The 55,993-nt window shown below is 64.2% G+C and carries 55 protein-coding genes, 2 tRNA genes, 1 other RNA gene and 1 pseudogene (2 of these 59 running past the window's edge); 39 read left to right on the top strand and 20 right to left on the bottom strand.

Features of this window, described 5'->3' with window-relative positions:
- Positions 1–1,239: the 3' portion of an ABC transporter ATP-binding protein gene (locus EAH75_RS06035; RefSeq protein WP_170212224.1), read on the top strand. Its footprint begins 603 nt before the window's first position; the window shows 1,239 of its 1,842 coding nt (coding positions 604–1,842); the start codon falls outside the window, past its left edge; the stop codon is at positions 1,237–1,239.
- Positions 1,240–1,289: 50 nt separating this feature from the next.
- Positions 1,290–1,751: a GNAT family N-acetyltransferase gene (locus EAH75_RS06030; RefSeq protein ID WP_140804760.1), complete on the top strand. Its 462-nt coding sequence runs from the start codon at positions 1,290–1,292 to the stop codon at positions 1,749–1,751.
- A 58-nt stretch (positions 1,752–1,809) separates the two neighbouring features.
- Here EAH75_RS06030 and EAH75_RS06025 read toward each other — a convergent pair whose 3' ends face one another.
- Positions 1,810–3,291: a PLP-dependent aminotransferase family protein gene (locus EAH75_RS06025; RefSeq protein ID WP_140804758.1), complete on the bottom strand. Its 1,482-nt coding sequence runs from the start codon at positions 3,289–3,291 to the stop codon at positions 1,810–1,812.
- Between the two features lie 113 nt (positions 3,292–3,404).
- Here EAH75_RS06025 and EAH75_RS06020 point away from each other — a divergent pair, with 113 nt between their 5' ends.
- Positions 3,405–4,433 (top strand): transporter, encoded by a 1,029-nt coding sequence (locus tag EAH75_RS06020; protein ID WP_241668898.1) that lies wholly within the window; start codon positions 3,405–3,407, stop codon positions 4,431–4,433.
- 43 nt (positions 4,434–4,476) lie between these two features.
- The gene (locus EAH75_RS06015) at positions 4,477–5,058 is read left to right on the top strand and encodes a hypothetical protein (RefSeq protein ID WP_206666201.1); all 582 of its coding nucleotides are present in this window, start codon (positions 4,477–4,479) and stop codon (positions 5,056–5,058) included.
- A gap of 423 nt (positions 5,059–5,481) precedes the next feature.
- Here the strand turns inward: EAH75_RS06015 and EAH75_RS06005 are convergent, their stop codons facing one another.
- Positions 5,482–6,033: a DUF1579 family protein gene (locus tag EAH75_RS06005; RefSeq protein ID WP_140804754.1), complete on the bottom strand. Its 552-nt coding sequence runs from the start codon at positions 6,031–6,033 to the stop codon at positions 5,482–5,484.
- Between the two features lie 332 nt (positions 6,034–6,365).
- Here EAH75_RS06005 and EAH75_RS06000 point away from each other — a divergent pair, with 332 nt between their 5' ends.
- The gene (locus tag EAH75_RS06000) at positions 6,366–6,917 is read left to right on the top strand and encodes a hypothetical protein (RefSeq protein WP_140804752.1); all 552 of its coding nucleotides are present in this window, start codon (positions 6,366–6,368) and stop codon (positions 6,915–6,917) included.
- Positions 6,918–7,044: 127 nt separating this feature from the next.
- Here EAH75_RS06000 and EAH75_RS05995 read toward each other — a convergent pair whose 3' ends face one another.
- Together EAH75_RS05995 and EAH75_RS20150 are read right to left on the bottom strand one after the other, a co-directional pair.
- Positions 7,045–8,283 (bottom strand): PLP-dependent aminotransferase family protein, encoded by a 1,239-nt coding sequence (locus EAH75_RS05995; RefSeq protein ID WP_241668897.1) that lies wholly within the window; start codon positions 8,281–8,283, stop codon positions 7,045–7,047.
- Between the two features lie 9 nt (positions 8,284–8,292).
- Positions 8,293–8,526 (bottom strand): annotated as a pseudogene (locus EAH75_RS20150) (GntR family transcriptional regulator); the annotation flags it as partial.
- 59 nt (positions 8,527–8,585) lie between these two features.
- Here EAH75_RS20150 and EAH75_RS05990 point away from each other — a divergent pair.
- On the top strand, positions 8,586–8,876 hold the full coding sequence (locus EAH75_RS05990; RefSeq protein ID WP_140804748.1) for a hypothetical protein: 291 nt from the start codon (positions 8,586–8,588) through the stop codon (positions 8,874–8,876).
- 75 nt (positions 8,877–8,951) lie between these two features.
- On the opposite strand, the gene EAH75_RS05985 is transcribed toward EAH75_RS05990, so the two are convergent.
- Both EAH75_RS05985 and EAH75_RS05980 read right to left on the bottom strand, forming a co-directional pair.
- Positions 8,952–9,584: a LysE family translocator gene (locus EAH75_RS05985; protein WP_140804746.1), complete on the bottom strand. Its 633-nt coding sequence runs from the start codon at positions 9,582–9,584 to the stop codon at positions 8,952–8,954.
- Positions 9,585–10,012: 428 nt separating this feature from the next.
- Positions 10,013–10,663, bottom strand: coding sequence for a hypothetical protein (locus EAH75_RS05980; RefSeq protein ID WP_206666200.1), 651 nt, complete (start codon positions 10,661–10,663; stop codon positions 10,013–10,015).
- A gap of 100 nt (positions 10,664–10,763) precedes the next feature.
- On the opposite strand from EAH75_RS05980, the gene EAH75_RS05975 reads away from it, so the two are divergent.
- Positions 10,764–11,165, top strand: a complete 402-nt coding sequence (locus EAH75_RS05975; RefSeq protein ID WP_140804744.1) for a winged helix-turn-helix transcriptional regulator — start codon at positions 10,764–10,766, stop codon at positions 11,163–11,165.
- Positions 11,166–11,561: 396 nt separating this feature from the next.
- Here the strand turns inward: EAH75_RS05975 and EAH75_RS05970 are convergent, their stop codons facing one another.
- Positions 11,562–12,617 carry a hypothetical protein gene (locus tag EAH75_RS05970; protein ID WP_140804742.1) on the bottom strand — a complete coding sequence of 352 codons (1,056 nt, stop codon included), beginning with the start codon at positions 12,615–12,617 and terminating at the stop codon, positions 11,562–11,564.
- Positions 12,618–12,786: 169 nt separating this feature from the next.
- On the opposite strand from EAH75_RS05970, the gene EAH75_RS05965 reads away from it, so the two are divergent.
- Positions 12,787–13,515, top strand: a complete 729-nt coding sequence (locus tag EAH75_RS05965; protein WP_161596196.1) for an AraC family transcriptional regulator — start codon at positions 12,787–12,789, stop codon at positions 13,513–13,515.
- A gap of 1 nt (position 13,516) precedes the next feature.
- Here EAH75_RS05965 and EAH75_RS05960 read toward each other — a convergent pair whose 3' ends face one another.
- Both EAH75_RS05960 and EAH75_RS05955 read right to left on the bottom strand, forming a co-directional pair.
- Positions 13,517–13,990 carry a cupin domain-containing protein gene (locus EAH75_RS05960; RefSeq protein ID WP_140804740.1) on the bottom strand — a complete coding sequence of 158 codons (474 nt, stop codon included), beginning with the start codon at positions 13,988–13,990 and terminating at the stop codon, positions 13,517–13,519.
- A gap of 55 nt (positions 13,991–14,045) precedes the next feature.
- Complete coding sequence (locus tag EAH75_RS05955) at positions 14,046–14,852, bottom strand: MBL fold metallo-hydrolase (protein WP_140804738.1); 807 nt, start codon at positions 14,850–14,852, stop codon at positions 14,046–14,048.
- A 110-nt stretch (positions 14,853–14,962) separates the two neighbouring features.
- Between EAH75_RS05955 and EAH75_RS05950 the strand changes: the two genes are divergently transcribed.
- Entirely contained in the window at positions 14,963–16,432 is a 1,470-nt protein-coding gene (locus EAH75_RS05950; RefSeq protein ID WP_140650783.1) for a PLP-dependent aminotransferase family protein, read from the top strand.
- 27 nt (positions 16,433–16,459) lie between these two features.
- On the opposite strand, the gene EAH75_RS05945 is transcribed toward EAH75_RS05950, so the two are convergent.
- The 3 genes from EAH75_RS05945 to EAH75_RS05935 are packed head-to-tail and all read right to left on the bottom strand — an operon-like array spanning position 16,460 to position 21,323.
- Entirely contained in the window at positions 16,460–19,489 is a 3,030-nt protein-coding gene (locus tag EAH75_RS05945) for a GGDEF/EAL domain-containing response regulator (protein WP_140804736.1), read from the bottom strand.
- Entirely contained in the window at positions 19,486–19,866 is a 381-nt protein-coding gene (locus tag EAH75_RS05940; protein WP_140650790.1) for a response regulator, read from the bottom strand. Before EAH75_RS05940 ends, EAH75_RS05945 begins: the two co-directional genes overlap by 4 nt.
- A complete protein-coding gene (locus EAH75_RS05935) occupies positions 19,863–21,323 on the bottom strand; it encodes a PAS domain-containing sensor histidine kinase (RefSeq protein WP_140650795.1) in 1,461 nt (486 codons plus the stop codon). The genes EAH75_RS05940 and EAH75_RS05935 overlap by 4 nt, the downstream gene beginning before the upstream one ends.
- Before the next feature lie 555 nt (positions 21,324–21,878).
- On the opposite strand from EAH75_RS05935, the gene EAH75_RS05930 reads away from it, so the two are divergent.
- The 9 genes from EAH75_RS05930 (at position 21,879) to EAH75_RS05900 (ending at position 30,992) form a co-directional block, all read left to right on the top strand.
- Positions 21,879–22,304: a MerR family transcriptional regulator gene (locus EAH75_RS05930; RefSeq protein ID WP_140650799.1), complete on the top strand. Its 426-nt coding sequence runs from the start codon at positions 21,879–21,881 to the stop codon at positions 22,302–22,304.
- Entirely contained in the window at positions 22,301–24,889 is a 2,589-nt protein-coding gene (locus tag EAH75_RS05925; protein WP_140650803.1) for a heavy metal translocating P-type ATPase, read from the top strand. The genes EAH75_RS05930 and EAH75_RS05925 overlap by 4 nt, the downstream gene beginning before the upstream one ends.
- Before the next feature lie 114 nt (positions 24,890–25,003).
- Entirely contained in the window at positions 25,004–25,132 is a 129-nt protein-coding gene (locus EAH75_RS20045; protein WP_277752529.1) for a hypothetical protein, read from the top strand.
- Between the two features lie 83 nt (positions 25,133–25,215).
- Positions 25,216–25,380 (top strand): hypothetical protein, encoded by a 165-nt coding sequence (locus tag EAH75_RS19720; RefSeq protein ID WP_170212223.1) that lies wholly within the window; start codon positions 25,216–25,218, stop codon positions 25,378–25,380.
- Positions 25,381–25,458: 78 nt separating this feature from the next.
- Positions 25,459–26,754, top strand: coding sequence for a bifunctional tetrahydrofolate synthase/dihydrofolate synthase (gene folC, locus EAH75_RS05920; protein WP_140804734.1), 1,296 nt, complete (start codon positions 25,459–25,461; stop codon positions 26,752–26,754).
- An 88-nt stretch (positions 26,755–26,842) separates the two neighbouring features.
- Entirely contained in the window at positions 26,843–27,901 is a 1,059-nt protein-coding gene (locus EAH75_RS05915; protein ID WP_140804732.1) for an SPOR domain-containing protein, read from the top strand.
- Between the two features lie 52 nt (positions 27,902–27,953).
- Positions 27,954–28,610, top strand: coding sequence for a CvpA family protein (locus EAH75_RS05910; protein ID WP_140650818.1), 657 nt, complete (start codon positions 27,954–27,956; stop codon positions 28,608–28,610).
- 29 nt (positions 28,611–28,639) lie between these two features.
- Positions 28,640–30,115 carry an amidophosphoribosyltransferase gene (gene purF / locus EAH75_RS05905; protein WP_140650822.1) on the top strand — a complete coding sequence of 492 codons (1,476 nt, stop codon included), beginning with the start codon at positions 28,640–28,642 and terminating at the stop codon, positions 30,113–30,115.
- 67 nt (positions 30,116–30,182) lie between these two features.
- Complete coding sequence (locus EAH75_RS05900; RefSeq protein ID WP_140650826.1) at positions 30,183–30,992, top strand: ferritin-like domain-containing protein; 810 nt, start codon at positions 30,183–30,185, stop codon at positions 30,990–30,992.
- A 65-nt stretch (positions 30,993–31,057) separates the two neighbouring features.
- On the opposite strand, the gene EAH75_RS05895 is transcribed toward EAH75_RS05900, so the two are convergent.
- Positions 31,058–31,134: transfer RNA gene (locus EAH75_RS05895), tRNA-Pro, on the bottom strand.
- A 167-nt stretch (positions 31,135–31,301) separates the two neighbouring features.
- Between EAH75_RS05895 and hisS the strand changes: the two genes are divergently transcribed.
- From hisS to EAH75_RS05880, 3 genes are read left to right on the top strand one after another with little or no spacing between them, the layout of a single operon-like run.
- On the top strand, positions 31,302–32,690 hold the full coding sequence (gene hisS, locus EAH75_RS05890; protein ID WP_140804731.1) for a histidine--tRNA ligase: 1,389 nt from the start codon (positions 31,302–31,304) through the stop codon (positions 32,688–32,690).
- A gap of 54 nt (positions 32,691–32,744) precedes the next feature.
- The gene (locus tag EAH75_RS05885; RefSeq protein ID WP_140650833.1) at positions 32,745–34,646 is read left to right on the top strand and encodes an HAL/PAL/TAL family ammonia-lyase; all 1,902 of its coding nucleotides are present in this window, start codon (positions 32,745–32,747) and stop codon (positions 34,644–34,646) included.
- A gap of 30 nt (positions 34,647–34,676) precedes the next feature.
- The gene (locus tag EAH75_RS05880; protein ID WP_140650838.1) at positions 34,677–35,075 is read left to right on the top strand and encodes a DUF6165 family protein; all 399 of its coding nucleotides are present in this window, start codon (positions 34,677–34,679) and stop codon (positions 35,073–35,075) included.
- 87 nt (positions 35,076–35,162) lie between these two features.
- Here the strand turns inward: EAH75_RS05880 and EAH75_RS05875 are convergent, their stop codons facing one another.
- Entirely contained in the window at positions 35,163–36,206 is a 1,044-nt protein-coding gene (locus EAH75_RS05875; protein WP_140650842.1) for a glycosyltransferase family 9 protein, read from the bottom strand.
- Between the two features lie 59 nt (positions 36,207–36,265).
- Here EAH75_RS05875 and EAH75_RS05870 point away from each other — a divergent pair, with 59 nt between their 5' ends.
- From EAH75_RS05870 to EAH75_RS05835, 8 genes are all read left to right on the top strand, one after another.
- Positions 36,266–36,997 carry a 3-deoxy-D-manno-octulosonic acid kinase gene (locus tag EAH75_RS05870; protein WP_140651351.1) on the top strand — a complete coding sequence of 244 codons (732 nt, stop codon included), beginning with the start codon at positions 36,266–36,268 and terminating at the stop codon, positions 36,995–36,997.
- Positions 36,994–37,752: an MBL fold metallo-hydrolase gene (locus EAH75_RS05865; RefSeq protein ID WP_140650846.1), complete on the top strand. Its 759-nt coding sequence runs from the start codon at positions 36,994–36,996 to the stop codon at positions 37,750–37,752. Before EAH75_RS05870 ends, EAH75_RS05865 begins: the two co-directional genes overlap by 4 nt.
- Before the next feature lie 92 nt (positions 37,753–37,844).
- Positions 37,845–37,934: transfer RNA gene (locus tag EAH75_RS05860), tRNA-Ser, on the top strand.
- A gap of 54 nt (positions 37,935–37,988) precedes the next feature.
- Positions 37,989–38,085: signal recognition particle sRNA small type (ffs, locus tag EAH75_RS05855), an RNA gene on the top strand.
- A gap of 95 nt (positions 38,086–38,180) precedes the next feature.
- Complete coding sequence (gene dnaX, locus EAH75_RS05850; protein WP_140650850.1) at positions 38,181–39,869, top strand: DNA polymerase III subunit gamma/tau; 1,689 nt, start codon at positions 38,181–38,183, stop codon at positions 39,867–39,869.
- Positions 39,869–40,192 carry a YbaB/EbfC family nucleoid-associated protein gene (locus EAH75_RS05845; protein WP_140650854.1) on the top strand — a complete coding sequence of 108 codons (324 nt, stop codon included), beginning with the start codon at positions 39,869–39,871 and terminating at the stop codon, positions 40,190–40,192. Before dnaX ends, EAH75_RS05845 begins: the two co-directional genes overlap by 1 nt.
- A gap of 107 nt (positions 40,193–40,299) precedes the next feature.
- Positions 40,300–40,899 carry a recombination mediator RecR gene (gene recR, locus EAH75_RS05840; RefSeq protein ID WP_140650857.1) on the top strand — a complete coding sequence of 200 codons (600 nt, stop codon included), beginning with the start codon at positions 40,300–40,302 and terminating at the stop codon, positions 40,897–40,899.
- A 20-nt stretch (positions 40,900–40,919) separates the two neighbouring features.
- Positions 40,920–41,264 (top strand): histidine triad nucleotide-binding protein, encoded by a 345-nt coding sequence (locus EAH75_RS05835; protein WP_140650861.1) that lies wholly within the window; start codon positions 40,920–40,922, stop codon positions 41,262–41,264.
- A gap of 63 nt (positions 41,265–41,327) precedes the next feature.
- Here EAH75_RS05835 and EAH75_RS05830 read toward each other — a convergent pair whose 3' ends face one another.
- The 6 genes from EAH75_RS05830 to EAH75_RS05805 all read right to left on the bottom strand — a co-directional run bounded on the left by EAH75_RS05830 (position 41,328) and on the right by EAH75_RS05805 (position 46,970).
- On the bottom strand, positions 41,328–41,909 hold the full coding sequence (locus tag EAH75_RS05830; protein WP_140650865.1) for a Slp family lipoprotein: 582 nt from the start codon (positions 41,907–41,909) through the stop codon (positions 41,328–41,330).
- A gap of 48 nt (positions 41,910–41,957) precedes the next feature.
- A complete protein-coding gene (locus tag EAH75_RS05825) occupies positions 41,958–43,937 on the bottom strand; it encodes a transglutaminase TgpA family protein (protein ID WP_140650868.1) in 1,980 nt (659 codons plus the stop codon).
- Entirely contained in the window at positions 43,934–44,887 is a 954-nt protein-coding gene (locus EAH75_RS05820; RefSeq protein WP_140650871.1) for a DUF58 domain-containing protein, read from the bottom strand. Before EAH75_RS05820 ends, EAH75_RS05825 begins: the two co-directional genes overlap by 4 nt.
- Positions 44,887–45,819: an AAA family ATPase gene (locus tag EAH75_RS05815; RefSeq protein ID WP_140650874.1), complete on the bottom strand. Its 933-nt coding sequence runs from the start codon at positions 45,817–45,819 to the stop codon at positions 44,887–44,889. Before EAH75_RS05815 ends, EAH75_RS05820 begins: the two co-directional genes overlap by 1 nt.
- A gap of 99 nt (positions 45,820–45,918) precedes the next feature.
- Complete coding sequence (locus tag EAH75_RS05810; RefSeq protein WP_140650879.1) at positions 45,919–46,518, bottom strand: Maf family protein; 600 nt, start codon at positions 46,516–46,518, stop codon at positions 45,919–45,921.
- A complete protein-coding gene (locus EAH75_RS05805) occupies positions 46,515–46,970 on the bottom strand; it encodes a hypothetical protein (RefSeq protein ID WP_140650882.1) in 456 nt (151 codons plus the stop codon). Before EAH75_RS05805 ends, EAH75_RS05810 begins: the two co-directional genes overlap by 4 nt.
- 184 nt (positions 46,971–47,154) lie before the next feature.
- On the opposite strand from EAH75_RS05805, the gene EAH75_RS05800 reads away from it, so the two are divergent.
- The 10 genes from EAH75_RS05800 to mltG all read left to right on the top strand — a co-directional run.
- Positions 47,155–47,634, top strand: coding sequence for a YceD family protein (locus EAH75_RS05800; protein ID WP_140651353.1), 480 nt, complete (start codon positions 47,155–47,157; stop codon positions 47,632–47,634).
- A gap of 68 nt (positions 47,635–47,702) precedes the next feature.
- Positions 47,703–47,897, top strand: a complete 195-nt coding sequence (gene rpmF, locus EAH75_RS05795; RefSeq protein WP_077441856.1) for a 50S ribosomal protein L32 — start codon at positions 47,703–47,705, stop codon at positions 47,895–47,897.
- Between the two features lie 135 nt (positions 47,898–48,032).
- A complete protein-coding gene (locus EAH75_RS05790) occupies positions 48,033–49,007 on the top strand; it encodes a beta-ketoacyl-ACP synthase III (protein WP_140650885.1) in 975 nt (324 codons plus the stop codon).
- Between the two features lie 139 nt (positions 49,008–49,146).
- Positions 49,147–50,094: an ACP S-malonyltransferase gene (gene fabD / locus EAH75_RS05785; RefSeq protein ID WP_140650888.1), complete on the top strand. Its 948-nt coding sequence runs from the start codon at positions 49,147–49,149 to the stop codon at positions 50,092–50,094.
- A 52-nt stretch (positions 50,095–50,146) separates the two neighbouring features.
- Positions 50,147–50,890, top strand: a complete 744-nt coding sequence (gene fabG / locus EAH75_RS05780; protein ID WP_140650893.1) for a 3-oxoacyl-ACP reductase FabG — start codon at positions 50,147–50,149, stop codon at positions 50,888–50,890.
- 197 nt (positions 50,891–51,087) lie between these two features.
- Positions 51,088–51,327 (top strand): acyl carrier protein, encoded by a 240-nt coding sequence (gene acpP, locus EAH75_RS05775; protein ID WP_007805185.1) that lies wholly within the window; start codon positions 51,088–51,090, stop codon positions 51,325–51,327.
- A gap of 239 nt (positions 51,328–51,566) precedes the next feature.
- Positions 51,567–52,805 (top strand): beta-ketoacyl-ACP synthase II, encoded by a 1,239-nt coding sequence (gene fabF, locus EAH75_RS05770; protein WP_140650897.1) that lies wholly within the window; start codon positions 51,567–51,569, stop codon positions 52,803–52,805.
- 2 nt (positions 52,806–52,807) lie between these two features.
- Positions 52,808–54,154, top strand: a complete 1,347-nt coding sequence (locus EAH75_RS05765; RefSeq protein WP_140650901.1) for an aminodeoxychorismate synthase component I — start codon at positions 52,808–52,810, stop codon at positions 54,152–54,154.
- A complete protein-coding gene (gene pabC / locus EAH75_RS05760) occupies positions 54,154–54,981 on the top strand; it encodes an aminodeoxychorismate lyase (protein WP_140804729.1) in 828 nt (275 codons plus the stop codon). The genes EAH75_RS05765 and pabC overlap by 1 nt, the downstream gene beginning before the upstream one ends.
- Positions 54,978–55,993, top strand: partial view of an endolytic transglycosylase MltG gene (gene mltG / locus EAH75_RS05755; protein WP_140804727.1) — the 5' portion only. Its footprint extends 19 nt past the window's final position; 1,016 of the gene's 1,035 nt are visible here — the first part of the coding sequence; the start codon lies at positions 54,978–54,980; the stop codon falls past the right edge of the window. The genes pabC and mltG overlap by 4 nt, the downstream gene beginning before the upstream one ends.

Genomic DNA, 55,993 nt, shown 5'->3' with positions numbered 1-55,993 from the left:
TTCATTCCGCGCATCAAGCAGCGTTCGTGGAAGGCTTCGGAGGCGCGCTCGAAGCTGATGGGCCGCATCGTTGACGGCTACAGCAATGTGCTGACCCTGAAACTGTTTGCGCATACCCATCGCGAAGAAGCCTACGTGGCCGACGCAATGGCCGAGCAGACCGACAAGCTGCGCTGGATGACTCGCGTCACCACCGCGATGGACGCCAGCATCACCACGCTCAACGGCTTCCTGATCGTCGGCACCTCGGCGCTGGCACTGTGGCTGTGGAGCGAGGGCCGGGTGACGGTCGGCGCGATTGCGCTGTCGACCGGACTGGTGATCCGCATCAACAACATGTCCGGCTGGATCATGTGGGTGGTCAACGGCATCTTCGAGGACGTCGGCACCGTGCAGGACGGCATCACCACGATCTCGCAACCGCGCGCGGTGCAGGATCATGAAGGCGCGATGCCGCTGGAAGTGACCAACGGCGCGGTGCGCTTCGAGCACATTCATTTCCATTACGGCAAGCAGGGCGGGGTGATCGCCGGGCTTGACCTGGCCGTGCGCGCGGGCGAGAAGATCGGTGTGGTCGGCCCGTCCGGCGCCGGCAAGTCCACCCTGGTCAACGTGCTGCTGCGGCTGTACGACCTCGAAGACGGGCGCATCCTGATCGACGGCCAGGACATCGCACAAGTTACGCAGGAGAGCCTGCGCTCGCAGATCGGCGTGGTGACTCAGGACACCTCGCTGCTGCATCGTTCAATCCGCGACAATCTTCTATACGGCCGTCCGGACGCCAGCGAGGCGCAGATTCTCGAGGCCGTGCGCAAGGCGCGCGCCGACGAATTCATTCCACAACTGGTCGACGGCGAAGGCCGCATCGGCTACGAGGCGCTGGTCGGCGAGCGCGGCGTGAAGCTCAGTGGAGGCCAGCGCCAACGCATCGCGATCGCCCGCGTGCTGCTGAAAGACGCACCGATCCTTGTGCTCGACGAAGCCACTTCCGCACTCGACTCCGAAGCCGAAGCGGCGATCCAGGACAGCCTCGACATCCTGATGCAAGGCAAGACCGTGATCGCGATCGCGCACCGCCTGTCCACCATCGCCCGAATGGACCGACTGGTGGTGCTGGACAAGGGCCATATCGTGGAAACTGGCACGCACGCCGAACTGATCGCGCAAGAGGGCCTGTATGCGCGCTTGTGGAAGCGGCAGACCGGTGGCTTCGTGGCGGCGGAAGACGCGGCGGCATGAGATCGCGACCGTCGCTGAGCAATGACCATGGAAAATCCCAGGACAATCGCATGAACCAGCCCGTCGTGATCCGCCCGGTGCAGAGGGCAGACTTTCCTTCATGGAGGCTGCTCTGGGACGGCTACAACGCCTTCTACGGCCGCAGCGGACCGACCGCGCTGCCGGATGAAATCATCCAGACGACCTGGTCCCGGTTCTTCGACGTCGACGAACCGATGCACGCAATCGTGGCCGAGCACGACGGCAATCTGCTCGGGCTGGCGCACTTCCTCTATCACCGCAGCACCATCCAGCTCGGGCCGAGCTGCTATATGCAGGATCTGTTTACGGTCGAGGCAGCCAGAGGCATGGGAGTTGGCCGCGCACTGATCAACGCGGTATACGAGTGCGCGCGGCAGGCCGGTTCTCCGCGCGTCTACTGGCAAACCCACGAGACGAATACGGTAGCCATGCAGCTCTACGACAAGCTGGCCGGGAAGTCGGGGTTCATCGTGTACCGGAAATTTCTGTAAGACGTGTTGCTTGCACGGGCCGCGCAACAGGCTTTGCGCAGGCTGCGATTCGGCTATCTCAGATACACATCCTGAGCTTGCGCACACCGTCCTGGATCTCGCGCACACTGGCGCCGCTGTAGCCGAGGATCAGACCGCCCCTGCCTGGCGGGTTTGCATAGCAAAGGGACAACGGCCTGGCTGAAACGCCGTGATGGCCCGCCTTTATCGATACCGCCACGTCGTCAACGCCGGGCGGCAGCAACGCCGTCAGCTGCATGCCGGCCTCCGCGCCGACGACTTCAAGCCGGTCTCCCATGCACTTGTGGATCGCTTCCAGCAGCGCCGTTCGCCGTTCGAGATAGAGCATCCGCATGCGGCGGATGTGACGCGCAAAATGTCCCTCGCGGATGAAGTCGTTCATGACGGCCTGGTACAGCGTGGAAGAAAACGTGTCGACCGCGTTGCGTGCATCGAAGAAGGCGGGTACCAGATCCTTCGGCACCACCACGTAACCGAGGCGTAGCGCCGGAAACACGACCTTGCTGAAGGTGCCGACATAGATGACCCTGCCATCAGCGTCCAGCCCCTGCAGCGAGGCGATCGGGCCGCCGCCGAAACGGAACTCGCTGTCGTAGTCGTCCTCGATGATCCAGGCCCCGCTGCGCATCGCCCAGTTCAGCAGCTGCATGCGTCGCGCCGCACTCATGGCTGTGCCCAACGGAAACTGGTGTGACGGCGTGACATAGACGGCGCGTGCGCTGCGGCCACGGCGAATGCCTTCGGCCACGTTGAGGCCTTCGTGATCGACGGGCACCGGAATGAGTTTGGCGCCCACGGTCATCAGCGCCTGACGCGCGCCGGGGTAGCCCGGCTCCTCCACCCATGCGCGTTCCCCGGGATCCAGCAGCACATGCGCGCAAATCTGCAAGCCCTGTTGCGATCCGGTTGTCATCAGGATCTGCGAGGCATCGCAGCGCACGGCGCGCACGGTATTCAGGTACTCCGCGATCGCTTCGCGCAATGGCGGGTGTCCCATCGGATCGCCGTAGACCATCATGTCGATGGACGGCTTTCGCGCATGCCGGTTGACCAGCTTCGACCACGCACCCGTCGGGAAGTGCTCGAGTGCAGGCAGACCGATTCGAAAGGCACCCTGGCTGTCCAACCATGACTGTGCCGGCTCGCGCATCAACGCCGCCCGCTGCGAGATCCTGCGCGCAACCCTGTGCTCGGGGATCTGCAGCGGTGCATGTCGCGACTTCATGTTCGCCGGCTGCACTGTCTCTTCGGGGATCGATCGGGCGACGCACGTACCGGCGCCTACGAAAGTTTCCAGATAGCCTTCGGCGTACAGCTGTTCATACGCGCCCAGAACCGGTATTCGGGAAATCTTCAGCTCGCCGGCAAGACTTCTGCTTGATGGCACGCGCTGGCCCGGCCGCAACTGGCCGTCGACGATCGCGTGCCGGAACCAGTCGGACAGTTGGCGATGCATTGGTGTCCCGCTGTCGGTGTCGAGCGGGATTGGCGGCAGGAAACTGGCGGAGATGCGTTGCATCTTGGTACCTCGCAAAGTGGCTATATCGTATCTCGTCAAAGTGGATATTTAAGTAGACCACTATGCAGCTTAGCTTCTCGCTCATCCCATGTGATGCGCAGGAAAAACGAGTGATGCGGTCAGTCCCGAAGATGGTCCCGTTTCGACGGGTGATCTGCGCCCTGCTGATGTGCACGGCGGGAAGTTTTCTGAACCCTGTTCCGGCACTCGCCCAAGCCGTCGCGGCCGCCCCGTTGAGCGCGTCGGCGACGGCATCCGCGGACAACCAATCGCTGGACGATGCCTGGTGGACTGGCCCCCTGCTGGCGAATTCGGCAGGAACGTTGCCGCCGGGACATGTCCTGGTCGAGCCGTATCTGTACGACATCTCCAGCGCGCATTCGCATAGCTACGGTTCGCGCACGTACGTGCTCTATGGCCTCGCCAATCGACTCACGGTCGGGGTGATTCCGGTGTTCGGCTACAACACGATGAGCGGCGGCCCGCACAGCTCGCACGTGGGGCTGGGCGATTTCACCTTTCTCGCGCAGTACCAGCTCACGCAGTTTCATGAAGGCAGCTTGATGCCGACGGTTTCCTTCGAGGTGCAGGAAACCTTTCCCACCGGGAAATACGATCGACTCGGCGACCGGCCGGCCGATGGGCTCGGCAGCGGCGCCCATGTAACCACGTTGCAGGTCAACACCCAGACCTACTTCTGGTTGGCGAACGGCCGCATCCTGCGCGTGCGCTTCGATGTGTCGCAGGCGTTTTCCAGCCACGCGAATGTTGCCGACGTCAGTGTCTACGGAACCGGTCCGGGATTTCGCGGAACGGCCAGGCCCGGAAGTTCCTTCTTTGCCGACCTGGCCTGGGAATACAGCCTGACGCGCAGCTGGGTGCTGGCGCTCGACCTGACCTACAGCCACAGCCGTACTACTTCGGTGACCGGCTACGTGCAGGGGCTGGATTCGAGCAGCGTGCCCCCTCCACCGAGAATCCACCTGGACTCTGGCCCCAGCAAGGCGTTCGGTTTTGCACCGGCGGTGGAGTACAGCTGGAACGCGAACGTCGGTGCGATTTTTGGCGTTCGGGTGATCACCGGGGGTCACAACACGGCGACCACGGTCACGCCGGCCGTGGCGCTCAACGTCGTCTACTGAGGGAATTGCGATGAATGCATTCAGATCCATTCGTGCCGGCCTGGTGGCCTCGATCCTGGTCGCCGGTACGCTGCCGCTGCAGGGATTCGCCAGCCAGCCAGCCGCTGCACCGGCAACAAGTCGCAGCCCTGCGAATCGAGATGGGCAACACGATTTCGATTTCGAGATCGGCAACTGGAAAACCCACGTCTCACGCCTCCAGCACCCCTTGACCGGTTCCACCGTCTGGCTCGAGTACGACGGCACCAGCGTCATCCGCAAGATCTGGAACGGCCGCGCCAACCTGGTCGAGCTCGAAGTGGATGGTCGGGCAGGCCATATCGAACTGCTGTCCCTGCGCCTGTACGACCCCGCGTCGCGCCAGTGGAGCCTCAACGTTGCCAGCAGCAGGGGCGGTGGATTGGGCGTGCCCACGGTCGGCGGGTTCAAGAACGGACGTGGCGAGTTTTACGACAAGGAAACACTGGACGGCCGCGACATCCTGGTTCGATTCGTCATCTCGAAGGTCACGGCCGACGTGTACCGATTCGAACAGGCCTTCTCCGCGGATGGGGGCAAGACCTGGGAGGTGAACTGGATTGCGACGGACACACGGATCAAGGGTGAAGCCAGTCATGCGGGCTGAGCTTCAGCGCGCATGTCGAACAGGATCCTGACGGATCGAAATCTATTTTCTGGTTCACATGTCGCGCCGCTTGGCAGGCGCATTCGAGGAGTTTGCGACATGCGAAAAGGCGATGTGTACGGCACTCAAGCCGGGTGGGGTTCAAATCGTGCTCGACCACATCGCCACCAGGCACTCGCCTGCGGGCGTGACCGACACCTTGCACCGCATTGAGCCTTCGGTAGTATGCCGCGAAGTCGAAGCAGCAGGATTCAAGTTCGGAAGCGAGAGTGCGATCCTGACCAATCCCGCCGACCCGCACACTGTCACCGTGTTTGACAGGTCGATTCGCGGCCACACCGACCGGTTCATCTGCACGGCTCCCGATCAATCTCCTCAGAGAGCAGCGGTTCCCGCGTCGCCTGAGCGGGAGCCCGGATGCGATCACTTGAGCCGTGTCAAATAGGCTTTGAACGCGGTTGCCCATGTCAGGCCGCCGTCGCGGGAGTAAGAAATCTCATAGCGATCAGAGTCGGTCCTGATGTCTGACCAAACTCCGCGTACCAGTACCGTGCGACCTTTATAAACAGTCGTGCCGAACAGCTCGCCCCGGCCGTCTTTGAAGCCTCCGATGGTCGGGGCCTCAATCTCTCCCGAAGCGCTGTCGATGTAAGTCTGGCTCCATTGCCCGGCTTTTGAGTTGTAGACGAACAGCGAGGCGCCTTCCCAATGTCCACTTGGGCCGTCGGCCTCGATTTCCTCAAGCCACGCGCGGCCACCCCAAATCGGCCGCACTGTCTTGGTACCGTCCATGGTCACCGTGTGGGTCCCGCCATCGAACGGGTCGAGCACTTGCGTGACATGGGTATGCCAAGCCCCGCGAACAAAGTCGAAGTCATGTGAGCCGTCGCGAGGCGACGCGGCTCCTGCGTTCAAGGATGAGCAAGCAAGAACGCCTGCCATCATGACGCCACGTAACAGCTGTCTCCACATCATCGCGTTCTCCACATAAGCAACAAACCCTAGGGCAAGACTTTAGGGAAAACCCGCAGCGCCAGCAGGGCCAGTCGGAGAAATTTAGGGTGGTCCACTTCGCTGGACGCGACGTTGGGAGGCTTCGATGACGACGCGGGCATAAGCCACGCTGGAAAGCCCGGTCTCGTTAGTGCAGCCAGTTATCCAAAGCGCTGACTTTCCCGTCAAAGTGGCCCGCATGCTTTTCTGGGAAGTGGCGTCTATAAAACTGGGTGCAATTGAAATAATGCGATCCGCAGTCGATCCATTCATGGCAATACAACCTGGTTTATTCAACACTTCGGTGGACCTCTATGATCAAGCGTGAAAGAACATGGGCAATCTCGGTTTTATCGACGGCGATCCTCTTCGCGGCGGTCGGGCCGATAAAGGCGGCGGAACGGGATGGCCAGCATGACTTCGACTTCAATTTCGGTACGTGGAAGACCCACGTGTCCCGGCTTGTGCATCCGCTGACGGGCTCAACAACCTGGACCGAGTACGACGGCATGTCAGCCGTTCGCAAGGTTTGGAACGGTCGCGCCAGCCTCTTCGAACTCGAGGTGGAGGGGCCGGCCGGCCATATCGAAGGCGCTGGACTTCGCCTGTACAACCCGCAGGCCCATCAGTGGAATCTGAACTGGGCAAATAGCAGCGTCGGCATGCTGGACGGCGCCCCCATGATCGGGGAGTTCAAGGACGGGCGCGGAGAATTCTATGGCCCGGATACCTTCAAGGGACGACGTATCATGGTGCGAAACGGCTTCTCCGACATCAAGCCAAATTCGTCCCGCTTCGAGCAAGCGTTCTCCGTCGATGGAGGTAAAACCTGGGAGACGAACTGGGTCATGACCTTCACCCGCTAGAGCCGGGAAAGTTGGCGTTGGCAGGTCATAGTCGGCGACGACGACGCGGGCGTCGATAGTGACGCCCCACGTGGTTGCGTTGGATGCGGCAGAGCCGGCGTTTCCCCCTATCGGGCGCCGTCTGCGCCTAGAGCACGTCCCGTAACGCCTTCAGGCCTTGCTCGATATCCTTGAGGTCAGCGGCCCCGTAGCCAAAAACCAGGCCTTCCGATGTTGGTGCGCCGAAAAAATAGCGCTCGAACGAATGCAAATGCACGTTCAACTCCAGCAATCTGGCGGTGACACGTTCGAGGCGTTTGGGTAGCGTCGAGAACGCCGCCACATGCATCCCGTAATGCGACTGCATCGGCGACAGTTCTCCCGAAAAGTCCGACCGGAGTATCTCCTCTATGAGGTCCCGTCGCTTCCTGTATACGCCACGAAGCTTTCGCACGTGCCGCGCCAGATGCCCATCCGCGATGAAACGGGCAACCGCCATTTGCGTCAACGTCGGGCAATGCCAATCGAGACAGTTCTTCGCTGTGATCAGCGCCGGCATGGCCCATTGGGGTGCCACTATGAATCCCAGTCGCAATGCGGGGAGCATGCACTTGGAGAAGGTGCCGACGTAGAACACGTCATCCGCGGTCGCCGTGGACCGTAGCGCCTGAAGGGGAGTGCCGTCGTAGCGGAATTCTCCGTCGTAATCGTCCTCAACGATGACCGCCCCATGCTTGCGAGCAAAGCTGAGCAGTGCCGCCCGCCGCTGCACGGACATGGATACGCCGATCGGAAATTGGTGTGAAGGACATACGCAGACAACGTGTACGGGAATCGGCAGGGCGTCGACCACCAGCCCCTGCGCGTCGACCGGTACGGGCACGACCTTGGCGCCGGCGGCGAGAAATGCAGCACGCATCGGGGGGTAGCCTGGATCTTCAATGGCGACCGTCGTAACCCCGGGAGTTACCAGTACACGGGCGAGAATATCGAAAGCCTGCTGCGCGCCGGCGGTAACCAGCACATCGTTGGGCTCGCACACGACCGCGCGCGAGATGCCGATGTGCGTCGCGATGGCCGTCCTCAGTGGGAAATGCCCCTGATTGCCTTGCGGACTCTTGAATGCAGGAGGCTTCAATTCCATGCGCCGGAGCTGCTTGGCACTGACCCGACGAAATATTTCGAAAGGGAACAATCGCGGATCAACCAGCGCGGGCCGAAAATCCAGGGATGCAGCAGCCCTCGGCGCCTTTGTACGCTGACTGTCGTGCCAGAAGTTGAGTGCGCGGGCAAGTTCTGGCCGCGACCACAGCGAATTCAGACGCGGGTCGGGCGTTAGCTGCGTCGAGAGGAGCCCGCGCGGCGGATGACGCTGCTTCGACGCCACATACGTTCCCGACCCTTGCCGGGACCGTACCAACCCCTCGACTGCCAGCCTCGCATAAGCCCGGGCAACCGTGTTTCTCGATACACCGAAAAAGACAGCCGACTGACGCTGCCCCGGGAGTTTGGATCCGGGAACCAACCGACCATCAAGGATCGCGGCGCGCAACTGCGCACAGACGGATTCCGCAGATCGGCGGCTCCCTTTAGGCGGGGGGTCAAAAGCAATTTCGAACAGACTACTCATACCCGGCACATCGCTTGCCACGACTTGGTTCCTCCGGATTGGCTCGGCAGTGTGAGGACATGAAGAATCCACCTGCAGTTCTACGCATAGCTCGGGGCGCAAAGCTGGCCTTTGCAGCCGAGGGCACAACCTTACGGCAGAACAACGACCAGCATCTGTTTCATTTCCGCCTGCACGTGATTCCGCGATTTGAAGGAGATTCCGCCAGTTTCAATCGGGTGCCCGAATGGACAATGGAAAGTGTGCAGCGCGCGATGGCTGGTAAACCCTCCCAGGCACGGTCGCGTGTCATCTGGCCATTCCGCAAGAGACTCCCCGTCAACTCCACGCGTTTGATGCTCTTGCGCTGAGCTTTCGGGCCGATGCCGGTCCGTGTGTTGTCCGCTGTCTGGGCGGCCGGAATCGCCACGGCAGACGGAATCTTTTCAGCGCCGGGCTTCGGTCGCCATCCGCACCGCAAGTCCCGCCAGCACCGTACCCATCATCCAGCGCTGTACGGCGAGCCATACCGGGCGACCGGCGAGGAAGCCGGCGATGGTGCCGGCCATGATCGCGATCACTGCGTTGACCGACAGGCTGATTGTGATCTGGGTAAATCCGAGCACCAGCGACTGGCCAAGCACATTGCCGCGCTCTGGACTGATGAATTGCGGCAACAACGACAGGTACAACACCGCCGCCTTCGGATTCAGAAGATTGGTCAGGAAGCCCATGACTACGAGCTGCTTCGGGCTATCGGCCGGCAGGTTGCGCACCTGGAACGGCGACCGCCCACCGGGCTTGACCGCCTGCCAGGCGAGATACAACAGATACACCGCGCCAGCGAAGCGCAAGGCGTCATAAGCCAGCGGCACGGTCATCAGCAAAGCGGTAATGCCGAAGGCGGCGAACAACATGTAGACGATAAAGCCGAGCGCTACGCCCACGAGCGAAACCAGCCCCGCCTTGCGGCCCTGGGAAATCGAGCGGGAAACCAGGTAAAGCATGTTCGGGCCGGGCGTCAGCACGAGGCCGAGTGCAACCAGGGCGAAAGCAAACCAGTGATGAAATTCGGGCACGGCACCGCTCCATATGTGAAGTTGAATCGGACAGCGATTGGGGCGGTCGAGAGTTTACTGGTCGATCCGGCTGCCGGGGCTCCTCGATCCAGCGACGCAACGCTATCGACCAGACCAGCGCACGCGTGACCCGAGAGGGCATGGGGCCCAGATCGACGAACCATGTCCGGTCTCACGCTTTAACCCGCCGGCAAAACGTCGGGGTAGATGAGCGAAAGGACGCGATCGAGCTTGTCCGATAGCAGCGACCAGCCAGACCCCTCCGCCAAGGTCCCACCCTGCGATGGCCTGCGTACTCAGCTCAGCAGGTTTACGCGCGGCTCCTTTGGTCACCCGGCCAACCTGCCGTCGGCACAGAACAACAGCAACAAGCCCAAAGCAAACGCCTTCGGTGTGCGCAAAGAGCAAGCGCCACAATGCCGCTTGTTCTACTTGTTCCGTCGGCTCTGCATCAGCGCCGTTATGTGCAGCATGAGAAACAACGGCACTTGAAACGCCGGAATCAGCAGCAACGGCAGGGTTGCCATGGGCGCGGTGCTGATTTTCCCCGGAATTCCTCCAGCCAGCATGGCACTCAAGGCGCCCATACAGACGGCTATGACCAGATCCAGGATGCCGAGGACATTCCAACGGACGAACGCGGCGCTCGCGGCGAATCCAGGTTGACGTATGAGTCCAAGAATCATCCACGGCGCAGCAAAACCGATTGCCATGTCTCCGAGTCCAGCGGTTAGAGCGAACCCGGCAGGGAGCACGTGGTTGGCGTACAGGGAAAGGAAACCGAAACCCTCCCACCGCCACGCCTGCATACCCGTGATGAGACGCAGATCCAGCGAAAGAATCAATTCGCGGAACGATCGCGAGAGGCGCATCCATACAAAGAAGAGCAGCAAGGGAGCAGTGACACCTATCGCCATGGCAATGGGTGGTTTCCCTGGCGGGCCGACGAAAGCTCCTGTTGCGCCGAGCGATACAACCAGCAAGAACCATACGGACAAAGCGAGGATGACGCTTGCGCGAACGCTGCCGAGCCCCGCGGAAGGTGAGTTGGCCGGGGGCTGAAAGGCGGTGGTTTCCATGGATCCTCCAGTGACTTGCGTTTTGCAAGTGTCTACCCAACGTAGCACCATGACTTGCACTCTGCAAGTAACCCGCCCTTTGGGCCATGGAGTCCGACAAATGAGTACCCGCAAGACTTTTCTGCGCTCCCCCTGTGCGGTTGCCAATTCGCTCGACGTCGTTGGCGACAAGTGGTCGCTGCTCGTGGTGCGTGACTTGCTGCACGGCAAGCACACTTACGGGGAGCTCGCAGCTTCACCGGAAGGTATTCCAACCAACATCCTCGCTGATCGGCTCAAGCGCCTCGAAAGTGCCGGCATCATCGTCAGGACCCCTTATCACGAACGTCCCATCCGGTACTCCTATACGCTCACGCAGAAAGGAAAGGATCTGGGCGGAGTGCTGCTTGCATTTGTGCGATGGGGCAAACAGCACATCCCGGGTACGGTGGCACTGAGCGCAAGCCAGGCGAGTGACGGAGCGATGGCCTCGGCGAAGAACTCACGCCACACACCCGGTTAAAGCATTCAAGCCACACTCTCGCCACATCTACCTGCCAGCCAAAATTTGGCCGTGGACCATCGATTCGATCAATAGCCTCTGGCTCGACTCACGACGCCAGACATTCCCTGGCCCATACCCTCCGCATGGAAGGGCAGTTGGCGCGACTGCCGATTGATGAGCAGCACAAACGTCCGCTTCTGGCCGATCTCTGGCGGTCGCGCAGATCTTCGCGGTAGTTCTCACCAGCTTTGCCTCGATCGGTAGGTGCCGGCCGAGCGAGCGGTTCAATAGCCTGGGGCGGGCTTGTGCGCGCAGTCCCCGGGAGGCGCGCCCGCCGTCATGGTTGGAGGCCGATGACAAGATTGCGGGCAAGGAGACGGGATTGAGAGAAGCCGGCAAGAGGCGGCAAACGTGTCACACGAGCAGCTCCGGGTGCGGATTGCGCCCGAATGGCGCCGCTCCACCCAGACGCAAGGCAGCAGCGGCATAGGCCCACAACGCCTCGGGCGACGCGGCGTGTTCGGGTGGCGAACCATCGGGAAGTTGCCGTCCGGTCGTACCCGTCTTGACGTATTTGCCGATCACAGTGGCGGTGCCGCCTGGTGCATGATCCGCGCCTGGTAGCGTCCGGCTGAATTCGCCGACCAACAGCGTCACCACGTTGCGTTCGGGTAACGCCATTACACGGTCGAGAAATGTGATCAGCGAAGGCGTGATGGGCGTCATGATGTCGCGCGCCAGCGTTCCCGCGTCGTCGTGATGGGTATCGAACTGCCGGTCGGGTCGCCCGGTGTAGGCAGGCTGCGCGAAGATCACGCCGACGTCCGCGAGGATCAGCGATTCGATACTGGCGAAGGTCGCTCGCTGGTTGTCGATGGTGGTGCTTCCGGTGACCACGCCATAAGCATGGCGGATGTTGTCGAACTCCGCGGCGGGGAAATGCCGGTTCACGTCTTCGAACTGCACGATCCGTTCGAAGACGGTGCCGCGCTCCGCCGGAGGCGTCGTCGCGACTCCGACGGGCAGGCCGAGACTGTTGACGATGGCGCAACGGGCCGCCCCGCCGGGCATGGCTGCGGCCATCTGCAGCAGCAGGCTGTGCGAGTTTTTTTCCAGCATCGCCGTCCGTGCCTCCGTGTGCGGGTAGCGGCCATGCCTGAAACCGATCGAAGCCATGTGCGTCAATGCCGATTCCGGCAAGGCGCCAAGCGAACCGGCATCGACGCAAACACCGTTTGCCAGGACGCGGACATTGTCGGCGGTCACGCCGTAAGCCCCATTGGAGAGGAACGAGTCCGCACTGTTGAACAGGCCTGCCGGCCCGCCATTGAGCCAGAGCACGACCAGCGTCGGCCGCTCTCTGCCTCCACGGGTTTTGGCCCGCAGGCCCAGGCCGCCCAGCGCGAATGCTCCTGCCAGGGTGGCGCCTGCCTTGAGCACCGTACGTCGCGTGATGATCGGGTCGTTCATGGCTATCTCTCTTGTGCCGGTGTTTTCGCCGCGTGTGCGTCGATTGAATGCAGCGCGTTGTTGTGGGCTGACCGTTCGTCCAGAATCAGCCTACGGTGTCCGTATAGCGAAAGGAGGCCATTCTGTGTCGCGTTCCAGACAGCACGTTGGCTCGAAGCCGGCATGGCCGGTGACAGCGCTCGCCAAGGATTATCCAAAGGGGTGCCAGATACCGAGGCATCGGCATCGGCGTGGGCAGATCATTTATGCGGCGTCGGGCGTCATGCAGGTGACGACGCGCGAGGGCATCTGGATCGTGCCGCCGCAGCGCTCGCTATGGGTGCCCGCCGGGATGACGCACGAGATCCGCATGGAAGGCCACGTGGCCATACGCACGCTGTACCTCGATCGCGGCAGCAGCATGTCGCTCGGTACCCATTGCCGGGTTCTGACGGCAACGGGGCTGCTTCGCGAGCTCATGCTGGCGATGGTCCAGGCGCACCGGTCCAGAGACAGGGAGCGCATGCTGATGATGACGCCGTTGCTGCTACATGAACTGCGGGGCGCCGAAGAGATGGCCATCCACATCCCTTCGCCGTCCGATCCGCGCCTGAGGAAAGCATGCCAGCGCATGCTGGTCGACCCCTCGCGGACGGATACGCTCGATCAGCTGGCGCAGCATGTCGGCGCCAGCAGTCGAACGCTGGCGCGGTTATTCGAAAGCGAATTGAAGATGACCTTCGCGCGTTGGCGGCAACACGTGCGACTGGCCAGGGCGTTGAACCGGATGAGCGCCGGCTACCCCATCAAAAAAGTCGCGCGCGATGCCGGTTACGCAAGCTGCAGTGCATTCAGCGCGATGTTCCACCGAATCCTCGGCGTCACACCCACCGGCTACATGAAGCAGATGAGCGTTTGACTCAGCGATCCAGCAGATCCTGCACCTTCAGTCCATTCGCGCCGCAATATCGTTCGTACTCCGCCAGCTGGGTGCTGGCTGACGCGCGGGCGGTCACGATGCCGCCGGGGCCGAGGAATTCCACCGCACCCATCACGATTACCATCGCGATCATCGGTTCGTCGCCGACGATCTTCCACCAGTCGACATTGCCGGGCGGTTCGTACACATAGTCGCCCGGGCCGATCAGTTCACCGGTGCACAGCTTGCGTGTACCTGTGAGGTTGTAGGCATGGATCTCGCCGCTGTGGCGATGCAGCGGCATCACCACCCCAGGCTCCATGCGCAGCAACTCGACGAAGCCGCGATCGTCGGCGAAGAAGCGCAGCGGCCGCGACGATTTGCCGGGTGTCGCGGACGGTATCCATTGCTCCCCGGCGGCGCTGCTGAACCGCGCCGGCAGGTAGTCGTGCATGCGATGGGATGGACTGGTCATGCCGGTGTGCTCCTTCGATACGTGAGTGAACGTTTGTGCTCGTCTCTGCTGACGATCAGCCAGCCATCGCCGACAGGTAGCGTTCGAACGATTCGTCGACCGCGGCGCGAGCTTTGCCGATGATGTTGCGGCCCCAGGTGTAGCCAAACACGTCTTCGAATGCGTAACCCTCGAGGCGCGCCTGCATGCCCCGCACGGCGCCGGATTTCATCGGCATGTAGTTGGGGTAGCTGTGCATGAAGGAGACGTGGCGTCGGTCACTCACCACCTGCGGCGCGTCGCCCGAGAACAGGGCCCCGCCGGCGCGCGGGCCGTCCTTCCAGTGCAATACCGTGCTGCCGGGAAAATGGCCGCCGCTGCGGATCAGCGTCACGCCATCGGACAACCGGTGCGTGTCACCGCTCCAGAACCGGATGTTCGGCGATGGCCGGCGCACCCATTCCTTGTCCGCTTCGTGGAGCAGGATCGGGACGTTTCCCAGCGCTTCACTCCATTCCACCATCGACGAGTAGAAGTGCGGGTGCGAGATGGCGATCAGATCCACGCCGCCGCGCGCCTTGAGCACGCCGACCGCGTCATCGGTGACCAGGCTGAGGCATTCCCACAGGATGTTGCCCGCATCCGTGGGCAGGTAAAGCGCCCGCTGGTTGATCGCGAAATCCGGCGCAAGCCCGATGCCCAGCAGGCCCGCATCATCTTCGAGCCGCAGCGTGTAGCCGGACTTGAGTGCGTCATGCGTCGTCCATGTCTGTCCTTTCGGTCCGACATACTGGCGATCGTCTTCGCACACCGGACAGTGCATGGGCGCTGCGGGCGCATCCGCATACTGGGTACCGCAGGTCTCGCAGATGGACAGGGTCATGACAGGGCCTCCTCGGGTTGAGCTTCTGCAATGGGGCAGACATCGATTTCGTTCGAGGCTCATTCTGGGAGTAATCTGGTGCCTTGATTGATCCAGTTCATGGATATTCGATGGAACCAGTTTTCCCCTTTACCGTCGTGCTTCCATCACGCAGCCAGGGCACGCTCACCCACGCACTGCACCAGCAGCTGCGCTCTGCAATCCTTGACGGACGATTGCCCGCGGACTCGCCATTGCCTTCCACGCGACGGGTCGCCGAGGCGCTCGGCGTAGCTCGCAACACCGTGGTCACTGCCTACGACCTGCTGGTCGCCGAGGGCTATCTGATCCCGCAGAAGGGTGCGAAGCCGGTGGTCGCCGACCTCGCCCGACGACGTGCGACGAAGCCATCGAAATCAAAAGTCGATATCAAGGAATCACGTTTTGCGCCGATCTGGCGCGCGCCGTTCCTGCAACCTTCGCCTCCCCGAATGCTGCCCGAACGCAGCTTCCGGCTCGGTATCCCCGATCACCGCCATTTCCCGCACGCCATCTGGCGCCGGCTGATGGCGCAGACGCTGCGCAGGAGCTCGCGCGAACAGTCCGCCTATGCACCGTCGCAGGGTATTCCAGCGCTGCGTGAAGCCATCGCTCGGCACATTGCCTTTGCCCGCGCGGTGACCTGCACCGCCGATGACGTGATCGTGACTTCCGGCGCGCAGCAGGCGTTCGACCTTGTCGCCCGCCTGCTGGTCACGCCGGGGCAGACCAAGGTGGCGGTGGAAGAACCCGGCTATCCGCCGGTTCGCGCGGCGTTCGCAGCGGCCGGCGCGCAACTGGTGCCGCTGCCGGTGGACGACGAGGGGCTGTGTGTCGAGCGCCTGCCAGAAGATGTCCGCATCATCAGCGTCACTCCTTCGCACCAGTCGCCCACCGGCGTAGCGATGTCACTGCGCCGGCGCACCGCCTTGCTCGACTTCGCCCGCACCCACGACGCGGTGATCGTCGAGGACGACTACGACGGCGAATTCCGCTTTGGCGGCCGCCCGCTCGACGCGTTGCAGACGCTGGACCGCGACGCCCTGGTGTTCTACATCGGCACGTTTTCCAAAAGCATGTTTCCCTCACTGCGCAAGGGCTTCGTCGTCGCGCCGGCTTGGGCCCGCAGTGGCCTGATCACCGTCAAGCATTGCGCCGATTCGCATTGCGACACCATCACCCAGTCCGTGCTGGCGGCTTTCATCCGCGATGGCCACCTCGCGCGCCACGTCCGGCACATGCGGCCGATCTACGCCGAGCGGCGTGAAGCTTTGCTCGATGGCTTGCGGCGTGAGCTCGGCGAGTGGATGGAACCGATCCCCTCCGAGGCGGGCCTGCATCTGGCGGCTCGCATTCGCAAGCCCGAACTGGCGTCAGCGATCATGCCGAAAGCCCTGCGGTTTGCGGCTGGTGCCGAGTCGACGGCGGATTATGCGATGACGCGGGAGATCGAGCCGGCGGTGACGTTCGGGTACGGGGTGATCGACCCGGGCGAAATCACGGCTGCATTGATCGATCTCCGCCGTGCGCTGGAAAAGGAGCTGGGAGGTCGGACGAGCTGAGCGATGGGCAAGGCCGCGACTCGCGTTTTACGTCACATGTGCCAATAGTTCCTCGAACGCCGATGCCGGCATCGGCCGCCCGAGGAAATAGCCCTGCAGGACATCGCAGCGCAGCAGACGCAGCAGCTTGACCTGTTCCTCGTTCTCCACGCCTTCGGCGACCACGCGCAGCGACAGCGAGTGGGCGAGGTTGATGACGTTGGTGATCAGACCCATGGTCTCGGGGCTCTGTGCCAGCGTGGCGATGAACGACTGGTCGATCTTGATCTCGTCAGCCGGCAGACGCGTCAGGTAGTTGAGCGATGAGTAGCCCGTGCCAAAGTCGTCGATGGAAATGCGGCAACCCAGCCCGCGCAGCTTTTCGAGCAGCGGGATGTTGTGATCGATGTCGTCCATCAGCAGGCTTTCGGTGATCTCGATGTCGATGCCCTGGTCGGCCTGGCTGGGTTCGAGGATCGCGCGGCACTGTTCGAGGAAGCCGTTGTAACGCAGCTCGCGCGCGGACACGTTGACCGCGATCCGCAGGCCCGGCTGATAGCGGGCGCGCCATGCCATGACCTGGCCCAGCGCCTCGCGCATCACGTATTCCCCGACCGGCACGATCAGCCCGGTCTCTTCCAGCACGGGGATGAACTCGGCGGGCGAGACCGTTCCGCCTGCAGGGCGATGCCATCGCAACAGGGCCTCGGCGCCGATCAGGCGATTGCCGACGGTGTTGAATTTGGGTTGGTAAAACAGCTCGAACTCACGCTGGGCCAGAGCGCGGCGCAAGTCGTTCTCGAGCTTGAGGCGGCGTGAGGAACGACCTTGCAGTTCCTCGCTGAAGACATGCAGCAGCTCGTCGCGACGATCCGCCTCGGCCAGCGCGGACATGCCGTTGCGTTCGAGCATCTCTCCATCGTTGCCGTGCTGCGGAGCGATGGCGACGCCGCCCTGCGGATTAATGAAGATCTCTTCGCCGTCGATCGTGAATACCTGGTTCTCGAACCTGCGCAACTGTGCCTGCAGCCGCTCGATCTCCGTGTTCAGTGCGCTGGTGACCGGGTAGGCGAGCAGGAACGTGCAGCCCTCCGGATGTGCCACGAATCCGGGAGCGGGAAATATGCGGCGCAGCCGCTTGCCGATGTGGCGCAGGCACTGGTCGCCGAATGCGCGGCCGCGGGAATCATTGATGTAGGCAAAACGCCGAATGTCCAGTACGCAGACGATCATCGGCCCGCATGCCTGCATCGCCTGTACCTGTTCGCGGAACGCGTTGCGACTGGGCAGGCCTGTCACGGGATTGTGGTAGGCCAGGTATTCCAGCCGTTCGCTCTTGGCGATGAAGTCCGTGGCATGGTCGATTTCGCCGGCCAGCCGCTCGAGCAGCCCGATTTCTTCGTCGTCGTAGTCGCGCACTGATTCCGAGAACAGGGTCAGGAAGCCCCAAGGCCCGGTCCCCAGCGGCAGCACCACTTCCGACAGGATGCCGGCCCGCTCCATCTCCTCGCGCAGCGCTGCAGGAACATCCGCCTGGGTGAAGTCGCCGATGACGACCCTGCGTTTTTCGCGGAACGCTTGTGCTCCGGGGTGCTGATGATGGGGGCCAGGCAGTCTGACGGTCATCGGCTCACTGGGCGCTACCGCGCGCAGTACCGTCGCGTCGCCGTAGCTGGCGACGACACGCAGCGTGCCGTCGACGGCACCTTCGCCGATGGCGGCGGCCTTGAATCCGCCCTGATCGACGGCGACCCGGCAAGCATCGTGCAGCAATTCGTTGCGGTTCGACGCGCGCACCACGATGTTGCCGATGGCGCTAAGCACCGCATGGATGCGGGCGAGCCGGTGGATCCGCGCTTCCTGCGCGAGCCGCTCCGTATCGTCATGGTGAGCGCCGCGATAGCCGATGGCCTGGCCAGCGGCGTCCAGCACCGGGTTCGCCGTGCTTTCCAGGATATGCACGCTGCCATCGCGATGGCACCAGCGCAGTGGCTGCCTTCGCCACGGCCGCGGGTGCTCGAGAAAGGAGGGGATGCGTTCCGCGACCATGGCGCGATCTGCCGGGTGCATCAGCGCCATGACATTGCGGCCCAGCAATTCCTCGGCGCTGTAGCCGAGCATCTGCTGCACAGTGCTGTTGGTGTAGACCAGGCAGCCTTCGCGATCGACTTCCCAGATCCAGTCCTGGCTTGCCTCGATGATGCTGCGGAAGCGCTCCTCACTTTCTTGAAGTGCACGCTCGATGCGATCGCGCTCGGTGATGTCGCGGATGAACATCGTGTAGAGGCGACCTTGCGAGCTATCCAGCCACGAGATCGATGCCTCGATCGGGAATTCGCTGCCATTGTGCCGCAACGCGCGCAGCAGGCGCGGCGTCGATTGCTGCGTCAGCTCGGCCTGCCATGTCTGCTGAAAGTTTGCCGGGAAGAACCCAGCCGCGGGGCTGCGCAGGGCTGCTGTTCGCGTGCATCCGAACATTGCCTCGGCGGCGGCGTTGAAGAGGACGATCTTGCCCTCATCGTCGAAGGCGATGATGGCATCGAGCGCCGACTCGACCAGGCCGGACAGGCGCGCTTCGGTCTGCGCCAGCCCTTCGCATGCGCGATCGAGCTCGGCACTCTTGTCCTCGAGCTTGCGCACCAGCGTTTCGCTGTATTGGCGCAGCACGGGCGACTCGATTTCCTGTGGTGCCGGCGCCATGCCCCTGGTGCGCGGATTGGTGGCAGCCGCGTGCAGGGCGGCCATGATGACGTCGGTCGGCGCCGGTTTCGAGATATAGGCATCGGCACCGGCGCTGCGGGCCAGTTCGCGGTCGGTGGGCGAGTTGTAGGTGCTGGTGTAGAGCACCAGCGGCAAGTGGCTGAAGCGCGCGAGCTTCCTCACTTCCAGGCACAGGCGATAACCGTCCATGCGCGGCATCAGGATGTCGGACACCACGCCGTCGACCGCTTCGCGATCGAGCACCGCCAGGGCCTCGATGCCGTTGGTCGCGTCGAAGACGACATGACCTTCCGCCTCCAGTTGTGCCCGCAGCAACTTGAGGTTGATGGGCTGATCGTCGACGATCAGGATATTCATGGGCGATCGATTCCACGCAGGTAGCCCGCGACCTGTGCGGGAAACGCGCGGGTATCGATCGGCTTGGCGATGTAACCGTCGCAGCCGGCTTCACGGGCCCGTTCCTCATCGCCCTTCATGGCGAACGCGGTGAGCGCCACGATGGGTACATGTTTGAAGCGGTCCTGGTCCTTGAGCATGCGCGTGAGGGTCAACCCGTCCATGCCCGGCAGCGAGATGTCCATGAAAATCAGGTCGGGGACGATATCGCGGAGAAAGATCAGCGCCTGTTCGGCGTCGACCGCCTGGTCCACCCGATAGCCCTCCAGCTCGAGCACGCACATCGCCAGCTTGAGGTTGGTGGGATTGTCGTCGACCACGAGGATGCGCTGTGTCATGACATCCCCGTCTGCGACGGCAGCCGTACCGTCATGGTGGTGCCCCGGCCAGGCTCGCTATCCACGGTGATGGTGCCGTGCTGGATTTCGACCAGCTTGCGGGTCAGCGCAAGTCCGAGTCCGGTACCCTGGAAGCGTCCTGCCACGCCGCGCTCGACGCGCTGGAATTCGACGAACAGGCGGGCCAGGTCGTCGGCCGCGATGCCGATGCCGGTGTCGGTTACCTGCAGTTGCAACTGACCGTCTGGCGTGCATGTGGCGTCGATGTGTGCCCGCCCGCCGGAATCGGTGAATTTGACTGCGTTGGACAGCAGGTTGAGCAGGATCTGCTTGAACTTGTGACGGTCGAGCCGGACGTGATCCAGTCCGGGTGCGACGGTCGTGGTCACCGTGATGCGCTTCTCGTCGGCTTGCGGTGATAGCACCGCACAGACCTCATTGATGGCCGCCGGTAGCGCGAAGTCCTCCGTCTGCAGCTCCATCCGACCCGCCTCGATCTTGGCCATGTCGAGCAGGTCGTTCACCAGCTGCAGCAGATGACGGCCGCTGTTGAGGATGTCGCCCAGGAATTCCTTCTGCTTGTCCTGCAGCGGTCCGGCCTTGCCATCGGCCAGCAGTTGCGAGAAGCCGATGATGCCGTTCAGTGGTGTGCGCAACTCGTGCGACATGTTCGCCAGGAACTGGCTTTTCAGCCGGTTCGCCTGCTGCAGCGAAGCCTCGACCTGCTTGCGTTCGGTAACGTCGCGGATGGCGCTGGACACCAGCAGGCCCTCCTCGGTCTGCAATGGACTCAGGCTGATCTCCACCGGGAATTCGGTGCCGTCCTTGCGCAGGCCGTAGAGCTCCAGGCCTGCGCCCATGTTGCGTGCCCGCGGTTGCGCGAAAAAGTTGGCGCGATGATCCGGATGCCGATGGTGGAAACGGGTCGGCACCAGTACCTCAATCAACTGCCCGAGCAGTTCCTCGCGCTTCCAGCCGAACAGCTGCACTGCCTGCGAGTTGGCCAGCACGATCAGGCCCTGGCGGTTGACGATTACCATCGCGTCGGGTGCGGACTCCAGCAGATCCCTGAATTTTTCCTCGGCGCGCTTGCGCACCGTGATATCCCGCACCGCGCTCATGACCATCGTGCCTTCGTCCATCACGATCGGACTGAGGCTGATCTCGACCGGAAACTCCTCGCCATCGCGGCGCCGGCCATACAGTTCGAGATTGGCGCCCATCGAACGCGTGCGCGGCTGCGCAAAAAAGCCGCCACGATGACCGACATGCGCCGCGCGATAGCGTTCGGGCAGCAGCATCTGGATCGATTGTCCGATCAGTTCGGCGGGCGCGTAGCGGAAGACACGCTCGGCCTGGGAGTTGGCAAATACGATCATGCCGCTGGCATCGACCATGACGATGGCGTCCGGCATCGCTTCCAGCAAATCACGCAAGGGCCCGGCAAGATCGAACATGGCTATCTCCTATTGGCCACGAACTGAGCGCCAGCCCGGCGTTGAAGCCGTAGAGCCATGTTGGCACTTCGGCCACGCCGAATCCGATGCCATCGGGTTCGCATGACATCAGCACCGGTTTTCAGCAGGGAATGGTTACCACCTGAACCGAGCGCTGCTTGGGTTGGCCGGGAAGGGCAGCCTGTCGCGATTCCGGAGGACGCAGCCCCTGCCTGCTTCGAAGGACTATAGACCTAGTGGGGATGGTGAACCATCACCGTATCAGGGCCAAAAAGAGCCTCTGGCGCAAGGCATTGACTGATTCCCTCGCAGTCGCGGCGTCGCGATCATCGAGGACGGCCAGGACAGTGAACTACTCTTCGCCGACCGTCCGTCGGACGGTCGGCACATGCGGCCATTTTTGGAAGATCGCGCTCGACGGTGCATGGGGCAGGCTCGCCGCCGGGTGGCGCACTCCTGTCCCAGAACTCCCGAGCCGGGCTGCCGCAGGGATCGAGCACACCTGATTCGGCAGGGCTTGACTCTGGACCTAGATCAATGGTCTAGACTTTGGCCATGAACACACAAACTGCTCCGCTCACCATCGGTGCCGTCGCCAAGCGCGTCGGCGTGGCGATCGACACGATCCGTTATTACGAGCGCGAGGGCTTGCTGCCCGAGCCGCAGCGACGCGCGTCAGGCTATCGCAGTTACGGCGAGGGCACGGTCGCGCAGTTGCGCTTCATCCGACGCGCCAAGGATCTTGGCTTCACGCTGGAGGAGATCCGCGAGTTGCTGGCGTTGTCGGCCGATCGGCAGCGCGGGGTGAAGGCCGTGAAGCAGCGGGCGCAGCAGCGACTGGCGGCGATCGAGCAACGGATTATCGAATTGCAGCGCGTGCGCGATGGACTGGCACAGCTGGTCGAGTCGTGCCCGGGGCATGGCAAGCCGGAGGAATGTCCGATCCTGCGTGCGTTGAGCGATGACGAGGTGAAGTCATGAGTGCGCAGGATTCCTGCTGCGGGGGCAGCGGCAAGCCGGTCGACGACAAGGCGATCGATCCGGTCTGCGGCATGGCGGTTGATCCGGCTACGACTAAGCATGTCGGGACGCATGACGGGCAAACGTATTATTTCTGCAGCGCTGGCTGCAAGGCGAAGTTCGATGCCGCGCCGGCGACATATCCGGGCGCTGGCGAGAAGAGTGTGGCAGGCAGCTGTTGCGCCGCGAAGCCGGCGGCGCACGATCACGCGCATCACGATCATGGACAGCATGCGCATGTCCATCACGATCATGTGCACACGGTGAAGGATCCCGTGTGCGGCATGACGGTGGATCCGCAGACAGCGAAGTATCGCGCCGAGCATGACGGTCAGACTTACTACTTCTGCTCGGCACGTTGCCACGAGAAATTCGTGGCCGATCCGTCGGCGTATCTCGAAGCGCGTGCAGTCCCGCCAGCGCCGCCCGGCACGATCTACACCTGCCCGATGCACCCCGAGATCCGGCAGGTCGGTCCCGGCCATTGTCCGATCTGCGGCATGGCGCTGGAACCGATGATGCCGAGCCTGGACACGGACGACGGTGGCGAGCTGGTGTCGATGACGCGGCGCTTCTGGACGCTGCTGGCGCTTACCGTGCCGGTGTTCGTGCTGGCGATGGGACCGCACCTGTTCGGCTGGCATCTGCCGATGCCGTGGGATGGCGTGGCCAGCTGGGTCGAGGCGGTGCTGGCCAGCATCGTGGTGCTGTGGGGTGGCGCACCGTTTTTCGCGCGCGGCTGGCGTTCGCTGAAGCCGTGGCGTCCGAACATGTACACGCTGATCGCGCTGGGCACCGGCGTGGCATGGTTGTACAGCGCGGTGGCGTTCCTGCTGCCGGGAATATTCCCGGCCGGCTTCCGCGACATGCACGGTCGGGTCGCGGTGTATTTCGAATCGGCGGCGGTGATCGTCACCCTGGTCACCCTGGGCGACTTTCTGGAACTGCGTGCGCGCCGGCGTACCGGCGCGGCGCTGAAGGCGTTGCTCGGATTGGCACCGAAGACCGCGCGACGAATCGCCGCCGACGGCAGCGAGAGTGACGTGCCGCTGGACGCGGTGCATGCCGGCGACGTGTTGCGTGTGCGCCCCGGCGAGAAGGTGCCGGTCGACGGCGTGGTGCTGGACGGCGAGAGCCACGTCGACGAGTCGATGCTCACCGGCGAGCCGATGCCGGTCGCCAAGTCGAAGGACGATCCGCTCACCGGCGGCACGGTGAACCAGGATGGTGCGCTGACCATGCGCGCGCAGAAGGTCGGTGGCGAGACGATGCTGGCGCAGATCGTGGCACTGGTGGCGCAGGCGCAACGCAGCCGGGCACCACTGCAACGCGTGGCCGATCGGGTGGCCGCATGGTTCGTGCCCGCGGTGGTGGTGATCGCGCTGCTGGCGTTCGCGGCGTGGGCGGTCCTTGGGCCGGAGCCGCGGCTGACGCATGCGCTGATCGCCGCGGTGTCGGTGTTGATCATCGCTTGTCCGTGTGCACTGGGCCTGGCCACGCCAATCTCGATCATGGTCGCCAGTGGTCGCGGCGCGCAGCACGGCGTGCTGTTCAAGGATGCCAGCGCGATTGAATCGATGCGCGAGATCGATACCCTGGTGGTGGACAAGACCGGCACGCTGACCATGGGCAAGCCGGCGCTGACCGAACTGGTGGCCTTGAGTGGCCAGCCGCGCGAACGGCTGCTGGCACTGGCTGCTGCGCTGGAGCGGCCAAGCGAGCATCCGCTGGCGCGGGCGATCGTGACAGCCGCCGATGCCGAAGGTGTGGCCATGCTGGCGGCGACGGACTTCCATTCACTGACTGGTCGCGGTGTCAGCGCCAGGGTGGACGGCAACGAAATGGCATTGGGCAACGCGAAGCTGATGGTCGAGTCGCGCATCGCGATCGGCGATGACGCCAGCGCCCGCGCCGAACAGTTGCGCGGGCAGGGCGCTACGGTGATGTTCCTGGCCGTCGATGGCGCGCTCGCTGCCCTGCTGGCGGTGGCCGACCGGATCAAGCTGGACACGCCATCGGCGCTCAAGGCATTGCACGCGGCCGGTCTGCGCATCGTGATGCTGACCGGCGACAACGCCACCACCGCGCAGGCGGTGGCGCACGAGCTGGGCATCGACGAGGTGCAGGCCGACGTGTCGCCCGCCGACAAGGCCGCGGTCGTGAATCGGCTCAAGGCCGAAGGCCGCCGCGTGGCGATGGCGGGCGACGGCATCAACGACGCGCCCGCGCTGGCCGCCGCCGACATTGGCATCGCGATGGGCAGCGGCACCGACGTGGCGATGGAGAGCGCGCAGGTGACCCTGGTCAGGGGCGAACTGGGTGCGATCGTGCGCGCACGCAAGCTGTCGCAGGCGACGGTGCGCAACATCCACCAGAACCTGTTCTTCGCCTTCGTCTACAACGCGATCGGCGTGCCGCTGGCGGCTGGCGTGCTGTATCCGTGGTTCGGCATCACGCTGTCGCCGATGATCGCCGCGCTGGCGATGAGCCTGAGTTCGGTGTCGGTGGTGAGCAATGCGTTGCGGCTACGGCATGCGCCGTTGTGAGACCGCTGTGCTGGTGACGATTGTCACCGGCGATGCTTGACGACCGCATCTGCTTTCGCCGGCGCCATCGAAGGATCATTTCTCCCACACCAAGACGGTGCAGGGAGAACTGACATGAATACCTTCATCAAGTACGCGGCCATGGAAAAGTACATGCCGGCGCTGTTTGCCACGCTGGCCACCGCTTCGATCGTGTTTGGCTTCTGCTGGTCGATGCATGCCGGCGCGCCGTTGCACGGTTGAACGCGGATCTACGCAGCTGACACTCATCCATCACCCTTTGCGGCAGACGTGCCCTGCATCGCTTTCGCCGCCGGAGAATGCTCATGAACGTGGTCAATGACACCCGCAGTACGCTGGAAAAACACATGCCGTTGCTGCTTGGCCTGCTGGTCGTCTTTCTGGCCGGCAAGGCACTCAAGAAAACCTTGTGGACCGCGTTCGCCATGTACATGGCACTGCATTACAGCGGTATCCATCCGTTCGGCTGAGGCGATGCTCTAAACTTTGTGCCTTTCCGCCCGCATGCTGTCCGGATGCGGCTCGATTCATCAGCACAAAGTCACTGCATGACCCGCAATCTCGCCGAATGGCTGACGTATCAGGAACGCGTCAACGTGCACAGCATCGAGCTGGGGCTCGATCGCGTGCGCGAGGTATGGCAACGGATGGGTGCCCCGGCGCCGGCGCATCGGGTGATCACGGTGGGCGGCACCAACGGCAAGGGCTCGACCGTGGCCCTGCTCGAAGCGATGCTGACAGCAGCCGGCCTGCGTGTTGGCACGTTCACATCGCCGCATCTGCTCGAATACAACGAGCGCATTCGTATTGATGGCGCGAATGCCGATGACGCCATGCTGATCGCCTCGTTTGAGCGGATCGAGGCGACACGCGGCGCAACTCTAGATAACGCCATCCCGTTGACCTATTTCGAATTCGGCACGCTGGCGGCGCTGGATCTGTTTGCGCGTGCCGGACTGGACGTGGCCGTGCTGGAGGTGGGGCTGGGCGGGCGGCTGGACGCGGTCAACATCATCGACGCCGACGTGGCGATCGTGACCACGGTGGATCTGGATCACATGGACTGGCTGGGGCCGAACCGCGACAGCATCGGCCGCGAGAAGGCCGGCATCGCGCGGGCGGGGCGGCCGGTGATCGTCGGCCAGATGGATCCACCTGACGGACTGCTCGACGCGCTGGCGGCGTGCGGCGCCCGGGTCGAGCGCGCCGGGCGCGATTTCCACGTCGAACGGCATGCCGATGGCTGGCGTTGGCAACACCGCGATGGCAGCGCGATGGAACTGCCCAATCCCGCGCTGGCTGCGCCGGTGCAGTTTGCCAACGCGGCAGCGGCGATTGCCGCCTTGCATGCGCTATGGGTAGACGACATGTCGTTCGCGTCGAAGGATGTCTTTGCGGCGGTCAGCACCGGTCTGCATGAAGTGCGAGTGCCGGCGCGACTGCAATCGCTGGGTGGCGACCCGCTGTTGATCGTGGACGTGGGCCACAACCCCCAGGCCGCGCGCGCGCTCGCCGAATGGCTGGATGCGCAGCCGGCCACATGCGTGCATGCGGTATATGGCGCGCTGGCGGACAAGGATGTGGCTGGAGTGATCGGTGCGCTCGGTTCGCGCATCGCGCACTGGCATCTGGCCGGGCTGGATCGTGTCTCGCCGCGCGGATTGGTGGTGACGGCACTGGCCGCGATCCTGCGGCGGACCTTGCCGCAGGCGCCATTCGATGCGCACGACGACGTGGCCGCGGCGCTGGCCGCGGCCCGGGCGGCGGCGCAACCGGGTGAGTGCATCCTCGCATTCGGCTCGTTTTTCGTGGCCGCCGCGATCGTCGCTGAACGCACCGATTGAGCCGGAACCGAGGCCGAATCATGGCGCCCGTCGCAGGCAGGTATAATCACGGCGGTGCACACCGCGTTTGCAGCCTTGGAGCGAAGACTTGAATACACGCCTGCTGGGCGCCGCCGTCCTGATTGCCTTGGCGGTTCTGTTCGTGCCGATGTTCTTTTCCAGTACACCACCGGCTCCCGGTGGTGATCAGGCGGTAAGCCTGGCGATCCCGCCGGCACCGGATCGCGATCTGCAGACGAGGACGATGAGCCTGACCCCGGATGCCGCCGCCGGCGCATCGAGTGCCGGCACCGTGCCGAGCCAGACCGTGACGCCGGCATCGGGCGATCGGCTGGCCACAGTGGATATCGGCTCAAGCCGCCCGCGCGATGTGGAGACCGACCCCGAGGCCGGCAAGAAGCCGGTGCCGACGACGGTGACGACCGGCTCGGGCGCCTCGCCGAGCCAGCCGGTGATCGCGCAGCGATCCGCGACGAATCCCGCTGCACCACCCGCGACCAGGCCGCAGCCGACGACCGTCGTGCCGACCAGGCAGGAGCCGGTTGCTGCAACGCCGACCAGTCCTGCGCCGGCCACGCCGTCAACACCCGTGCCTACCGCGGGGCATGGCAGCTACACGCTCAACCTGAGCGCTTATGCCAGCGCGGCGGGCGCCGCGAACCTGGAACGCCGTGTGCGCTCGCTCGGTTATCCGGTGGCAGGCCATACCATCACCCAGGCCGGTCAACCGCGCACGCTGGTCATCGCCGGGCCATTCGAGACGCGTGCCGCAGCCGAAGCGGCGCGCCTGAAGATCACCCAGTCGATTCCCGGTGCGCCGGCACGGCTGGAGCAGGATGCCAGCCACGACAGCACGACAGCGGCCATCAGGCCTGCAGCATCGGCCGGCGACAAGGCCACCGTCAGCAAGGCAGGCGGTTGGGCCGTGCAGCTGGCGGCCATGAGCAGCCAGGCCGATGCCAATGCCCTGCGCGACAAGCTGCGCGCCAACGGTTTCGATGGCTTCGTCGATTCGGTGCAGGCTGGCGGCAAGAAGCTCTGGCGCGTGCGTGCCGGCCCGCAGACGCAGCGCGCCGATGCGCAACGCGTGCACGATCAGGTCAAGGCCAAGTTGGGCATCGACGGCAACGTCGTTTCGGTACCCTGACCTCGCCCATGTCCCATGCAGTCAGGCAAGCCGTCAGGAAGCAGGTGAAGGGATGAACGGAACCGACTGGGTCATTCTGGCGATCCTGGGCCTGTCGATCCTGATCGGGCTGTGGCGCGGGCTGGTTGCCGAGCTGCTGTCGCTGGTGATCTGGGTTGCGGCATTCTGGGTGGCCGCCGCATTCGGGCCGGCAGTGGCGGCGCAGCTGGAGCACGTGATTTCCGTGCCCATCGCGCGGATCGGGCTGGGCTACGCACTCTGTTTCATCGCCGTATTGATCGTCGGGGCCTTGTTGCGTTTCGCGACGCGGCGGCTGATCTGGAGCACAGGCCTGTCCGGTATCGATCGTCTGTTCGGCATGTTGTTCGGCTTCGTGCGTGGCGCGCTGCTGGTCACCCTGCTGGTGTTTCTGGTCGGCCTCACCATGTTCACTCGTGAGCCGTGGTGGCAGCAATCGGTGCTGCTCCCGCAGTTTCAGGGCCTGGCGGCATGGCTGGGGCAGAACATACCGGCCAACGTGCGCGATCATCTTCACCCCGCGGACGTGCTCGACAAGATCCACCCCTCGGCGGTACTCGATCATCTGCCCAGCTTGTCGGGCACGCTGGCTGCCCCCATGTCGGGCGCGACATCGGCACCTGCCGCACCACGCACAACCTCGGCACCGGCCACTGCCAGCAGTGCCGCCAGCCGTCCCAGACACCCTTAGAACACGACTACTGAAGCAGGCAACAAACCATGTGCGGAATCATCGGCATTGTCGGTACCACCGAGGTGGCATCGTCGCTCTATGACGGACTGACGGTGCTGCAGCATCGCGGCCAGGACGCTGCCGGCATCGCCACGGTGGACGGCTCGCGGCTGCGCCTGCACAAGGGCAACGGACTGGTGCGCGACGTGTTCAGCCAGGCCGCGATGAGCGGCTTGCGCGGGCGCATCGGCATCGGCCATTGCCGTTATCCGACCGCCGGTTCGGAAGGTTCGGCCGAGGCACAGCCGTTGTACGTGAATTCGCCTTATGGCATTGCGATTGCGCACAACGGCAATCTCGTCAACACCGAAGCGCTGCGCCGCGAGATGTTCGAGGACGACCGCCGCCACATCAACACAGATTCCGATTCGGAGGTGCTGTTGAACGTGCTGGCACACGAGCTACAGATCCAGGACCGGATGGAGTTGACCCCGGACCACATCTTCAAGGCGGTGGCCGGTGTGCATGCGCGCGCCCGCGGCGGCTATGCCTGCATCGCCCTGCTGCTGGGCTACGGCCTGATCGCGTTCCGCGATCCGCACGGAATCCGCCCGCTGGTGCTGGGCGAGCGGGTCACCGCGGAAGGCCACGAGTACGCGGTGGCATCGGAGTCGGTGGCGCTGGATATCCTGGGCTTCAAGCGCATCCGCGACGTGGCGCCGGGCGAGGCGGTGATCATCACCGACAACGGCCAGCTGTACAGTCGTCGTTGCGCCGAGGGCGCGCTGCATACGCCGTGCATCTTCGAATACGTCTATCTGGCACGGCCCGATTCGATGATCGAGGACGTCTCGGTGTACAAGGCGCGCCTGCGCATGGGCGAGAAACTGGCCGAGAAGATCCTGCGTGAGCGGCCCGACCATGGCATCGATGCGGTGATCCCGATCCCCGATACCGCGCGCACCGCCGCCAGCGCGCTGGCCGGCGCGCTTGGCGTGCCGTTCCGCGAAGGCCTCGTCAAGAATCGCTACATCGGCCGCACCTTCATCATGCCGGGACAGGGCGAGCGGGTGAAATCGGTGCGCCGCAAGCTCAATCCGATCGACCTGGAGTTCCGCAAGAAGAACGTGCTGCTGGTCGACGACTCGATCGTGCGCGGCACCACTTCGAAGCAGATCATCCAGATGGCCCGCGACGCCGGAGCGAAAAACGTCTATTTCGCGTCGGCCGCGCCGCCGGTGCGCTATCCGAATGTCTACGGCATCGACATGCCATCCACCTCGGAGCTGATCGCCGCCGGCCACACCGAGCAGGAAGTGGAGACGATGCTCGGTGCCGACTGGCTGATCTATCAGGATCTCAAGGACCTGATCTGGGCGGTGCAGGACGGCAACGAAAACCTGAAGCAGTTCGACACCTCATGCTTCTCCGGCGAATACGTCACCGGCCTGGACCAGAGCTATCTGAAACAGGTGCAGATGCTGCGTTCGGACGACGCCAAGGCCGCGCGCCGCGGCGTGTGACCGTATGGCCTCCTCTCCCCTGCGGGGAGAGGATCGAGGTGAGGGGCGGCGCTCGCAAAAAAACCACATGACCGATCTCCACGCTGCCGCCAAACATTGTCTCGACGCCACCGACCCGGCAGAGAAACTGCGCCTGACCCACGAAACCTGGCAGGGTTTTCTTGCCGGTGAGCTGCGCGCCGACCCCGCCTCACCGCCGCCCGAGCCGATCGGCGCACCCGGGCGTCCAGTGAAACCTCACCTGGTCAACGCACGCCAGGTGCCGCAACGCGGGCTCGGCAGTGCAGAAGGCCGCGCTGCGCTGGTGCACGCGGTGGCACACATCGAGTTCAACGCGATCAACCTTGCATGGGACGCGGTCTACCGCTATCGCGGCAAGCCTGATGCGTATTACCTCGATTGGGCCAGTTGCGCTCACGACGAGGCACGCCACTTCGCGATGCTGTCCGCGCGACTGGTCGAACTCGGCCACGCCTACGGCGACTTCGATGCCCACGATGGCCTGTGGGCGATGGCCGAGAAAACCGCACATCACGATACCGCCCGCATGGCGCTGGTGCCGCGCGTGCTGGAAGCGCGCGGGCTGGATGTCACGCCGGGCATGATCGAACGCCTGCGCCACCTCGGCGACAGCGACACGGTGGCGATTCTCGAAGTGATCCTGCGCGAGGAAGTTGCCCACGTCGCCGCCGGAACCCGCTGGTATCGGCATTGCTGCGAGCGCGATGGGGTCGAGCCGATCGACACGTTCTTCGCGCTGCTGCGCGAGTACATGGGCGTCAGCCTGCGCGGGCCGTTCAATCGACCGGCGCGGCTGGAGGCGGGTTTCGTCGGGGCCGAGCTCGACCGGCTCGCGGCCCTGGCAGCCGCTGGTTGAGTTTGCCCGGAGATCAATGCGGGCACAAAAAAGCCGGCGCTGGGCCGGCTTTTTCATCGAATTTTTGGTCGGGGAGACAGGATTCGAACCTGCGACTTCTACGTCCCGAACGTAGCGCTCTACCAGGCTGAGCTACACCCCGTGGGAAGCCGCGTATCTTAATCGTCGCGGGAGGGCTTGGCAACAGGTTCAATGCGCCTGATGGATGGAAAGGCTGCGGAAGGCCGATGGCGTTCTGTTAATCTTGACGGCTGCCGTCGCGCGGCCTGCCGCGAGACGGAATGTCCCCCATCGTCAGTAGAGGATTCCATGGCGCTTACCCCGGCCCGCACCATGCCTGGCGTGCTCGAGTTGTTGCCGCTCGACCAGATCGCGTTCCAGCGCATGCTCGACGTGATCCGTCGCAATTACGAGCGCTTCGGCTTCCTGCCGATCGAAACGCCGGTGATCGAATACTCCGACGTGCTGCTGACCAAGACCGGCGGCGAGACCGAGCGGCAGGTGTACTTCGTGCAGTCGACCGGTGCGCTGAACGCGGCCGACAAGGATGCCGCCGGCACGCCCGAGCTGGCGCTGCGCTTCGACCTCACGGTGCCGCTGGCGCGCTATGTCGCCGAGCACGAGCGCGACCTCAGCTTCCCGTTCCGCCGCTACCAGATGCAGAAGGTGTACCGCGGCGAGCGCGCCCAGCGTGGTCGTTTCCGCGAGTTCTACCAGTGCGATATCGACGTGATCGGCAAGGATGCGCTGTCGGTGCGCTACGACGCCGAGATCCCGGCAGTGATCTACAGCGTGTTCCGCGAACTGAACATTGGCCCATTCACCATCCAGCTGAACAACCGCAAGCTGATGCGCGGTTACTTCGAAAGCCTCGGCATCGTCGACGGCGAGCAACAGATGCTGGTGCTGCGTGAGGTGGACAAGCTGGACAAGCGTGGCGCCGATTACGTGCGCGACACGCTGACCGGCGAGGCGTTCGGCCTCGGCATCGAGGTTGCGCAGAAAATCCTGGCCTTCGTGCAGGTGCGCTCTACCTCGCTGCAGGACGCGCTCGACAAACTCGATGCGCTCGGCGCCGGCCCGGAGGCGATGGAGCAGGGCCGCCATGAACTGAAGGAAGTACTGGACCTGATCCACGCGTTCGGCGTGCCGGAGACGCACTACGCGCTCAACCTGTCGATCGCCCGTGGTCTCGACTACTACACCGGCACGGTCTACGAGACCACGCTGAACGATCATCCGCAGATCGGTTCGATCTGCTCGGGTGGCCGTTACGAGAACCTGGCCGGCCAGTACACCAAATCGCACCTGCCGGGTGTCGGCATCTCGATCGGACTCACCCGTCTGTACTGGCAGCTGCGCGATGCGGGGCTGATCAGCACCGCAACCAGCACAGTCGACGTGCTGGTGACCCAGATGGACGTGGCGCAACTGCCGGCCTATCTCGCGCTGGCCAGTGAGCTGCGCGGCGCCGGCATCGCCACCGAGGTGGTGCTGGAAGGCGGCAAACTCGGCAAGCAGTTCAAGTACGCCGACCGCGCCGGCATCCGCTTCGTGATCGTGCTTGGCGAGGATGAGATAGCCAAGGGCGTGGTGACGGTGAAGGATCTGCGCCGCGAGGATCAGTTCGAGGTGGCGCGAGGCGAGTTGATCAAGACGCTGCGGGTGGAGCTGGAGCAGGCCGCGGCGATGGGCTGAATGTTTTCTCTGGCGACTCGGTAATTGACGACGCAATTCATCAGTGAGGCAGTAGTGGGCACAACTGACACCATCGTTCTTGACGGCAACAGCCTCACCCGTGCCCAGCTGGTGGCGGTCGCACGCCATGGCAACAGGGTTTCACTGGCGCCGGCGGGACTCGAGCGGGTGCAGCGCGCCGCCGATTTTCTTGCCGAGAAAGTCAGCTGCGGCGAGCCTACCTACGGCGTCACCACTGGCTTCGGCAGCAATGCTGACAAGCTGCTGGGTGCACATCGTCTGCGCGACGAATTGCCAGGTGGAAATCCACACAAAACCGAAGGCACCTTGCTGGAAGAGCTGCAGCACAACCTGATCATTACCCATGCGGTATGTGTGGGTAAGCCGTTTGGCGAGGACGTGGTGCGGGCGATGCTGTTGATCCGCATCAACACGTTGATGCGCGGCCACTCGGGTATTCGCGTCAGCACGCTCGAAGCGCTGACGGCGATGCTCAACGCCGGCGTGGTGCCGGTAGTGCCGGAGAAGGGCTCGGTCGGCGCCAGCGGTGATCTCGCGCCACTGTCGCATCTGGCGATCGTGTTGCTCGGTGGTGGCGAGGCGTTTTATGAGGGCGAGCGCGTATCCGGTGCAGAGGCGCTGAAGCGCGCCGGACTCTCGCCGATCAGGCTGTCGTTCAAGGAAGGCCTGGCGCTCAACAACGGCACCGCGCAGATGCTGGCGACGGGTGTGCTGGCGCTGGATACGCTGGAACAATTGCTGGATACCGCCGACCTCGCCGCTTCGATGACACTGGACGCGTTCGCCGGTCGCAGCGGCGCGTTGCGGCCGGAAGTGCACGCGCTGCGACCGCATCCGGGTCAGGTCGAAACCGCCGCGCATGTGTGTGAACTGCTGGCGGGTTCCACCCTGATCGACATTCCGTATCACCTGGTGCCGCGCTTCAAGTCGTGGAGCGCCGAGGCCTGGAGCGAGCCGGACGATCAGGCGCTCAGCTTCGACATCGGCTGGGACTGGGTGCCAGCCAACCAGCGGCACGGTCGTGAGGCGTTCTACAGCCGCTTCCTGCCGTTCAAGGGCGGCAAGAAACATCAGCCGCAGGATGCCTACAGTCTGCGCTGCATGCCGCAGGTGCATGGCGCGGTGCGTGATGCGTGGGCACAGGCGTGCCGGGTGTTCGATATCGAACTGAACTCGGTCACCGACAACCCGCTGATCTTCCCGGACAACGAGGACGCGCAGTTCATCGAGGAACAGGTGATCTCGGCCGGCCATTTCCACGGCATGCCGCTGGCGCTGGCGATGAGCTACGTGAAAGCGGCGATCCCGGTGCTGGCCTCGATCTCCGAACGACGTCTCAACAAGCTGGTGGATTCGGCCACGAACGATGGCCTGCCGGCGTTCCTCACCGGCAACGAGGACGGCACCGATTCGGGTTTCATGATCGTGCAGTACACCGCCGCCGCGCTGGTCAACGACCTGGCCACCCGTGCGCATCCGGCCAGTGTGTATTCGGTGCCGACCAGCGCCAATGCCGAGGATCACGTGTCGATGGGTGCCAACGAGGCGCGCCATGTGCTGGAGATGACCGAGGATCTTTCCCACGTGCTGGCGCTGGAGTTGTATACCGCCGCACAGGCGCTGGACTATCGCCAGGCAATGTTGAATGCGGCTCGTCGTCTGGCCAGTCGCGGTGGCTGGCAGGCGCTGGCCGCGAAGATCAGCAACGCACCGCGCGAGGGCCAGTCGCACTACGCGCAATTTGTGGCCGAGGTGCAGCAGCTCGCCACCGCGCTGGCCAACGCCAGTGATTTCCATGCCGGAGCCAGTGTGCGCGATGCCCACGCGATCCTGCGCCAGCACATCGGCTTCATGCATCGCGATCGCGCGATGGACGGCGACGTGCGCACGGTCTGCGCACTGGTGCAGCAGGGCGCGTTTTGCCAGCCGGCGTGATGAACCATCATTTTTGAGGGAAGCAAGACCATGAGCCTGATCCAGACCCCGGTGTCCTACGGCGAGCTGATCGACAAGATCACCATCCTGGAGATCAAGTCGCGACGCATCGCCGACGAGGCCAAGCTGGCCAACGTGCGCAACGAGCTGGATCTTCTCAACGCGACGTGGGGCAACAGCACGGCCTCGCAGACCGATATCGCCGACGAGCGCGCACGCCTGCGGGCGGTCAACGAACTGCTGTGGGACATCGAGGACAAGATCCGCCTGAAGGAGCGCGCACAGGCGTTTGATCAGGAGTTCATCGAACTGGCGCGTGCGGTGTACTTCCGCAATGACGAGCGCGCTGCGTTCAAGCGCGAGATCAACCTCAAGCTCGGCTCGCAGCTGGTCGAGGAAAAGTCGTACCAGGATTACCGCGCGGTGTAACGCTTAACTTGTGGGAGCGACTTCAGTCGCGATGCTCTTCTCTCATGGCGTAGAAGCATCGCGACTGAAGTCGCTCCCACATGAGTTCTAGGGTAAATTTAGCTCGTGCGCCGCGGCTTCGTAGCACTCGATCACTTCGTCGACACCGATCAAATCCATCACGCCGGGCTTTTCGATCTTGCTGCCCCACGGAATCTCGCTGGCCGGCTTGCCCAGATACTTGCGCGCAGCCTCGTCGTACTTGTTCACGCACCAGCGGCGATCGGAGTACGGGCCGGAGCGGTCCGGATTGCTCGCCGCGTGCAGGCCCAGCACCTTGGCGCCAACCGCGTTGGCCATGTGCATCGGGCCGGAGTCCGGGGTCAGCAGCAACTGCGCGCGACTGAGCAAGGCCAGCAGTTTCTTCAGGGTGTCCTTGCCAGTGAGGTCGAACGGCGCGCGCCGGCATTGCGCCAACACCGAGTCGGCCATCGCGCGCTCGTCGGGGGAAGGGCCGCCGACCAGCGCTACACGCCAGCCGCGCGCAGCGACATGATCCATCACCGCGGCATAGCGCTCCGGCCGCCAGTTGCGCAGCGCATGGCTGGAGGTGGGGCTGACCAGCAGGGTCGGCTTGTCGCCGGGCAATTGTTCGGCGGCCCAGGCGTGGGCTTCGTCGGGGATCGGAATGTCCCAGCGCACTTGCGTCTGTTTCAATCCGAGCGGTTCACAGAAGCTGCCGATTGCATCCAGCACATGTTCGCCGCTGCGCGCCGGAATACGCTCGTTGATGACCAGACCGTGCAAATCTTTCGAGCGTGCGCGGTCGTAACCAACCCGTCGCTCGGCCTTGATACCCAGGCTCAGCAGGTTCGAGCGCATCGCCACCTGCATCTGCAGTAACGCATCGAAGCGTTGTCTGCGCAGTGCCGCATGTACCGCGCGCATGCCGGCCCAGCCCGCTGCCTTGTCGAACGTGACGAACTCCACGCCGGGCAGGTCGCCGACCAGCTTGCGTTCGAGCTTGCCAACGATCCAGGTCAGCGCAGTATCCGGCCACGCCTGCTGCAGGGTGCGCACGAGCGGCACCACATGGGTGACGTCGCCAATGGCGGAGGTGCGCAGCAGGCAGATCGTGGCAGGAGTCGTCATGGAGCCTGAGTTAGAATCGAGAGGAAGTGATCGGTGACAAGGGCCGCGCACCATTGGGCATGATGATGCAGGAAAGAACGTACAAAGACGCCACCGGCACGATTTTGTTCGACGCCGAGCTGTCGGCACAAGTCGGGCACGACTGGTTTGCGCTGGAGTACTGGCGCGAGCGGGATGCGTTGCGCACGCAGGCCGGTGGTCGTGGTGGCGTGGCAATCATTGTCACGCCGATCGGCGAATGCGTGTTGCGGCATTACCGCCGCGGCGGTCTGGTGGCTGCCTTGATGGGTGACCGCTACTTGTGGACCGGCGCGGACCGCACTCGTCCTTTTGCAGAATTCCGCCTGCTGGCCGAGATTGCCCGGCTTGGTTTGCCGGCGCCGGCCGTGGCAGCTGCGCGCTATTGCAGGCATGGATTGTTCTACAGCGCCGACCTGATCACACGCCGCATTGCCGACGCACCGACGCTGGCCGAATGTCTGGCGGCAGGGAGGCTGGATGGCGAGTTGGCCGAGGAAGTCGGTGCGCTGGTTGCGCGTTTTCATCGTGCCGGCATCTGGCATGCGGACCTGAATGCACACAACGTGCTGGTGACCTCCGGCGAGCTGTATCTGATCGACTTCGATCGGGGCCGTCTGCGTGCGCCAGCGGTTGCGTGGCAGCAGGCCAACCTGCGGCGCCTGCGTCGTTCGCTGCTCAAGCTCGGCGCTGCCAACCAGGGTAATGCCGCGTTCGATGAAGGCATCTGGCAGCCCCTGCTTCATCGCTACCAGCGTACATTGGCCGCATGAACTGGCATCTGCATTTTCTGGGCGTGGGCGCGGCACACGCCGTGGAGCTTGGCTCCTCCGCCGTGGTGTTGGAACGCAGCGGCGAGCCCTTGCTGCTGATCGATTGCGGCCCCGACACGCTCGACCGCTATCTGGCAGCCTACGGCACCTTGCCGCGTGCGCTGTTCATCACGCACACCCATATGGATCATGTGGCCGGTCTGGAGCAGCTGTTCATCAGGCTATGGTTCGACCAGCGCCTGCGCGGCAATACAAAAGTGTTTGTCCACGCCGGCCTGATCCCCTGGTTACAGGCGAGGGTGGCCGACTACCCTGGCGCGCTGGCCGAAGGCGGGGTCAATTTCTGGGAGGCGTTCCGGCTGTTGCCATGCACGCGTGGTTTCTGGCTGGATGGATGGTGGTTCGACGTGTTCGCCACGCGTCACCATGTCCCCGGCACGTCGTATGGCCTCGCGCTGGATGGCAGCTTCGTCTACACCGGCGACACCCGGCCGATTCCCGAGATGCTTGCACGCCATGCCGGCGTGAGCGGTGTGATCGCGCATGACTGCAGTCTGGTCGGCAACCCGTCGCATACCGGTATCGACGATATCGAACGCGAATACCCCGACGCACTGCGTTCGCGACTGTTGCTGTACCACTACGGCAGCGCGGCCGATGGCACCGCATTGGCTGCGCGCGGCTATCGCATTGCGGCCGCTGGTGAACGGTTTGCGCTGGATGAACCGTCCGCGCCACGGGCAGACGCCGGCTGAACCTGGAGCGCGTTCGCTTGCCTGTATCCGGCCCTGCCGCTATCCTTCCGCTTCTTTGCCGGGTGGGATGCCCGACAAAGAGAGTTTCCTGCGGAGAGGTGTCCGAGTGGTTGAAGGAGCACGCCTGGAAAGTGTGTATACGGTCAAACGTATCGCGGGTTCGAATCCCGCTCTCTCCGCCAACTTGCAGGTTTCACACAGTTTCAGGGCTCAACAGCCCACGTCCATGGTGGCCCCGTCGGTCCCCCCGCGACGATAGTTCGCAAACTCCGCCAGGTCCGGAAGGAAGCAACGGTAGCGAATGATTCGGGTGCCGGGGTGTGGCTGGCGGGGCCGCCGCCATTTTGGGTGACTGATTCCCCATCCCCGTTTACTGACTTAGCCCCGCCGACTTGGCACAATCACCTTTCGCCCCAAGGTAGTCAGGCATGTCTTATCAGGTACTCGCCCGCAAGTGGCGCCCGCGCAAGTTCGCCGAGCTGGTCGGGCAGGAACATGTGGTACGCGCGCTGACCAACGCGCTCGAGACCGGGCGCATGCACCATGCCTACCTGTTCACCGGCACGCGCGGCGTGGGCAAGACCACCATTGCGCGCATCTTCGCCAAGTCGCTGAACTGCGAACGCGGGCAGTCGGCCGATCCCTGTGGCGAGTGTTCGGTGTGCACGGCGGTGGACGAGGGACGCTTCGTCGACCTGCTGGAGATCGATGCGGCCAGTAACACCGGCGTGGACGACGTGCGCGAGGTGATCGAGAACGCGCAGTACGCACCATCACGCGGCCGCTTCAAGGTGTACCTGGTCGACGAGGTGCACATGCTGTCGAAGAACGCGTTCAACGCGTTGCTGAAGACACTGGAAGAGCCGCCGCCGCACGTGAAGTTCCTGCTTGCCACCACCGATCCGCAGAAACTGCCGGTGACAGTGCTGTCGCGCTGCCTGAAATTCAATCTGAAGCGGCTGCTGCCCGACCAGATCTCCGGCCAGATGCGACATATCCTTGGTGCGGAAAACATCGCCTACGAAGACAGCGCGATCGGCGAGCTGGCCCGTGCTGCCGATGGTTCGCTGCGCGACGGCCTGTCGCTGCTCGATCAGGCAATTGCCTACGGCGGCGGCGCGCTGCATGCCGACGACGTGCGCACCATGCTGGGCAGCGTGGCGCGCGGGCAGGTGCTGGGCGTGCTCGATGCGCTGGCTGCCGGCAATGGCGAACGGCTGCTGGTCGAATGCACGCAGATTGCCTCGTACTCGCCGGACTTCGGGGGCGTGCTCGACGATATCGCCAGCGTGCTGCATCGACTGCAGCTGATCCAGCTGATTCCCGGCTATCGGCCGGACGAAGACAGCGACGACGACAACGCATTGACCGCCCTGGCCGAGCGGATGACGCCGGAAGACGTGCAGCTGTATTACCAGATCGCCACCTCGGGACGGCGTGATCTCGCGCTGGCGCCGGATGCGCGCACCGGTTTCGAGATGGCGCTGTTACGCATGCTGGCGTTCCGTCCGGGTGATGCTGCGCCGACCGCGCGCATCGAACGCCCGGTTGCGGGCAGCCAGGTATCGGCGCCGGCGCCGCGTCCTGTTGCTGCGGCGCCGGTTCGCCCTGCAGCCGTACCGGAACGCCAGCACGAGCCCCCGTCGCCGCCTCGCGCGGTGTCCGCGCCGGCACCGGTGGTTGCCACCGCTCCGGTGGCGCGGGATGCCAACGGCTTGCCGGACTGGGAGGCGCTGATCGAACGCGCCGGCTTGCGCGGTCCGTTCGGTCTGCTGGCGCAGAATGCGGTGTTGCGTGAGCGTGACGGCCAGACCCTGGTGCTGGCGTTGCAACCGGCGCACATGAGCCTGGCGGTGGAGCCGATGGTGAGCCAGATGGAGGAGCGCATCGGCCAGGCGCTGGGTGAGCGCATCCGCCTGCGCTTCGTCAACAGCAGCTTGGATGCGATCACGCAGACCCCGGCAGCGCGAGCCGCGCAGGTGCGCGACGCGGCACAAGCCGCCGCCGAGCAGGCGATCGAGGGCGATCCACTGGTGCAGTCGATGAAGCGCGAGTTCGGCGCGCGGGTCGTGCCGCAATCCATCAAACCCTTTGACAATGAATCCGGAGCAGTGTGATGAGAGGACAGATCGGTCAGCTGATGCAGCAGGCGCAGCGCATGCAGGAAGACATGAAGCGCGCGCAGGAAGAAATCGCCAAGCTCGAGGTCACCGGCAGTGCTGGCGGTGGCCTCGTCAGCGTGGTGATGACTGGCGCACATGAAGTGCGTCGCGTGCAGATCGACCGGCAGACGTTTGCCGACGACCCCGAGATGGCCGAGGATCTGGTCGCCGCCGCGATCAACGACGCGGTGAACAAGGTGGCCGAAGTCAGCAAGGGCAAGCTCGGCGGCGTCACTGCCGGGATGAACCTTCCAGCCGGCTTCAAGATGCCGTTCTGAGGCTGGGAATCGGGAGTCGGGAATGCGCAGTCGCAAGATCCAAGCGACGGGTTCCGTGCTTCGGCTTCACCATTCCAGACTCTCCATTCCAGATTCCCGGATATCGAATGAGCGGTTCACCACTACTCGCCGAACTGATCGACGCGCTGCGCTGCCTGCCCGGCGTGGGCGGCAAGAGTGCGCAGCGGATGGCCTTCCATTTGCTGGAGCGCGAGCGGGAGCGGGGACTGAAGCTGGCTTCCGTGATGGAGCAGGCGATGCAACGCATCGGCCATTGCAGCCAGTGCCGCAATTTCAGCGAAGACCCGCTGTGCTCGCTGTGTTCCAGTTCCAGTCGCGAACGCCAGGTGCTGTGCGTGGTGGAATCGCCCACCGACCTGGCGGCGATCGAGCAGGCCACCGGCTATCGCGGCCAATACTTCGTGTTGATGGGCCGCTTGTCGCCGCTGGACGGGCTGGGTCCGGAAGAGCTGGGACTGGCCCAGTTGAGCCAGCGACTGGGCGAGGGCGAGATCGAGGAACTGATCATTGCCACCAATCCCACCGTGGAAGGCGAGGCGACAGCCCATTACCTGGCCCAACTCGCGCGTGCCGGCGGCGTGCGGCCAACGCGGCTGGCTCACGGCGTGCCGCTTGGAGGCGAACTGGAATACGTCGACCGCAGCACCCTGGCGCATGCATTCGGCAGCCGTCAGTTGCTTGATTGATTCATTACCGGGGATTGGCGATGGGCGACACGATTTTCAGCAAGATCATCCGCCGCGAGATTCCGGCCGATATCGTCTACGAGAACGACGATGTGCTGGCGTTCCGTGATCTGAACCCGCAGGCGCCGGTGCATGTGCTGTTCATCCCGAAACAGCCGCTGGCGACACTCAACGATGCGGTTGCGGGGGATGCCGAACTGCTTGGCAAGCTGCTGCTGGCGACCGTCGACTATGCGAAGCAGGAAGGGTTTGCCGAACAGGGTTACCGCACGGTGATCAACACCAACGAGGATGGCGGGCAGACCGTCTACCACCTGCACGTCCATCTGCTGGCGGGGCGCCGCATGCACTGGCCGCCGGGGTGAATGCGGTGGTGTCAGACTCCGCACACGAAAACGCCGGCTTCGGGCCGGCGTTTTCGTGTGCGCTTACTTCTTCGGCGGAGGCGGCGGCCGCACCACGATCACCCGGCGAGGATAGTAGCCGCCGTAGTAGGGATAACCGCCCCAGTACGGGCCGAAGCCCGGACCCCAGAACGGGTCGTAGAAACCCGGCGGGTAATTGACGATGACCGGACGTTTCGGCCACAGGTAGACCACGTCGGCTTCGACGCGCGGGTAGGCGTAATCGAACTCGCCCACCTTCTGCGACACCGTGCCGTGCAGCGTGCCGGTGACGGTCAGTTCGCGGCCGCGCACGAACACTTCCGGATCGTAGAAGCCGTCGCGGCAGGCGACGAAGCGGCCCAGGTTCTCGCCGGTGTTGCCGGCTTTCGGGCGCGCCTGGCTGTCCAGCGGACGCGACAGCAGGTAGAAGCAAGTCTGCTGCGGGCCCGGTTCGGTCTTGATGATCTCGCCACCCCAGCGCACGCGGGTACCACCTGCACCGCCTTGCTGGGCGCTGGCGGTGGAGACGTCGGTGTAGGTGCCTTCCAGCGGTTTCGGAATCGTCGCGCACCCGGCCAGCAGGGCGAGCGCGGCGGCGAGGGTCAATGGGCGGTACAGGGACATGGGGATCTCTCCATACATGGGCGACGGCCTGCGCCGTCGTGTCGACTCTTATTTGACCACGTTGCCGATACGGAAATCCCGCACGGCGTGCAGGAACGCGCGCAATGGTTCAGTCGGCGGTTCGTCATGGGCATAACGCAGTTCCAGGTAACTCCTCATCAACCTTGCCAGTTCACCGCGTTGACCCGGCAGCGCACGGGCGGCGCGGCTCAGGTAATGCTGCGGGCCTTCGGCGGGGCGGCGCGCAATGCCTTTGCGTGCCAGCTTCCGCTCCAGCTCGCGCAGCGCGCCGCGCAACGGATCGCGCGGCTGCCGCCGCAACAATGCCCACGCCAGGCCGATCGCGATGAACAGCACGCTGCTGATCGCCAGTAACACGCCCAACGTTGCGGTGTCGGTGTCGCGGATGCCGAAGGGGGTCAGCAGGCCGCGTTGGCGTAGCGCATCGAAACCGATAACGCCTTGGTCCCACCAGCGGTTGACAATGTCCCAGCGATTGCGCAGGCCCTGCAGCCAGTCGTTGCGATACCAGGCCAGCTGATCACCCGCCGCCGCAGCCGCCCCCAACGAGATCCGCTCCGGGCGAACCGCACCGGTGGGGTCGATGCGCACCCAGCCGCGGCCGGTCAGCCACACTTCGCTCCACGCATGGGCGTCGGAATAGCGCACCAGCAAGTAGTCGGCGTACTTGTTCCAGTAGCCGCCCTGGTAGCCGGTGACCACCCGCGCCGGGATGCCGGCAGCTCGCATCAGCACGGTGAATGCCGATGAATAGTGCTCGCAGAAACCTTCGCGGGTATCGAACAGGAAATCGTCCACCGCGTTGCGGCCCAGCGGTGCCGGTGCCAGCGTGTAGCGGAAGCCGCCGTCATGAAACAGGTTCAGCGCGGCTTGCACGATGGCGGCATTGTCGCTGCCGTAGCGCTCACGCCATTGCGCAGCCAGCGCCAGCGTGCGCGGATTGAAACCGGTAGGCAGGCGCAGGCCCAGCCTTTGCGAACGTTCATCCAGCACCGGTTGCAGCCGATATTGCAACGCGGAGCGCAGCTGGTAGCTGAGTTGATCATTCACCGGCTTGTCGGCCATCACCTCGCGATCAGGCTGCAGGCGGGCCTGCGCCGGCGCCTGCAACGGCACATCCAGCGTGGGTAGCACGCGTTGCTGCGTGGGTTGCAGGCTGATCTGGTACTGGATCGAGCTGCCAACCTCGATCGCTGCCGTTTCGCGCGCCTGGACATGCCGGGCATCGACGTAACGCCAGCTGCGACCATCGTAATTCCACATCACGTAGGCACGGAAATAACGCAGGTCTGCCGGCGGTGGCGCGCCCTCGAAGTTGACCCGCATGGCCGGATGATCGTCGGTGAGCAAGTCGGTGAAATTGCCCGGCGACATGCTGTCGCTCAGGCCGGTGCGCGCCTGATTCGGCGAGGGTGCTCCCCACAGCGGGGAACTCAAGCGCGGTACCAGCAGGAATGCCAGCAAAGCCAGCGGCAATGCCGCGGTCGACAAGGCCAGTGCCGGCAGCAGGCTGCGTGGCAGGCTGGTTGGCAGCTGCCCGGGTTCCAGTGCCCGCAAGGTCGCCAGTGCTGGCAGCAGACCCAGCGCAACCACGACGGTGGCGATCAGCCCCTGATCGAACAGCAACGCCGTCATCAGGGCGAAACAGGCAAAGCTGATGCCGACGCGGACGTCGCGGACGGTTTCGGTTTCCAGCAGTTTCAGGATCAGCAGGCCGACTGCCAACGCGGCGCCGGGCTCGCGTCCGAAAATGCCGCCGTACTGCACGATCACCGCCAGTGTCAGCAAGGCCAGCAACGGCAGCTTGAGCCATCGCGGTACGCGACCGGACTGCCGGCGCCGTTGCCACCAGCGCCAGCCGAGCGTCAATGCCAGCGCGATGCTGAGCCACCAAGGCAGATGCGTTGAATGCAGGCCGAGCACGAGCGCCATGGTCAGGCTCAGCAGGTCGAACGCGCGGGCGTCGATGGGCAGCTCCGCCAGTTTCCTGCGTGGCGACGACATCATGGCAGTTGCGCCAGCGCGTTCATGCAGCGCGCGTAATGCAGTGGGCCGCTGCCGCCGGCGATTTCGTCGCCGGGCAGCCACAGACTGTAATTGCAGCGCTGGGCCTGTGCCTCGTTCAGCCAGCGCGCGAGCCGGGCGATGCGTGCCTCGTTGTCCAGCCCGCCCAGCTGGCGCCAGTCCAGCTGCCATTGCGGGCGGCTTTGCGGCTGCTCGAAATCCTTCACCATCAGATTGTCGTGACGGGCGCTGGCTTTCCAGGCGATGTGTCGCTGCGGATCACCAACCCGGTAGTCGCGCAACGCGGCCAGTTCATCGCCGCGATGCAGGCGCATGTGGCGGGCATCGTTGGCCGGTGCGTGGGGCGACGGGCCGACAGCTTCCGGACGTGGCCACACAAGCACCGATTGGTCGGGGTGCAGCCAGCTCCATGCGCGGAACAAACCCAGCGGCCAGCTGCTCCACAGTCGCAAACGCGGCAGTGGTTGCCAGCCGCGCTGCATGGTGGGCAGCGTCAGTTTCACCTGCGCGGAGGCGTTGGCCTCAAGCGCGAATGCGATGTGGCTGTCTGCCAGATCAAGGCGGATGGCGTTGCGCGCTCGACTGGAATCAAACGCGAGAGTGAGCTCGATGGACTGGCCGGCGATGGCGTGGCCGGAGCGAATATGGCTCAGGCGCACGCCATCGAGCGTGCGAAATGCCACCAGCATGCTGGCTGCGCTGGATGCGCCAAGCAGGCAGGTAAGCAGCAGTGCGGCATTGTTGGCGTAATTCAGCGCGCCGACCAGCATCACCGCCAACAGCGCCGAAAAGCCGATGCCGAAGCCGCTAGGCACGATATAGATGCGCCGTCGATGCAGTTCGATCGGCAGGCTTTCGGGTCGACGGTAACGGGTGAGCGCAGGCAGCCGGCGCTCGGCCCATCGCTGGATGCGCTGAAGCATGCCGCGCATCAGTCCACCGCGACCTCGGCGAGCAGCTGACGCGCGAGTATGTCGCCGTTGGCACCTCGTGCAGGCAGCAGGCGGTGTGCGGCCAGCGGTACGAACAAAGCCTGGACGTCTTCCGGCAGCACATGCCCGCGACCGCTGAGCAGCGCCCACGCGCGCGCGGCGCCAAGCAGCGCCAGGCCGGCGCGGGGCGACAGTCCCACGCGGATGTCGGCATGGCGGCGGCTGGCGGCGAGCAACGCCTGCAGATAATCGAGCAGGGCAGGGCTGGCGGTGATCGTCTGCGCCTGGCGGTGCAGCGCGGTCAACGAGATGCCGTCGAGTTGCGGCGTGAGCTGGGCCAGCAGGTCGCGGCGGTCGCTGCCAGTGAGCAGGGCGCGCTCGGCGGTGGCATCCGGGTAGTCCAGCGACAGCCGCAGCATGAAGCGGTCGAGCTGCGAATCGGGCAGCGGGAAGGTGCCGTTGAGATCCAGCGGATTCTGCGTGGCGACCACAAAGAATGGCTGCGCCAGCGCATGGGTCTGGCCGTCCACGGTGACCTGGTCCTCGGCCATCGCTTCCAGCAGCGCGCTCTGCGTCTTCGGACTGGCTCGGTTGATTTCATCGGCCAGCAGCAGGCCGGTGAAGATCGGGCCGGGATGGAAGCGAAACTGGCCGGTCTCGCGCTCGTACACGCTGACCCCGATGATGTCCGACGGCAGCAGGTCGCTGGTGAACTGCACGCGCTGGAACTCCAGCGCGAAAGTGGCCGCCAGCGCGTGCGCCAGGGTGGTCTTGCCCACGCCCGGCACGTCCTCGAGCAGCAGGTGACCACCCGCGATCAGGCAAGTGAACGCCAACTTCACCTGCCGCGGCTTGCCCAGCAACACGCGATTGACCTGCGCCATCGCCGCGTCCAGTCGCTGCTGCAGGGGTTCGTCGTTTGGCTGGGTCATGCAGGTGGGTTCTTTGGTAGCAAAGGGGCAAGATCACGCATCACGCATGACGCGCGCGGGTCGAGCCAGTGTAACTGGCGCTGATGCACCCGTGGATGCCTACGGCAACGCGACGCCTGCTTCGCGCAACATTCGCGCCAGTGCAATCAGCGGCAGCCCGATCAGCGCGCTGGGGTCACGATTGTCGATCGACTCGAACAGGCTGATGCCAAGACCTTCGCATTTGAAACTGCCGGCGCAATCCAGCGGCTGTTCGCGTTCGATATAACGGGCGATTTCCGCTGCCGTCAGTTCTCGAAAGCGCACGCAGGTGTGATCGACATGGGTATGCCGGCGACCGTTGCGCGTATCGAGCAGGCATAACGCCGTGTGGAAATGCACTTCGCGGCCGGAACTGGCGGCGAGCTGGGCGCGGGCGCGTTCGGTCGTGCCAGGCTTGTCGAGGATCCGCCCGTCCAGTTCGGCTACCTGATCAGAGCCGATCACCAGCGCGTCGCGCCAAACGCCGGCGGTTGCTTCGGCCTTGGCGATGGCCAGGCGCAGGGCGCGCTGGGCAGGCGCTTCACCGATCAGCGGGGTCTCGTCGGTGCCTGGAGCGGATTGCTCGAAATCCGGGACCAGTCGGCGCAGCAGGTCGGCACGGTAGCGCGAAGTCGAGCCCAGCACGATCCGGGGCTGCATCAGGTCGGTCAAGCTCATGTATCCGATTCGCGCCGGATGTGTTCGCGCATGGCGCTGTTCAGGTCGCTCTGGGCCTTGTTGAGCGCCTGCAACAGCGGTTGCAGGCGGTCACGCGTGCCGCGCATCGAAGCGGCGGCTTCATCCAGTTCCTGCTGGCTGGCGCGGGGCGAACGATCGCGGATCCACAGCCGTTGCTGAAGTAGCGCGCGCAGGCCGGCATCGATCGCGTGCTGTGCGTCCTGTTCGCTGGCGGCGGGCAGGTCGGGGTTGAGCGACATCACGGCGTGCGCCTGTTGCAGGCCGGACCGGCAGGTCTTGAGATCAGCCTCCAGCCGGTCGGCCAGGTCGAGCAGAGTCTTGAGGCTGGCGCCGCGCTGGAACTGGCGCCGGCGCAGCAGCAGGGCGGTGGCCACCAGGGCAATCAGCAGCACCAGCAATACGGTGGTACCGAGCGTCAGATAAGAGTTCAAGGGAAGCGGCTCAGGCGGCAAAGGGAATCAGTCTGCCGTATCGGGACCGAATCAGGCAAAATAGGCGAAAATCGGAGTGGGTTTGCGCCGTTCCGGTGTCGCGGCAGTTGACTTCGGGCGGCTTCGAACCTAACATTTCACGATTATGTCCGTGACACTGCCAGAGTCCGTGGACGCTTGGCGCATGGTCTCGGCGCGGCGTTCGTTCGAGGGAACGCTACCCATCGCGACCATGTCACGCCTGTGCGAGGTGCTGGCAGGTACCGATGGCATGGTGAAGTTCGAGCTGGATTTCGGGCGCGACAGCTTTGGCATCAGCTACATCGATGTTCGCGCGCAGGCCTCGTTGAGCGTGGTTTGCCAGCGTACGCTGGAGCCATTTGTACTGCCGATCGCCGTGAACACCCGGCTCGGCCTGATCAAACTGGAGCGCGATGAGGCTGGCTTGCCGCCTGATTGCGAACCGCTGCTGGTGGCCGAGGATGGCCGATTGAATCCGGCGGATGTGATTGAAGACGAATTGCTGTTGGCGCTGCCGCTGGTTCCGGTCAACCCGGACAGCAGCCTGCCCGACGAAGTGACAGGTCATGAGCCGGAAGACGATTCTGTCGGCGAGGGGCGCTCCGAAAATCCGTTCGCGGTACTGCGCGAACTGAAGAAGTAACCACCGACCCGATCATCCGATCCGGGTCATGTCGCAACAGATCATCAAGTTTCCGTTGGAGAATTACCATGGCAGTTGCCAAGAGCCGCCGTACCCCGTCCACCCGCGGCATGCGTCGTTCGCACGACGCACTGAAGACCGTGCAGCTGTCCACCGATCCGACCAGTGGCGAAGTGCATCTGCGCCATCACGTCACCAAGGACGGCTACTACCGCGGCAAGAAAGTGATCGAAACCAAGGGTGCGGTGTCGGTCGAGGATTGATCCGGTTTCGCGGATCCCGACGGATTCCGGAATGTGATCATGCGAAACGGCGCGGCGACGCGCCGTTTCGCGTTCAGGGACACCGGAACGTAATGTCCGGTGTTCGATCCACTGTTTTCGCTGATGGATAGTTGAATGGCCCAGATCTACGCCCGCATCATCGCCACCGGCAGCGCGCTGCCCGAGCGCGTGGTAACCAATGCCGATCTGGAAAAGATCGTCGACACCAGTGACGAGTGGATCCGTACCCGCACCGGCATCCGCCAGCGCCATATCGCCGCCGACGGCGAGACCACCGGCGATCTGGCATTTCTTGCCGCGCAGCGTGCGCTGGAAGCGGCGGGCGTCAAGGCGTCCGAACTCGATCTGATCATTCTCGGCACGACCACGCCGGACATCATCTTCCCGTCGACGGCCTGCCTGGTGCAGCACCGCCTCGGCGCGAACGGCTGTGCCGCGTTCGACGTCAATGCGGCGTGTTCGGGCTTCGTCTATGCGCTGGGCATCGCCGACAAGTTCATCAGGAGCGGGCAGTCGAAGAAGGTGCTGGTGATCGGCGCCGAGACGCTGACCCGGATGGTCGACTGGACCGAGCGCGAGAGCTGCGTGCTGTTCGGCGATGGCGCCGGTGCCGTCGTGCTGGAGGCCTCCAGCGAGCCCGGCATCTACGCCACCTGCCTGCACGCCGATGGCGGCTACAAGCATCTGCTGTACAACCCGGTCGGTGTTTCCGTCGGCTTCAAGGACGAGCCCAATCACGGTGTTCGCATCAACATGGCCGGCCGCGAGGTGTTCAAGGTGGCGGTGAAGACGCTCGACGCGCTGGTTGGCGAGACCCTGGATGCCGCCGGCATGGTCGAGTCGCAGATCGACTGGCTGATTCCGCACCAGGCCAACCTGCGCATTATCGAGGCCACGGCCAAGCGCCTGAACATGTCGATGGAGCGGGTCATCGTGACGGTCGACAAGCATGCCAATACCTCGTCCGGCTCGGTGCCGCTGGCGCTGGACTATGCGGTGCGCTCGGGCAAGGTGCAGCGTGGCCAGAACCTGCTGCTGGAGGCGTTTGGCGGTGGTTTCACCTGGGCGTCGGCGCTGCTGCGTTACTGAGCCTGCGCACCTCACGTTTCTCCGCTATGCCGCCCTCCCGGGCGGCATAGCGTTTTCGGGACCGGAAACGCAAATACAGCTGCGTATGGGCACCGATGCTGGCACCATGGCAGTTTTCGTCGACGGGATCTGCGCATCCATGAGTTCAACTTCTGCTTCGCTTGCTTTCGTTTTCCCTGGTCAGGGTTCGCAGTCGGTCGGCATGCTGACCGAGCTGGCCGCCGCGCATGCCGAAGTGCAGACGACGTTCGAGGAAGCTTCGCAAGGTGCCGGTATCGATCTGTGGAGCCTGAGCGCACGGGGGCCGGAGGATCAGCTTAACCGCACCGAAAACACCCAGCCGGCACTACTGGCGGCGAGCGTGGCAGTGTGGCGGGTGTGGCAGAAGTTGGGTGGCGCGCAGCCGGCACAGTTGTCCGGCCACAGCCTGGGTGAATACAGCGCACTGGTCTGCGCCGGTGCGCTGTCGTTGCATGAGGCGGCGGCACTGGTGGCCGAGCGTGGTCGCCTGATGCAGGCGGCGGTACCGCCCGGGGTCGGCGCGATGGCGGCGATTCTCGGTGGCGACGATGCACAGATAGCCACCGTGTGCGAGCAGGTGGCACAAGGGCAGGTGGTGTCACCGGCCAACTTCAACTCGCCCGGCCAGTTGGTGATAGCCGGCAACGCTGAGGCCGTGGATCGCGCGCTGGCTGCGCTCGCCGAACTGGGCGTGAAGAAAGCAATCAAGCTGGCTGTCTCGGTGCCGTCGCACTGTGCCCTGATGCGCGAGGCGGCCGACCGCCTGGGCGAGCGAATGGCGTCGATCGACTGGCAGTTGCCGTCGATCCCGGTGGTGCAGAACGCCGAAGCCCGCAGTTACGGCACCATTGACGATATCCGAGGTGCACTGCAGCGCCAGCTGTATCTGCCGGTGCGCTGGACCGAATGCGTGCAGGCATTGGCCGCTGGCGGCGCTGCACGTATTGCCGAATGCGGTCCAGGCAAGGTCTTGAGCGGCTTGATCAAGCGCATCGACAAGACGATCGAGGCGCGCGCGATCGGCGCCCCCGGTGATATGGAAGCCGCTCGCCACGAGTGGGCGTGATCCGTACGCGGCTCGCACGATCTCCTTTATTGATAGTCAGGAACCTCTACAAATGAGCCACACACTGCAAGGTGAAATTGCGCTGGTCACCGGTGCCAGCCGCGGCATCGGCGCGGCGATTGCCGACGAGCTGGCGACGATGGGTGCCATCGTGATCGGCACGGCGACCAGCGAGAGCGGCGCGGCGGCGATCGGCGAGCGGCTGGCCGGGCATGGCGGCCATGGCCGTGTACTGGATGTCACCGACACGGCTGCGGTTGATGCTTTGATCGACGGCATCAGCAAGGAATTTGGCGCGATCTCGATCCTGGTCAATAACGCCGGCATCACCCGCGACCAGTTGCTGATGCGGATGCGGGAGGAGGACTGGAACATCATCCTCGACACCAATCTCAGCTCGGTCTACCGCACCTCCAAGGCAGTGATGCGCGGCATGATGAAGGCGCGCAAGGGCCGCATCATCTCGATCGCCTCGGTGATCGGCCTCACCGGCAACCCGGGTCAAGCCAATTACGCGGCCGCCAAGGCCGGCGTCATCGCGTTCTCCAAGTCGCTGGCACGCGAGATCGGCAGCCGCGGCATCACCGTCAACGTGGTGGCGCCGGGCTTCATCGACACCGACATGACCCGTTCGCTGCCGGAAGAGTCGAAGCAGGCGTTGCTCGGTCAGATCGCGCTGGGGCGGCTTGGCGAGGTGTCAGACATCGCCAAGGCGGTGGGTTTCCTGGCCTCGCCGGCGGCGGTGTACATTACCGGCGAAACCCTCCACGTCAATGGCGGCATGTACATGCCGTAGGCCGTGCAGCGGCAGCTGTCGCCAGCGGGCTCGTTTTAGGCGACAATTGCGCTTTCGCGCCGGCCCACAGGGACTGCGTCCTGGTATCACCGGCGGATCGTGGCGGCCTCGCGGTTTAACCACTACAATGCGCCGGCCTTTTGCAGGCATTACGCCGGCACAGACAAACTAATTACTCCTTGAGAGGTATGGGCAACATGAGCACCATCGAAGAGCGCGTAAAGAAAATCGTCATCGAGCAGTTGGGCGTGAAAGAGGATGAAGTCACGGCGAACGCTTCGTTCGTGGACGATCTGGGCGCAGATTCGCTGGACACGGTGGAACTGGTGATGGCGCTCGAGGAAGAGTTCGAGACAGAGATTCCGGATGAAGATGCCGAGAAGATCACCACCGTGCAGCAGGCCGTTGATTACATCAAGGCCCACTCCAAGGATTGATCGGTACGGTATAGATTGATCCGGAATTGATCGCCGCACATCGGACTGGCACGCATTCCGTTGACCAGTCCGTCCATGGGGTGATACCGAACGCTGCGCCTTCCCGGCGCAGTTTTCGTTTCTGCATTTTGTAACGTCCGACTCCGTATGGTGCGCTGCCGCGATGGGGGACGTATCTACGATCAGTATCGCGAAGTATCCGCCGACGGTGGTTTGACGGAATCACGAAGGAAGACAGCATGAGCAAGCGTCGAGTAGTAGTGACCGGCATGGGTATCATCTCGCCGGTCGGCAACGACATCGCCACCGCCTGGGAGCGCGTCCTCAAGGGCGTCAGCGGGATCGGCCCGGTCACCCATTTCGATACTTCCGCTTATTCCACGCGCATCGCTGGCCAGGTCAGCGGTTTCGATCCGGCACAGTGGATGCCGGTCAAGGACGTCAAGAAGATGGACCCGTTCATCCACTACGGTGTGGCGGCGGGTACCCAGGCGCTGCGGGACTCCGGGCTCGAAGTGACAGAAGCGAATGCCCCGCGCATCGGCGTGGCGGTAGGCGCCGGCATCGGTGGCCTGTACACGATCGAAGCCACCACACTCGAACTGGCCGCCAAGGGCCCGCGCCGGGTCTCGCCGTTCTACGTGCCCAGCTCGATCATCAACATGGTCTCGGGCCAGCTCTCGATCATGTTCGGTCTGAAGGGGCCGAACATCGCCTGCGTTACGGCCTGCACCACGGCCACCCACAACATCGGCCTGGCCGCGCGCATGATCCAGTACGGCGATGCCGATGCGATGATCGCCGGTGGTACCGAATTCGCCACCACCGGCACTGCGATGGCCGGCTTCTGTTCGGCCAAGGCGATGTCTACCCGCAACGACGAGCCGACCAAGGCCAGCCGCCCATGGGACAAGGACCGCGACGGTTTCGTGCTGTCCGATGGCGCCGGCGTGCTGATGCTGGAAGAGTACGAACACGCCAAGGCCCGTGGCGCCCGGATCTATGCCGAACTGGTCGGGTTCGGCATGAGCGGCGACGCGTTCCACATGACCGCACCGAGCGAGGGCGGCGAAGGCGCGGCGCGTTGCATGCAGACTGCGCTGAACGATGCCGGCCTCAATCCTGCCGAAGTGCAGTACGTCAATGCGCACGGCACCTCCACGCCGCTGGGCGATCTGGGCGAAGTGATGGCGGCGAAGAAGGTGTTCGGCGACCACGCCTACAAGCTGGCGATGAGCTCGACCAAGTCGACTACGGGACACCTGCTGGGTGCGGCCGGTGGCGTCGAGGCCATTTTCACCATCCTCGCGCTGCGCGATCAGGTGCTGCCACCGACCATCAATCTGGACGAGCCGAGCGAAGGCTGCGATCTGGACTTCGTGCCGCATACCGCACGCGAAGCGACGTTCGACGTGGCGATCTCCAACTCGTTCGGCTTTGGCGGTACCAACGGCACGCTGGCATTCCGCCGCGTCTGAGCGTGACCTGCCATCGTCGTATTCTGGCCGGCCGGCGCGACTTGCTCGCGCCGGCCGCTTCGTTTCCGCCGCGCTATCCATGCCTGCTGGAAAGCGTGGTGCGCGGCACTGCGCAATCGCGTTACGACATCCTGTTCGCGTTTCCGGGTGACCGGCTCACGCTGCATGCGGACGGTCGGCTTTGCGATGGTGCGGGCAACGCACGTGCAGGGCGTTTCCTCGATGCGCTGGACGCGGTCTGGCAAGCCGAACAATCGTCGCCGGACGACGATGAGCTGCCATTTCATGGCGGCTGGGTTCTGCTGCTGGCGTACGAACTGGCCGGCGAAATCGAGCCAAGGCTGAAGTTGCGGCCGCCATCGGCGTTGCCGATGGCACTTGCCGTGCGCTGCCCGGCGGCGGTGATCGTCGATCACGCGCGGGACTGCACGATCCTGCTTGCCGAAGCTGGTCATGAAGATTTGCTCGATACACTGGAGTCCGATCTCTCTGCCGCACCGCTGATCCCGTCTTTGCCGGCGCTCGTTGCCTGGGATGAGGACGTGCCGCAACGCTTTCTTGACGGCGTGGCGCGCATACACGATCACTTGTACGCCGGCGACATTTTTCAGGTGAACCTGTCGCGGGCATGGCGCGCGCGTTACGCGCAACCACCCACACCGGCATCGCTGTATGCGGTGTTGCGCCAAGCCAATCCGGCGCCGTTCGCCGGTCTGTTGCAGCAGCCGGGATGGGCCGTGGTGAGCTCATCACCGGAGCGGCTGGTGGAGGTGCGCCGCGGCGTGGCGCAGACCCGGCCGATCGCCGGCACCCGGCCGCGGCTGCCTGGCGACGACGAGCTGGCACGCATCCGCGAACTGAGCGCACATCCGAAGGAACGCGCCGAACACGTGATGCTGATCGACCTGGAGCGCAACGACCTGGGGCGTGTCTGCGTCCCAGGCACGGTCGAGGTCGACGAGTTGATGGTGGTGGAGAGTTACGCCCACGTTCACCACATTGTCTCCAATGTACGGGGCCGCCTGCGTGCCGACGTGACGCCCGGTGAGGTGATCGCCGCCACCTTCCCAGGTGGCACCATCACCGGTTGTCCCAAGGTGCGCTGCATGGAAATCATTGCCGCACTGGAGGATGCGCCACGTGGCGCCTATACCGGCGCGCTGGGTTATCTCGATCGCAACGGTGAGCTCGACTTGAACATCCTGATCCGCACCCTGACGCTGACCGGCAATGAAGTCGGCCTGCGTGCTGGCGCAGGCATCGTGGCCGATTCGGTGGCCGAGAGCGAGCTGGATGAAACCCGCGCCAAGGCCCGTGGTTTGCTGCGTGCGCTGGGAGTGCCGGACTGATGACCGCGCGCATGCTGGTCAATGGCGTGGCGGCTGAGCAGGTGTCGGCAATGGATCGCGGCCTCGCGTATGGCGATGGCCTGTTCGAAAGCATTCGCCTGGTCGGCACCGTGGCGCCGCTGTGGTCGCGCCACATGCATCGGCTCGCGGCAAGCTGTGAACGCTTGCGGATGCCTGCGCCGGATACGACACAGCTGTGGCGTGAGGCGCAGGAAGTCACGCGCGACATGCCGCACTCTGTGGTACGCATTACGCTGACCCGCGGCATTGGCGAGCGCGGTTACGCACTGCCCGTGGCGCCGCGACCGACGCGCGTGGTGGTTGCGTTCGCGCCGCCGCAGACACCGCGTCAAATTTACGCACAGGGCGCGCGCATGCGCGTATGCGATATTCGCTTGGCAGAGCAGCCACTGCTGGCCGGCATGAAACACCTGAACCGGCTGGAACAGGTGCTGGCGCGCGCCGAGTGGAGCGATCCGGTGATCGCCGAAGGCGTGCTGTGCGATAGCCACGATCGGGTGATTTCAGCGACCATGGCCAACCTGTTTGCCGTCGTCGATGGCGAGTTGCTGACGCCGGCACTGGATCGTTGCGGTGTGGCCGGGGTAGCCCGCGCCGAAGTGCTGGCGACGTATACACAAATACAGGTCGACGAGCTGACGCTGGATGCCCTGCTGGGTGCCAGCGAGGTCTTTCTCAGTTCGAGCGTGCGCGGCATCCTGCCGGTACGTTCACTGGGCGAACGGGATTATCCAGTGGGCGAAATCACCCGCCAGCTGCAGCAGCATTGGCGCAATCTGGGATTCACGATGGAGCAGGGCGGATGAGCGACAAACCGATGCGCGGGCGCGCATGGCCACGTGTGCTGCTGATCGTGCTATTGGCGCTGGTCGGTGCGCTGGCCTATGGCTGGAATGATTTCAACCGTTTCAGCAGCGCACCGCTGAATGTGACGGCGCAGGGCGACAGCATCGACGTCGGTCGCGGCAGCAGCTTCAGAAACATCGTCGGCGAACTGCGCCAGCGCAACCTGAGTAACGCAAACCCGTTGTACTGGCGGCTGCTGGCCGAGCAGATGCGCGTGGCCGGCAAGCTGCACGCCGGAGAGTACGCCCTGGGTGTCGGCATCACGCCGCGCCAGCTGCTCGCCAACATGGCCGTTGGCAAGGTGCTGCAACGCAATTTCACCATCGTCGACGGCTGGACGTTTGGCGAGTTGCGCCAGGCATTGGCCCGGGCGGAGAAGTTGAACCACGACAGCGCCGGACTCGACGATGCCACGATCATGCAGAAGCTTGGCGTTGCCGGGGAAGTGCCGGAAGGGCGTTTTCTGCCGGAGACCTACGCCTATGTGAAAGGCGACAGTGACCTGGACATCCTCAAGCGTGCCCATGGCGCGATGGTCAAGACGCTTGCTGCGCTGTGGTCGACGCGCGCCGCGGACCTGCCGCTGGGCACGCCATACGATGCGTTGATCCTCGCCTCAATCGTGGAAAAGGAAACCGGCCGACCCGATGAACGCGCACAGATCGCCGGCGTGTTCGTGCGGCGCTTGCAGAACCACATGCTGCTGCAGACCGATCCCAGCGTGATCTACGGCATGGGCGCGAACTACGCGGGCAATATCCGCAAGAGCGACCTGACCACAGACACGCCGTACAACACCTATACCCGTGCCGGTCTGCCGCCGACGCCGATCGCGTTGCCGGGCAAGCCGGCGCTGGAAGCAGCGCTGCATCCGGCTGCTGGCAACGCTCTGTATTTCGTGGCCCGTGGCGATGGCGGCCATGTATTTGCCGGCACGCTGGAGGAACACAATCGCAACGTCGACTGCTATCA

The sequence above is a fragment of the Rhodanobacter glycinis genome (assembly GCF_006438785.1).
In the GTDB taxonomy this organism is placed as follows: domain Bacteria; phylum Pseudomonadota; class Gammaproteobacteria; order Xanthomonadales; family Rhodanobacteraceae; genus Rhodanobacter; species Rhodanobacter glycinis_A.
Note: the sequence above shows the minus strand (reverse complement) of the source record. Positions and strands in the feature narration are given on the sequence as shown.

Coding starts and splice junctions, on each gene's coding strand:
- EAH75_RS06030 (WP_140804760.1), top strand. CDS start 1,290: ATGAACCAGCCCGTCGTGATCCGCCCGGTGCAGAGGGCAGACTTTCCT.
- EAH75_RS06025 (WP_140804758.1), bottom strand. CDS start 3,291: ATGCAACGCATCTCCGCCAGTTTCCTGCCGCCAATCCCGCTCGACACC.
- EAH75_RS06020 (WP_241668898.1), top strand. CDS start 3,405: ATGCGGTCAGTCCCGAAGATGGTCCCGTTTCGACGGGTGATCTGCGCC.
- EAH75_RS06005 (WP_140804754.1), bottom strand. CDS start 6,033: ATGATGTGGAGACAGCTGTTACGTGGCGTCATGATGGCAGGCGTTCTT.
- EAH75_RS06000 (WP_140804752.1), top strand. CDS start 6,366: ATGATCAAGCGTGAAAGAACATGGGCAATCTCGGTTTTATCGACGGCG.
- EAH75_RS05990 (WP_140804748.1), top strand. CDS start 8,586: ATGAAGAATCCACCTGCAGTTCTACGCATAGCTCGGGGCGCAAAGCTG.
- EAH75_RS05980 (WP_206666200.1), bottom strand. CDS start 10,663: ATGGAAACCACCGCCTTTCAGCCCCCGGCCAACTCACCTTCCGCGGGG.
- EAH75_RS05975 (WP_140804744.1), top strand. CDS start 10,764: ATGAGTACCCGCAAGACTTTTCTGCGCTCCCCCTGTGCGGTTGCCAAT.
- EAH75_RS05970 (WP_140804742.1), bottom strand. CDS start 12,617: ATGAACGACCCGATCATCACGCGACGTACGGTGCTCAAGGCAGGCGCC.
- EAH75_RS05960 (WP_140804740.1), bottom strand. CDS start 13,990: ATGACCAGTCCATCCCATCGCATGCACGACTACCTGCCGGCGCGGTTC.
- EAH75_RS05955 (WP_140804738.1), bottom strand. CDS start 14,852: ATGACCCTGTCCATCTGCGAGACCTGCGGTACCCAGTATGCGGATGCG.
- EAH75_RS05950 (WP_140650783.1), top strand. CDS start 14,963: ATGGAACCAGTTTTCCCCTTTACCGTCGTGCTTCCATCACGCAGCCAG.
- EAH75_RS05945 (WP_140804736.1), bottom strand. CDS start 19,489: ATGAATATCCTGATCGTCGACGATCAGCCCATCAACCTCAAGTTGCTG.
- EAH75_RS05940 (WP_140650790.1), bottom strand. CDS start 19,866: ATGACACAGCGCATCCTCGTGGTCGACGACAATCCCACCAACCTCAAG.
- EAH75_RS05935 (WP_140650795.1), bottom strand. CDS start 21,323: ATGTTCGATCTTGCCGGGCCCTTGCGTGATTTGCTGGAAGCGATGCCG.
- EAH75_RS05930 (WP_140650799.1), top strand. CDS start 21,879: ATGAACACACAAACTGCTCCGCTCACCATCGGTGCCGTCGCCAAGCGC.
- EAH75_RS05925 (WP_140650803.1), top strand. CDS start 22,301: ATGAGTGCGCAGGATTCCTGCTGCGGGGGCAGCGGCAAGCCGGTCGAC.
- EAH75_RS20045 (WP_277752529.1), top strand. CDS start 25,004: ATGAATACCTTCATCAAGTACGCGGCCATGGAAAAGTACATGCCGGCG.
- EAH75_RS19720 (WP_170212223.1), top strand. CDS start 25,216: ATGAACGTGGTCAATGACACCCGCAGTACGCTGGAAAAACACATGCCG.
- folC (WP_140804734.1), top strand. CDS start 25,459: ATGACCCGCAATCTCGCCGAATGGCTGACGTATCAGGAACGCGTCAAC.
- EAH75_RS05910 (WP_140650818.1), top strand. CDS start 27,954: ATGAACGGAACCGACTGGGTCATTCTGGCGATCCTGGGCCTGTCGATC.
- purF (WP_140650822.1), top strand. CDS start 28,640: ATGTGCGGAATCATCGGCATTGTCGGTACCACCGAGGTGGCATCGTCG.
- EAH75_RS05900 (WP_140650826.1), top strand. CDS start 30,183: ATGACCGATCTCCACGCTGCCGCCAAACATTGTCTCGACGCCACCGAC.
- hisS (WP_140804731.1), top strand. CDS start 31,302: ATGGCGCTTACCCCGGCCCGCACCATGCCTGGCGTGCTCGAGTTGTTG.
- EAH75_RS05880 (WP_140650838.1), top strand. CDS start 34,677: ATGAGCCTGATCCAGACCCCGGTGTCCTACGGCGAGCTGATCGACAAG.
- EAH75_RS05875 (WP_140650842.1), bottom strand. CDS start 36,206: ATGACGACTCCTGCCACGATCTGCCTGCTGCGCACCTCCGCCATTGGC.
- EAH75_RS05870 (WP_140651351.1), top strand. CDS start 36,266: ATGATGATGCAGGAAAGAACGTACAAAGACGCCACCGGCACGATTTTG.
- EAH75_RS05865 (WP_140650846.1), top strand. CDS start 36,994: ATGAACTGGCATCTGCATTTTCTGGGCGTGGGCGCGGCACACGCCGTG.
- dnaX (WP_140650850.1), top strand. CDS start 38,181: ATGTCTTATCAGGTACTCGCCCGCAAGTGGCGCCCGCGCAAGTTCGCC.
- EAH75_RS05845 (WP_140650854.1), top strand. CDS start 39,869: ATGAGAGGACAGATCGGTCAGCTGATGCAGCAGGCGCAGCGCATGCAG.
- recR (WP_140650857.1), top strand. CDS start 40,300: ATGAGCGGTTCACCACTACTCGCCGAACTGATCGACGCGCTGCGCTGC.
- EAH75_RS05835 (WP_140650861.1), top strand. CDS start 40,920: ATGGGCGACACGATTTTCAGCAAGATCATCCGCCGCGAGATTCCGGCC.
- EAH75_RS05830 (WP_140650865.1), bottom strand. CDS start 41,909: ATGTCCCTGTACCGCCCATTGACCCTCGCCGCCGCGCTCGCCCTGCTG.
- EAH75_RS05825 (WP_140650868.1), bottom strand. CDS start 43,937: ATGATGTCGTCGCCACGCAGGAAACTGGCGGAGCTGCCCATCGACGCC.
- EAH75_RS05820 (WP_140650871.1), bottom strand. CDS start 44,887: ATGCGCGGCATGCTTCAGCGCATCCAGCGATGGGCCGAGCGCCGGCTG.
- EAH75_RS05815 (WP_140650874.1), bottom strand. CDS start 45,819: ATGACCCAGCCAAACGACGAACCCCTGCAGCAGCGACTGGACGCGGCG.
- EAH75_RS05810 (WP_140650879.1), bottom strand. CDS start 46,518: ATGAGCTTGACCGACCTGATGCAGCCCCGGATCGTGCTGGGCTCGACT.
- EAH75_RS05800 (WP_140651353.1), top strand. CDS start 47,155: ATGGTCTCGGCGCGGCGTTCGTTCGAGGGAACGCTACCCATCGCGACC.
- rpmF (WP_077441856.1), top strand. CDS start 47,703: ATGGCAGTTGCCAAGAGCCGCCGTACCCCGTCCACCCGCGGCATGCGT.
- EAH75_RS05790 (WP_140650885.1), top strand. CDS start 48,033: ATGGCCCAGATCTACGCCCGCATCATCGCCACCGGCAGCGCGCTGCCC.
- fabD (WP_140650888.1), top strand. CDS start 49,147: ATGAGTTCAACTTCTGCTTCGCTTGCTTTCGTTTTCCCTGGTCAGGGT.
- fabG (WP_140650893.1), top strand. CDS start 50,147: ATGAGCCACACACTGCAAGGTGAAATTGCGCTGGTCACCGGTGCCAGC.
- acpP (WP_007805185.1), top strand. CDS start 51,088: ATGAGCACCATCGAAGAGCGCGTAAAGAAAATCGTCATCGAGCAGTTG.
- fabF (WP_140650897.1), top strand. CDS start 51,567: ATGAGCAAGCGTCGAGTAGTAGTGACCGGCATGGGTATCATCTCGCCG.
- pabC (WP_140804729.1), top strand. CDS start 54,154: ATGACCGCGCGCATGCTGGTCAATGGCGTGGCGGCTGAGCAGGTGTCG.